Consider the following 57,671-nt stretch of genomic DNA (forward strand, 5'->3'; position numbering starts at 1 on the left):
GATCGGCAGATCGCGGTAGCTGTGCATAGAGCTCTTGTATACCATCATGTGATGCGGGCAGTTCATGGGGCGAAGCACGAGCTCTTCATTGTCGAGCTCCATCTTAGGGAACATATCCTCCTGATAGTGCTCCCAGTGACCGGAGGTTTTGTACAGCTCCACGTTGCCGAGCACCGGCGTATACACGTGCTGGTAGCCAAGGCTTTCCTCCAGATCCACGATATAACGCTCCAAAGTGCGGCGCAGCTTCGCGCCTTTCGGCAGCCACATCGGCAGGCCTTGTCCCACAAGCTGGGAGAAGGTGAAGATTTCGAGCTCCTTGCCGAGCTTGCGGTGATCGCGTTTTTTGGCTTCCTCCAGCAGATGCAGATGCTCGTCCAGCTGGGCTTTTTTCGCGAATGCCGTTCCGTAAATCCGCTGCAGCATTTTATTTTTGCTGTCTCCGCGCCAGTAAGCGCCGGCCACGTTCATCAGCTTGAACACTTTGATTTTGCCTGTGGAAGGCAGATGCGGTCCGCGGCAAAGGTCGAAGAATTCGCCCTGCTCATAAATCGTAATAATGCTGTCTTCAGGCAGCGCATTGATCAGTTCCAGCTTATAAGGGTCTCCCAGCTCGCCGAATACGTTCAGCGCTTCCTGACGGCTGACTTCCTTGCGTACGATCGGCAGGTTTTCGCCTACGATGCGTTCCATTTCCTTTTCGATCTTTTGCAGATCTTCGGGATTCAGCGGATGCTCGAGATCCATATCATAATAAAATCCGCCTTCAATTACCGGGCCCACGCCAAGCTTGACCTCTTTGGCACCAAATAGACGTTTAACCGCCTGGGCCATCAAGTGGGCTGTACTGTGGCGCATGACTTCCAGACCGTCCTCGGAATCCAGGGTTACGATTTCAATCAGCGCGCCATCTTTAAGCGGAGTGGACAAGTCCACGACGATGCCGTCCATTTTGCCGGCTGCCGCATTTTTTTTGAGTCCGCTGCTGATGGATGCCGCCACATCCTCGATTGTACTTCCTTCTGCATATTCCCGGCCGGAGCCGTCCGGAAGCTTGATACTTACTGACACGTGAATTCCTCCTTCAATTTTCCATACCATTTGCATCATATTTCCACAAATAGAAAACAAAAAAACACTCATCCCTTGAGCAAGGGACGAGTGTTTGCACCCGTGGTTCCACCCAAATTCGATCATCGCATCCGTCCGGAAAGAGACAGTCGCATGATCCTTCATCAGCATCTGATAACGGAATGACCCGGCGGTTCATACTGGCATAACGTTCCTAACCGCAGCTACAAAGGGGTAGACCAAAACCGGAATAACGTAAGGAAATTTCAGCCGATGTTTCCTCTCTCTGCACCGTCCGTTTTTCAATCCATGTCTTTGTCAACGCTTTTAATTATGCAGTAATTATAAGTCCCTCATGATCCTTCGTCAAGTTACAACTTCCCCGTTTCGCGGAAATACGCGTGGCAATCCGGGCAGTATCGGCATATCTCGACCCTTTGCTCAAAGATCTGCGTCAGCGTCCGGATCACTGCCATATGGGGCTCCCGCGTGTGGATGACGATTTTGGCCGGGGAGACGGAAATGAGGGTTGTGACGACCGCGTCCTCCATCTGCAAATCCTGCTGATCCAGCCGTTCCACCACGACGCCTTCGTCGGCCCGGTATTCGAGGGGATTCAGATCTTCGTCCAGCAGGAGCAGCTCCTGCCCGCCTTTATGAATGACATGCACGAGCGGAACCTGCGGCTGCTGAAAATACACGAAATATTTGAGCATCCCCACGAACTCCTCGTATTGCCGGTCCATCAGAAATTCGTCCACCGCATATTCCACGATCTCCTTCAGTTCATTTGCATACGCTCGGGAGCGGAAGGTAAGAAAGCCGTCTACGTGAAGCAGCGGCCTTTCGGTTAAGCACTGCTGAAGCCCCTGCACGAGCATATCTGAACGGCGGTTCCACGATTCGTTGAGTTCCTGATTTTGGCCCAAAATCATCCTGCATTGCTTGAGGATCTGCTCATGCTCTTCGGGATCGGGAAAATCAAACTCCTCCTCCAATATTTTCTCGACCAGCCGCTGTTCTTTATCCTGCAAAATGTATTTCGCCACCGTCCTGGCGGCCGTTTCATATACCTGCTGGAGATGGTTCCCCTTGAAAAAGCGCGGATCATCCTCACGACAGCCCCAAAGCACGACATTCTCATGGACCGTGCAGCTGATCGATAACGATTTGTACTTTTTATGTAAATCCTGATTCGCTTCCGAAACCATGCGGCTGTATCGCTCCGCTTCCTGCGGGTTGGAGGTTTGGGCTGCAATGCTGAACAGTTCCATGGAGTTCACTCCTTTCAATATCCTTCTTACAAAGTATATGTGTATGCAGAGGGGATATACGGGAGGGATCGTTGGAAAACAGGCTAACATTTCTCAGGCCCAATCGACAGAAGGCTCTTTGTGGTCGGGTGTTTGCAGTATTTGCATAATACGTTATAACCTGACATGAAATCAGGCCTCCCCCTTCGCAGATTCGCAAAAGAAAGAAGCCTGATATGTTCGTTTGATGATTACAATCTGCCGGCCGCTTTCACCTTTACCAACAGCGCATTGCCGGGCAAATAAGCAATGGGAATGTCCTCCGCCAGCACGATTTGAACCGTGGACCGGTCCGCGCCTGCAAGCACCGCCTGCTCGATGGCATGGTTTTTCGCAGCCTCCTTGGCCTCATCGTAAGTCATTTCATCCAGAGAATAGATCCGCTCGGTCTCGCCGCTGACTTCACCCAGTGCCGCGCCGATGGCATTGGCCGCATCGTAATAATCGGGTCTGACGATCCTCGCAACCCCTTCGAGCCGCTCCGCGACAAGGATGCTGCCGCCGCCAACGAGCACGACATCGACATCATCTGCGCTCGTTTTCATGCGATCAATCGCATCTTCAATAGCCCGGGTAATCACCTCATCCGCCTTCCGGCAAATCGTCTCGTCCAGATCTTCAGTCATGCCGCCTTCCCAGGCATAGCGCCCAAGCTTGACGGCCACATCCGTTGCCGTCAGTGTATCGCCGCCAAAGATGCGGCCGCGCCGCAGCAGCTCGTAGCCGACGCTGTCCGGTCCGACGGTGACGAGATCCTTGGCGGTTTCAGCCCGTACGATCGTACCGCCGCCGATTCCGATCGAGAGGATGTCCGGCATGCGGAAGTTCGTGCGGACGCCTCCGATTTCGACGGCAGCCGAAGATTGGCGCGGGAAGCCCTGAGCCAGCACGCCGATATCCGTTGTCGTACCGCCAATGTCCACGACCAGGGCATTGCTGAGACCCGATAAATGCGCCGCGCCCCGGATCGAGTTGGTCGGACCGCAAGCAATCGTCAGTATCGGATAAGCGAGCGCGTATTGGCTGCGCATCAGCGTGCCGTCATTTTGGCATATATATACGCCGGCATGGATTCCGAAACCTTGGAGCGCCTTCTCAAAGCCCTCGACGACGCCCGCGATGACTTTCAGCAGGGCTCCATTCAAGATGGATGCATTCTCCCGCTCCAGCAGCCCGATGCTGCCGATTTCATGAGATAAAGTGACCGGCATGTTTTCGCCCAGTACTTGTTTGGCAAGCTGCTCGACCCGTTTTTCCTGCGCGGTATTGACAGGCGAGAACACGCCGCAGACCGCAATGGCATCGACTTGGCCCTTCATGCGCGCGAAGCATTCCATCACTTCGGCTTCATCCAGATCCACGATCGTACGGCCGTCGTATTCGTATCCGCCGTTGACGATATAAGCATGCGTACCGACCGCGTCTTTCAGCGTATCATCCCAGTCCGCCTGTGGCGGAATGGAGGTTGTTGCGGGTGCACCGAGGCGAATCAAGCCTACTTTGCCGAGATGCTTGCGCTCAACGATGGCATTGGTGCAGTGAGTCGTACCCAGCATCGCATACCGGATACTTGCGGGGTTCACACGGCTCTCGGAGAGCAGACGGCGTATGGATTCCACGATTCCCTCGTTCACGTCCCGCGTCGTATGCACTTTTACCGTATGAATGGTGTTCAATTGCGAATCCAGCAGGGCAGCATCCGTATTCGTACCGCCGACATCGATCCCGATCCGGTACGCTTCCTCATGTCCGATAATGGTCCAAGTCATTACAGCTTCTCTCCTTTCCCGCCAGCCAGTTCCTCGATCGGCACATACGGCACGTCATATCCAAAATATTGCGGTCCGACGGTATCCAGCCCTTTCGGTGTCCGCCATTTGGGATCGCACGGAAAACCGACTGCTACGACTCTCGCTCCGTACTTCAAATTTTCGGTCGTAATCGGCATTCCCGTATCCTGGTCCAGCAGCGAGATGAGATCCGGTGTAACGGCCAGGGACTTCCCTTCCTCCGTTGCAAGCAGGAACTCATTCTGGAAGAATAAACGCATCATGCGGTCCCGGCAGGCGTCCGTTCCTTCGAAAACCGCCTCGCCTTTCGTGAATCCGCCCTCGGTGCGCCGCCGAATATCGACCGCTTTGCCTTGAAATAGCGCATACCCGTGGAGCTGCTCCAGCAGGGCTTCAATCGGATTTTGTTTCAAATCCTTCGATTCAAATAACGTTTTCCCAATATCGTAGGCCAAAGAAAGGGTGTGCGGGATGGCGCTTTGCTTCGCCTGCGCACCGGACACCGGGTAATCGCAAATCGATGCTGATCCTCCCATCTGAATCGTAATGGCGCGGGCCATGCGCTCCTCCCAGATCCCGTCGATCGCGTGCATAAGCACACCGTTCCCGCGTTCATCGGCCATCGTGATCGGACTGCAGTCGATGCCGTCCAAATAGAAGGTCACCATCTGGGATTCCGGAAAAGCACGCCCCATCGCATCCGCATCCAGAATAGGAATGCCCCGCTCCGCTGCCGCGAGGACGGGCACAAGCGAATTGCCGCCGCCGACCTCGATCGGCATGATTGCAGTCACTTTACGGCCCAGTTCTTTTTCAATCAAATCCAGGGGCATCGCCATTTGCTGAACGGAAGGGATTTTCTCATTCATGACGGTTGGCGCCCCGATCATCGAAAGTGGTACCACCAAATCGTCATCCGCAAGCTCCTCCGGGCTCAGCACGCGGACGGGACCGTATTTGCGGATCGCTTCAAGCGCCATCAATTTCCCGATATGGGGGTCTCCGCCCCCGCCGGTTCCGAGTACCGCCGCACCAACCGCGATATATTGAACCGCCTGTTCATCTAATTGCTTCAGTTTGTTATTCATGATGTGTTCCTTTCTTGCTTACTATTTTTCCGAAGATCCACTGTACGATAAACGCGAAGACAAATGCGTCCAGGGCCGGCACCCGCGTCAGCTGGAACAAGCCGAATCCGTCCGGTGCCGCCGTCGTCATATAAGCGAACAGCGTCGCAGCGACCCATACGAGCAGGGAACGGATGATCCATTTCGGATTGCGGTCGATCGCTTCGAAAGTGAATTTCTTGCGGTCTACCAGCAAATATTCGGCCGTATAGACGCCGCCGATCGGTGACACGAACATCGTAATGACGTTCAGGAAAGACAAGAACTTGTCGTAAATGCCGAAGACGGCCAAAGAAGTCGCAAAAAGTCCGGCAATGACGGTAATCCATTTTTTCGGAATGCGCCGGAATACGACCGAGAAGCCGAGCGACGCGGAATACAGGTTGTTCGTATTGGTCGTCCACTGTGCCAGCGTCAACACGATGATCGCCGGCAAACCGAGGCCGAGCGAGATGAAAATATTCGTCAAGTCATCCGTATCCATAAGCCGCGACAGGAAAATGGCGATAACCGTCATGAAGCTGTTGCCGATAAAAAATCCGATGAACGCCGCCGTGACCGCATGCATCGGCGTCCGGGCCCAGCGTGCGATGTCCGGCGAAAGCACCGTACCGACGATGAATATGCCGATGACGAGCGATATCGCGGTTCCCATCGGAATCGGCGCTGCGCTGATCGGCTCCCAGATCGCCGAGGTGCCCTTTGTTTTAAACGCCATGACGATGGCCACGCCGATAAAAATAATCAGAAGCGGCACGGACCAAACGCTCAGACGCTCAATCGAGCGGTATCCCCAAATGGCCGTCGACATCATCAGCACGCCGCCGATGAAGGAAAGTACGCCTAGCGATAAATCGATCCCCCACAGCTTGTGGAACGCCGTTTGCATGTTCGAAGCGAAAAATCCGGCCTGTACCCCGAACCAGCCGAGCGAAAAGATGCCGAGCACCACCGATACGATGCGCGCCCCGACGTTGCCGAACAGGAACCGGCTGATCATCGCTGTCGACAGCCCCGTTTTCGCGCCGACATAAGCGCACAGAGCGCCGATAAGCCCCAAAATGAATGATCCGATAATCGTGGCCGTTAGCGAATCAGCCAGATTCATGCCGTTGCCAAGCTCTGCCCCGAGAAACATCGCCGATAGATCGATGCCGATCGCGATCCAGACCAGCGCCATGGACAGCCACTGTTTACGCATATGCGCAGGAACAGGCTCCCTTTCGAAATCTTGCGCTCCTTCACTTCCAATGACTTGACTAATCTCACTCATGTTCCCATCCCCCTGTTGTTGTGAAATCTTCCTTTGCTGCTTGTCCGATTTCTAGGAGCTTACGCCGTTCCAAAACGTATCGAAGGCATGGTTCAGCTTACGCTCATAGACTTCTTTGGAGGTGTAATAGAAATATTGCATGGCTAATCCATCCATCACGTTGAGAAAGGCATCCACGAGAGGCTGCAGGGACTGATCCGGAATCGAGCCCTCTTCCATGCCCTGCAGAATGAATTGTTCGATGATGCTTGTCAGCAGCCCGTCGGAGTTCAGGAAGGCTTGTTCGATCGTTTCCTTCAGGAACGCCGGCGGGAAAACCACGTACCGCAGCACGAGCACGCTTTCCTCCCGGTGCCGCTGGTAGAACTCGTACTGCCTGGCCAGAACCCGGCGCAGGCTTTCCTTGGCGCCAAGCTTTTTCTTTTCCCCCGAAAGCTCCTGGACGTAAGTGTTATACGAATCCATCGCCTCACGGAACACCGTCATGAACAAATCCTCTTTATTTTCATAGAAGGCATAGATCGCCGGCGTCTTGACGCCGACTTCCTTCGCGATTTCCGAAAGCGCCGTACCGTCGTACCCTTTTTCTCCGAATAATCGCATAGCCGCTTCCTTCAACTTCTGTTTGGTGGTCATGAATATTTCACGCTCCATTTTTAATTAACGTTAATTAAGTAGAATATACATATAAACGCATAATAATACAATACCTTTTTCAGATCATACAGATTTCATTTTTTTCCATAAGGTTCTTTAATACGCTAGACAACGACTTTCCAAGACTTATTAGGAGATTCTGGGGCTTTCAATCCACACAAAAAATCCTGCTTCATCACCGAAGCAGGATTTGATAAAAAATATGAATTAGTTCTGCATTACAAAGTCGCGCTCGATTTCCGTGCCTTCTTCAAACACTTTCAAAATATCATAGCGGGTATTACGCTGCGCAGGAATTTTGCCTGCCTCGCGAATCAGCTGCAGAATCGAAGCGATGTTGACCTTGTGAACCGCGCCTGCGGAAGAAACGACGTTCTCTTCCATCATGGTGCTGCCGAAGTCGTTACAGCCGTAGCTGAGCGACAATTTGCCGACTTCAGGTCCCATGGTAACCCAGGAGGACTGCAGGTTTGGAACGTTATCAAGCACCAGGCGGCCGATCGCTACCGTCTTCAGATAAGCTTCCGGCGTTTCGCGTTCGCGTTTGAGGCTCGTGTTATCCGGCTGGAACGTGAACGGAATGAAGGCCAAGAAGCCCTTGGAGTCATAGCCGTTTGCAATGCATTCGTCCTGCGCATCGCGGACGCGAAGCATGTGCAGCGCACGCTCCTCCATCGATTCGCCGAAGCCGATGACCATTGTCGCGGTCGTATTCATACCGATTTTATGGGCCATTTGCATGACGTCCATCCAATCGCGCCAAGTGCCTTTATGCCGGCTGATCTTTTTGCGGATGCGGTCATCCAGAATCTCGGCTCCGCCTCCTGGCAGGGAATCCAGGCCGGCTGCCTTCAGATCGCGCATGACCTGTTCCAGGGAAAGGCCTGAAACCTCCTGCATTTTGCGAATCTCGGCTGGGGAGAACGAGTGCATCGTTATGTTCGGGAACCGCTGCTTGATGCCGCGGAGCAGATCGGTATAGTAGCTGAATGGCAGATCGGGATTCGTGCCGCCCTGCATCAGAATTTCGGTACCTCCGACATCCTCGGTTTCCTTGATTTTCTGGAAAATAACTTCATCGTTCAGCAGATACCCTTCATTGTGTCCCGGTCTGCGGTAAAACGCGCAGAAGGTACAGAATGTGTCGCATACGTTCGTATAGTTGACATTCCGGCCAATCACGAAGGTCGTGATCGGATCGGGATGCTGTCTTTTCATCATGACATCGGCGGCATGGCCCATTTTCTCAATTTCATCACTCTCAAACAGGGTTACACTGTCTTCTAAATTCAGACGTTCACCCCGCAGCGCTTTGTCCAAAATCTGATTTACGGTGCTCATCTCCGGCAGCCTCCTTATCATATGGCGAATTTTGAATAAACCTAGAACTTATTTCCTTCAACCAATCCACACCATCTTACCATATTTTTTGTTTGAGAAAAACTTCACTTTCTTACCAAACTGCCATGATTTTGCGTAAACATTGTCATATCAAGCTCCCAATTCCCGTGTTTTCACAAAATAGACACAAAAAGAAAGCACCGCCGAGGGCGGCACTTTCTTCTATTCATTAACCTTGCAGGGCCTGATCCAGGTCTGCAATCAGATCGTCGATATCCTCCAGCCCTACGGAGAAGCGCAGCAGTCCGTCCGTAATGCCGCGCTCATGACGAACCTCGGCCGGCATTGCCGCGTGGGACATCATGGCCGGGTAGGAAAGAATGCTCTCCACCGCTCCAAGACTGACGGCAACGAGCGGGATCTTGACCTTGTTCAGCACTTGCTTGGCACGTTCGCCGGAGCCGACGTCGAAGGAAACAACGGCTCCATAGCCCTTCGACTGCTTTTCATGGATTTCTCTCCCCGGATGATTGAGCAGCCCAGGGTAGTAAACGTGCTGGATATCCGGCCGCCCTTGAAGCCATGCCGCCAGGACGGCTGCGCTGTTCTCGCTATGATTCATGCGCGCCTGCAAGGTTTTCATTCCCCGCATCAGCAGCCAGGAATCCTGAACGCCCAGCACCGTTCCCAATCCGTTCTGCAGCATCTTCAGCTGCTTGCCGATGGAAGACGTACGCGCAACCGCGAGCCCTGCCAGCACGTCGCTGTGTCCGCCGAGGAACTTGGTGGCGCTGTGCAGCACAATATCCACGCCCAGCTCGATCGGGCGCTGGTAATACGGCGTCATGAACGTATTGTCGAGCATCGTCAGAAGATCATGCTCCTTCGCCCACGAGGTAACGGCAGCAATATCGGTAATTTTGAGCGTCGGATTCGACGGCGTTTCCATATATACGGCTTTTGTATTCGGCTTGAGCGCCGCCTTGACCTGATCGAGCTCCGTCATGTCCACGAACGTGCTCTCGATGCCCAGACGGTTCAATATGCTGGTAAGCAGACGATATGTACCTCCGTAAACATCCTCGGTCACGATCATATGATCGCCAGCGGACAGCATCATGAAGGTGCTCGAAATCGCGGCCATACCGGAGGAATAAGCGAAACCGCGTACCCCGCCTTCAAGCAGCGCAATGTAGTCTTCAAGCGCCTGGCGCGTCGGGTTGCCGGAACGGCTATAATCATGTACCGGAGGATTGAATACATCCTCATGATGGAATGTCGAGGCTTGATAAATCGGAACGCTGGACGCTCCGGTCGTGCTGTCGATTTCAGATCCGAAATGCAGCAGCTTGGTTGCGAATTTCAATTGTTTTTCGGTGCCGTTTGGCTCCTTGGCTTGATCACTCATGCTTATGTCCCCCTTCAATTTCCTCGATGGCCGCGTCGAGTGCTCCGCCGAGATCGGCGATCAAATCGTCGATATGTTCAATGCCTACCGAGAAGCGCAGCAGCCGGTCATCGACGCCTACCGCCTTCCGGATTTCCTCCGGGATGTCCGCGTGGGTCTGCACCGCCGGATACGTCATAAGGGATTCCACACCGCCCAGGCTTTCCGCGAAAGCAATCAGCCGGATATGGCGGAGAACCGGCTCCACATAACGGGCATCCTTGACCTTAAACGAGAAGATCCCCGTGTTTCCGCTGGATTGCTTGTTTTGAATCTCATGGCCCGGATGATCCGGGAAGGCAGGGTGATACACTTCCGCAACCGCCGGATGCGTCTTCAGAAAGTCCGCCACGGCCTTGGCATTGCTTTCATGGCGTTCCATCCGCAGCGCAAGGGTCTTCATGCCTCTCATAAGCTGATAGGAATCGCTCGCGCCGAGCACGGCCCCAATGGAGTTATGAAGGAAGAACATTTCTTCCGACAGCTCCTTGCCTTTGGTAATGATGAGGCCTGCCAGCACGTCATTATGTCCGCCCAAATACTTGGTGGCGCTGTGGATGACGATATCGGCTCCAAGCTCGATCGGACGCTGGAAGAACGGCGTCAGCAGCGTATTGTCCACGATCGTCAGCAGCTGATGGCGCTTGGCCCAGGTAGCTACCTTCTCGATATCCGTAATCATCATCAGCGGATTGGTCGGCGTTTCGATAAACACCGCCTTCGTTTCCGGGCGTCTCGATTTTTCCAGCTCGTCGAGATCATTCGTATCCAGGTACGTTGCGCTGACCCCGAATTTCGAAAAAATCCTTTCGAGCATGCGGTATGTGCCCCCATACAAATCCAGGGAAACAATCAAATGATCCCCCTGCCCGAACAGTGAGAAAATCGTTTGCAGCGCAGCCATGCCGGAGCTGCAGGCAAAGCCGGCATCACCCGATTCCAGCTGGGCTGCCGCCTCCTCAAGAACCTTGCGGGTCGGGCTTTTGGTCCGCGCATAGTCGAATCCTGTGCTCTGGCCGAGCTTCGGATGACGGAAGGCCGTTGCCTGGTATATCGGAAAATTCACCGCACCCGTCGCCGGATCTTCCAGCGAGCCGATCTGTGCGAGCCTGCTTTCAATATTCAATGGTTTCTTCTCCATGTTGTTCTCCCCCATATTTTCCTGTGATGGATGCTCCGGTTAAATCTGCGGCCAGACTTCAGCAGCCTCTCCGATATCGTAAGGCGTTTCCTGATATACATAGTAATTCAGCCAGTTAGAGAATAATAAGTTTGCGTGGGCTCTCCATACTGCCGGAGGAACACGGGACGGGTCATCGTTCGGGTAATAATGTTTGGGAATTTCCATGTCCATGCCCTTCGCAATATCGCGTTCATACTCCCATTTCAAGGAGTAAGGATCGTATTCCGAGTGGCCCGTGACGAAGATCTGTCTGCCGTCCTTGGTGGCAACGAGATAGATGCCGGACTCCTCGGACTCGGATAGAATCTCAAGCTCATCGATGCTCTCAATGTCCTCGCGCCGTACCTCCGTATGGCGGGATTGAGGTACATAGAACACTTCATCAAACCCGCGTAATAGCTTCACATTTTGCTGGTTAAGCGTGTGCGGGAACACGCCGAAGCATTTTTTCGCCAAATCCCATTTCGGCACGCCGAAATGATGGTACAATCCCGCCTGCGAGGCCCAACAGATGTGCAGCGTCGAGGTGACGTTCGTTTTGGACCAGTCCATGATTTCCTGAAGCTCATCCCAGTAGTTCACGTCTTCGAATTCCATCTGCTCCACGGGCGCCCCCGTGATAATCATGCCGTCAAAGCGGCGGTGACGTACCTCGTCAAATGTTTTGTAGAACGCCTCTAAATGCTCCTGGGACGTATTCTTGGACGTATGCGAGCTTGGATGAAGCAGCGTGATCTCCACCTGCAGCGGGGAATTGCCCAGGAGGCGCAGCAGCTGCGTTTCGGTCGTTTCCTTGGTCGGCATAATGTTCATGATGGCAATCCGGAGCGGTCTGATGTCCTGGTGGTAAGCCTTGCTGTCGTCCATCACGAAAATATTTTCTCCGCTAAGAATCTCTTTAGCCGGCAGCGCGTCCGGAATTTTAATCGGCATGATTCAACACTCCTTTTTGAGGTGGCGAAAATCATTTTAGGGAGCAAGGTGTATATAACAAAAAATGACCTTCTCCAGCATAGAGAAAGGTCATCACGTGTATTCATACGCCTCTCTCATCTGTCAGGAATCATCTGCATGGGTCGCAGCATGCTCCTGCAAGAATTAGCACCGTGCGTAAGATACGCCGGTTGCCGGGTTTCATCGGGCTAGTCCCTCCACCTGCTCTTGATAAGATTTCGCAATATTAAGTTAGGTAAAATGAAAATACAAACGATCTTGTTCATTACTTTAAATCATAATCCCATCCTTCGTCAAGAAGCTGCGGGGCTAACGGCAGCATAAATTTTTTCGAACGTATTTCCAGCCTTTGTCATACGCTGTAGACGGGTATCATCCGCCAGCCATTTTCTTCTTGAAAGGTCCATGGCCCGGCGTTATACTAGACAAGTGTTTAAACCGATATGACAGAGGTGACATGAAAGATGGAAGGCGACCCGAGCCCGAAGCTGAGTGCAAACGAACACAACTGCATAGAATCGAAATCAGCTTGCCGGCACAGGGAAGTTTTCATTGTCGTGTCCTTTGCAATTTCTGACTAATCCTCATTTTTCCCAAACGGTGAAGCTGATTTCTTTCCTATGCTCTAATCAAGCATATCCCGTATCATGCGCGGCATGACGGGTTGAAGGAGTGAAATCATATGAAAATCCGGTTGGTGAACGACGGCGTTTTCAGCCCGATCGATGATATCCAAACCACACTGACTGCCCCGCCTGCAGGATTCTTCTGGATCGATGCGGATGTTGACGACCTTGCTCTGCTGCAGCCTTTGTTTTCCCTGCATGATTTGGCGGTGGAAGACTGCTTGAGCGATGAGGAACAGCGTCCCAAGATCGAAATCTACGAAAGCCATTACTTTATCGTTGTCAATTCCATCCGCTTTGATGACGAGGAAATTTTCCTGCGTTCGCTCAACGTCTTTTTGGGCCGGCATTACATCATTACGGTTACCAAACAAAAGATTCATGAGCTGCGTTCCCTCAAACCGATTTTGTGGGAGCAGGAAGTCAGCACGCCGGACCGTTTTCTGTACCTGCTGATCGACCTTGTCGTGGACAATTACTTCACCGTAAGTGACCGCATCGAGGCCAAGATCGAGAAGCTAGAGGAAGACATCCTGATGCATACGAAAAAATCCCATTTGAACGAGATCATTGGTCTGCGCAGTGAGATTTTATGGCTGAAAAAAGTGCTGGGGCCGCAAAAAGAGCTTATCAACACCCTGAACAAACGAGATCTCCGGCTGATTGACGATCAGCTTCAAAAATATTTCAGCGACATCTATGAAAATGCCGTTAAAATTTCCGAAACCTTCGACACGTTCCGCGACCTGATGGGCAACCTTCGTGAGGCCTACCAATCCAGTATCGCCAACCGTGCCAACGAAATCATGCGCGTGTTTACCGCCATCACGACGATATTCATGCCGCTGACGGTCATTACCGGCATTTATGGCATGAACTTCGATTATATTCCCGAAATCCACTGGCAATACGGCTATTATGTAATTATCGGCATCATGGTTTTACTGGGCATCAGCATGGTGCTCATATTCCGGAAAAAAGACTGGATCTGAAAGAAACGATGGATCCTTTTATACGAAGGACGAAGGTGCGATGGATTCTCAAAGATCCCCCTTCGTCCTTTTTGCGCTTATTTCCGGCGATTATCCCGCATTCTTCTGGCTCTCCGCTTCCCTGCGGTAACGCATCCGGATCAGCCGCAATCGCTCATACCGCTGCTCCATGACAGGCCCAGCCGCCGATTCCTGGCCGTACACATGCTGCAGAACGGGCTTCAACAACGTGTCGCCCAGCTCGCCAAAAGCATTCCATACCTCCTCCTGTTCCGCCTGCGGCATGTCCGCAAGCTCCATGGCAATCAGGAGCTCGGCGTCATAGCCTTCCTTCTCCAGCTGTTCCAGCGCTTCCACCAGCTCCCGTCTCGTCAGGCTGCTCTCCTGCTCCAGCTGAGCTAGGCGCTTGCCTTCGCTGATGCCCCGCAGCAGCAGCTGCTGGGTCCGGTATTTATCGAGATCCTGCTTATATTTCAGTTCCTTTTGTTTGTAGACCCAGGACGCAAAGATCTGTTCATCCAGCTCGCCTAGCACCCAGTCCAGCGGAAAATCACGGTGCCGATCCCGTCCTGACGTCATGTCCAGCAGCTCCGCGCCATATTCGGCGGCTTTATTGTCGCCCACACCCGGGAGCTGAAGCAGCTCATCCGCGTTCCGGGGTACGAAGGTGCTGATCAGCCGCAGAAGCCTGTTGGTCGCGACAAAATAAGGGGCCTTCCGCTCTGCCGCCGCCTTTTTACGCCTCCAGGCACACAGCTCATTGTAGAGGTCCTCATCGCAGTGCAGCTCACTGTAGCAATAGAGCTTTTGAATCCGCCGGGTTCCCCCCTTCTGCTCCTCCTCTTCATGCATCATGCCGTCGATCAGCGGTCTGAAGCCTTCACCGAGCTTAACGGCAAGCTCATGCCGATAAATGTACAGCATTTCATTCCACGATGCGCCTTCATACCAGATGCTCTCCTGCAGCCCGCCGTCTGCATGCAGTTCCCTCCAGCCCAGCTTCCAGGCGCCCTCATCCTCTCCGATCCATACTTCGGCCGAGCCATCCGCGCCTTCGATTTGATTGACCATTCGATTCATGAATACGATCTGCATCCTTTCAACCTCCACCACAAAATCAGCACAACAAAAAGCACCTCTCTTGAAATGCAAGAGAGGTGCTTCCCCGAAAGATTATGCTGTTACTCAAGATCATACCATATCGAGGGAAATGGTCAATGATAATCTTTGCTTTTTGCTTTATAATATCAGGAAGATAGAACCGAAATTCAAGGAGTGATCGGACATCATGCCTCGACATGGAGAACTGGATTTTTTAGCGGATAGCACGGAGCAGACGTCCACCCGTTTCGTCACCTTTTTAGGCCCGTCAATGAAGCGCTTTGATCTGGCCATTACGACGACCGCGCTGTTTTACGGCAAAAGCCTTGTAGCGGATTTGCAGCAGGGGATTTGCGCCGTTATCGGAGCGGATGATCTGGAGGAGCCTGGATATCTGGAGGCCACCTTCAAGATCGGGGAAACGGAGGCCGAAGAGTTAAGGGAATTCCTGCAGATGGTCGTCGGCATGCCGTATTTTACGGATTAACCTGATATCAGCGCCCGGAAGCATTAAAAAGACCCGTCCGCATGCCAATGCCGGACAGGTCTTTTTTGGGTTCCTAAGCTTATTTGTAGTAAGAGGTCGTTAGCGGAACGAACATGGCACCGCTTTTTTTTACATCGGCATACACGAACAATTCGCTCACGCCGGCAATATCCACTTCGATCGTTTTCAAGCCGTCCTTCACCGCAATGCTTTCGGTCTTGAGCTTCACGTTCTTATCGCTGTCTTCAACGAAAAAGTTGTCGATGTTTTCACCCACGGCTGCCACCTGCAGGTAGAGCTTCTGGTACTTCCCTTTCGGAAAGAGCATGAAGCTGCTGGAGCGGGCGCTGCCGGCGTTATCGAAGTAAGCCTCCTTATAATCCTTGCCCTGATAGGTGGTTTGCGCCGGATCTTTGGTGTAATACATGCTATCAAAGCCTTTTGCGATGGCCACGCCTTCAGCCTTCTCACCCAATTCCACCGTCGATGTTTTCGAGTCGTACGATACCGCTACTCCCATGACATCGGCCACGGCGCGAACAGGCAGGTACGTCGTACCATTGTATGTAATCGGCAGTACCGCATTTCCTTTTTCGTCTCTTGCCTGCACCGGCATTCCGTTATACTTCAGTTGAATATTCCCGTTAAGGTATGCCTTGATTTCCTGCAGCTGGGTACCGGCGTATACCCCTGTCCCCGCTGTCAGCATGAGCGCCGCCGTCGTGCCGAAGATGATCCATTTCTTCTTCAATCAATTCTCTCCTCTCGGTTTCGTGATTTCGGATATCGATTTTCACAACAAGAAATATAGAGATTTGCAGCTGTGAATACAAGTGACTTTATGATCATAAATTGTAAATCATTACATCGTGAACATGAAATAACAAAAAGGCATGGAGGTCCAAGGGCCACCATGCCTTTACTCCCATAAAGGAGAGTCCGTGCTTTGTTTTATGCTTCCGCCAATGCCTTTCTCGCAAGGGCCAGCGCCCCGCACAAGCCTGCATTGTCACCAAGCTGCGGGGATACGATGTACTCGGCAATATTCTCGTTTATGGCAGGCGACTGGACATAACCGTTCAGCAGCTCCTGCAGTTTGGTATGAATCAGCGGAAACAGCTGCTGCTGCTTCATGACGCCACCGCCCATCACGATCTTTTGCGGAGACAGAATCAATATATAGTTCATAAGCGCTTGCGCCAAATAATAAGCTTCCATGTCCCACGCGGGATGATCCGGTGTCAGATCCGCTCCGGGAACTCCCCAGCGCTTCGATAGCGACGGGCCGGCGGCCACGCCTTCCAGGCAGTCGCCATGATAAGGGCAGAAGCCTTCGAATTTGTCTTCGGGATGGCGGCGTACCAGAATATGACCCATTTCCGGATGAGATAAGCCATGGATCAGCTCTCCGCCTACCACTGCGCCGGCACCGATGCCGGTTCCCACCGTGATATAAAGACAGCTGTCATATCCTTTGGCCGCGCCCCAGGTATATTCACCAAGCGCCGCGCCGTTGACGTCCGTATCGAATTCGATAGGCACCTGAAAATGCGAGCCCAGATGACCCACGATATCATAATTGCTCCAGTAAGGCTTCGGCGTTGTCGTAATCCGTCCGTATGTAGGACTGCCTTTAACGGGATCAATCGGTCCAAAAGATCCGACCCCGATGGCCTCCACGCCTTTATCTTGGAAAAATGCGACAACCTGAGCCATCGTTTCCTCCGGCGTAGTGGTCGGAAAGCTCACCCGTTCCAGCACGGTTCCGTCTTCCTTGCCGATTCCGCATACAAATTTCGTTCCTCCGGCTTCAATTGCTCCCAGAATACTCATCGTTTGCAAACCCTCCTGCATCATTCTCATTGTCTGTTTTTTTCATGAGGTCTTTTCAGTATGAAAACCTATCCATAACCACGGGCATTATAGCCCAGTTGCTTCAAAAAAGTCAATTCGCAGGCTCACATCCTGCGCAGGTCCAGACGTTCCAATGGCGCGGAAAGCCAAACCAAAGGGGATGCCAGCGTGATGCCAGCATCCCCTGCGATCATTTATTTATAAGGACGTCGCTTAGACAACAACCCCGAGCAGGTGGCAGAGGCTCTTCATTTCAAGCTCCTCGAATTTATCCACAACGTTTCGCTCATCCAGCGATAGCTCGCAGATGTCCAGATCGCATGCCACAGGCACGCAGCAGTGGATCTCTGCCAATTTGCGGGACAGATGCAGCATATCGAGATCCGCCTCAATTTTGACGCGGACGCTTTTCGATACCTGGTCCAAATGTTCCAGGATTCCATCCACCGATCCAAATTCCTGAACGAGCTTATGCGCGGTTTTCTCGCCGATGCCGCGGACGCCAGGATAGTTGTCGCTCGCGTCGCCCATCAGGGCTTTGACATCGATAATCTGGCGCGGATGAAGCTGCTTTTCCTCGTATAAGGACTCCGGCGTGTAGGCCTTGTAGTTGCCATGGCCTTTTTTCATAATAATGACGGTCGTCCGGTCGCTGACAAGCTGCAGCAGATCATGGTCGCCGGACAGGATCATCACATCCATATCCTTGCTGAACTGCGTCGCCAGCGTACCGATGCAATCATCCGCCTCATAGCCTTCAGCGCTGATATTCGGCACGCCCATGCTGTCCATGACATCACGAATGATGGAGAACTGGGGTACCAGATCATCCGGAGCTTCCGGACGGTTTCCTTTATAAGCAGAGAACTGCTGACCACGGAAGGTCGAGCCTCCGAGATCCCAGCAGCAAATCACGTGGGTTGGATCAAAATTTTGAACGGCATCCCAGAAATAACGAATGAAGCCGTAAATGGCATTGGTCGGAATTCCTGATTTCGTACGGCGGATATACCCGCTTGTGGCGGTCGCATAATAAGCTCTGAATAATAATGCCATCCCGTCAACCAGCATGACGGACTGGCGTTTATCATTAGGTATCAATCTTTGTGTCTCCCCTTGTCTGCCCTATTCCCTCTGCAGGGTCGGCAATTCTGCCTCTAGTATAACACAACTCCGGGGAGCTTTTGGGCTCTTTCCTGTTATCCCCACTCGGATTCGTACTGATCCTCTTTGAACCCGACCGTCACTTTGCTGCCATCGGTCACGATGGGGCGCTTGATCAGCATCCCGTTCGAAGATAATAGCTCGATCTGCTCTTTTTCATCCATGCCGGCCAGCTTGTCCTTCAGACCCAGCTCCTTGTAGACCTCACCGCTCGTATTGAAAAACTTCTTAAGCGGAAGTCCGCTTCGCTTCACCAGCTCGGCCATGACCTCGGGCTTCGGAGGTTCGTCCTTGATATGGTGCAGGGTCAGCTCATGGCCATGGGCCTGCAGCCATTTGACGGCATTACGGCAGGTACCGCATTTCGGATATTGATACACTTCCAGTTTACTCATTGGATGTCAACTCTCTTTTTGTAGGAATTTAGTCAAGCAGGTTCCTCCCTAGGCTTCCAGCTTCTGTCGCAGCCTTGCCATATCCTCGGGGAGCGGTGCCCGGAAGGTCATCTGCTCATGCGTCACCGGATGCTCGAAGGACAGCTCAAACGCATGCAGAGCCTGCCTTGAGATGAAGTTGTCCAGCTCCATGATTTCAGATACCGGTTCCGTGGGGTGACTATGCGGCTCCGGATCAGCCAACGATGACCCAGGTTCTCCGTGCTCCCCCTGCCTGTCATAGATAGCATGCCGATAGAACTTGTCGCCGATCAGGGGACAACCGATGCTCGTCATATGTACGCGGATTTGATGCGTTCTTCCCGTCTCCAGCTTGAGCTCCACGAGCGAACCCTTTGTCCAGCTTTCCAGCACCTTATATCTCGTCAGGGATGGATAGCCGTCTGGCGTGACGATCCGCCGGTGCGGCTCCTCGGGATCGCGGTCAATCGGGCCGTCCACTTCTCCCTGCCGTGGATCCGGAGTGCCGTGCACAAGGGCCAGGTACTTTTTGTCCACGAGGTTATCGATCATCTGCTCGGATATGTGCTGGTGCACATAAGGATTTTTGGCGATGGCAAGCACCCCCGTCGTTTCCTGATCCAGACGGTGGACGGCGCGAAACCGGTACGCTTCGCCTTTTTGGAGCCAGTAGTCTACGACCCCGTTCGCGAGCGTTCCGGTGTAGTGACCATGGGTCGGGTGGACGATCATCCCCGCTTCTTTATTAACGATCAGGATGTGTTCATCCTCGTATAGAATGTCAAAAGGGATCGGCTGCGGCAAAATATCGTCAGAGGTTTCCTTTTCCATGCGGATTTCCACTACGTCCCCGGCCTGAACGTGTACGCTGATATAGACTCTCCGGCCGTTTAAGGTAATGCCTTCTTCTGTCAGCTTCAGCTTCGACTGCAGCTTGCGTGACACGTGCATGCGCTTCGCGAGGATGGTTTTGAGCAGCCAGCCATTCTCTGCTTCAGGCACGATATAAACAATAGGCGGATAATAAGCTGTCATTTCTTGTTGCCGAAAACCTTTTTGCTGCGAATATATTCGATGTCGGGGACTTGGCAGCGGGCGTTGGCCGTACGGGAGATCACGAAGAAATAATCGGACAGCCGGTTCAGGTATCTGCGGACCTCCGGATTGATCTCCTTTTGCTGTCCCAGCGTCACCACTCGGCGTTCCGCCCGGCGGCAGACGGTTCTGCATACATGCAGCGTTGCGGACAGCAGCGTTCCGCCCGGTAAAATGAACCGTTCCAGCTCCGGATTTTCTTCCTCGTACCGGTCCATCCACTGCTCCAGCCGTACCACCATCTCGGCATTCACTTTATATTTGCTTTCGCTTAATTTCACAAAGGCCAAGTCGGAGCCGCAATCGAACAATTCATGCTGGATTTCCAGCAGATTCTCCTTCAGGTCCGCAAAAGCCTCCCCTTCCATCAAACTTACAGCCTGTCCAACATAGCTGTTCAGCTCATCGATAGTACCGTAAGTCTCCACCTGCAGATCGTCCTTGAATACGCGTCCGCCGATGACCGAGGTTTGGCCCTCGTCACCCGTTCTTGTATATATTTTCATTGGTTGAAACCTCCTTCTGCAGGATCTCTATTATTCCGTCATAGCCTTGATTGCTTTCAGTGCGTTATCAATGTGTTCAGAAGAAATCGGGATCGTCACGAACAGCTTATCCGGCGTGTATTTCAGATCCTTGAACATCTTCAGGTCCTTCACGGGAATGCCGTACAGATGCTCGGTCTTATCAATCGTCTTGTCGTCTTTTTCTTCCATACTGGCAAAGACGCCCTCCGGATACTTTTTCGCATCGAAATGATCGTCCAGTGCTACGTGACCGCCAAGCTTCCCGTAATTTTTCATGTCGTCTTCCGACAAAATCATGATGTCATGACCTCCCGCGGCATATTCAACCATGAGCTTTTGCGGATTATACAGCGGACTGGCAATGACTTCGACCTTCAAATCCGGGCCGAGCTTCTCCTGAAGCGTCTTCTCCAGCTGATCGGAGACCTGCGTCGGATCGGAGTTTTGGTCGATCATGAACACCGAAACGTCAGGCTTGTCTTTGCCGCAGCCTGCAAGCATAAAAACCGCCAGTAATACCACTACCAATTTACCGTATGCCTTCAATCTCTGCTCCCCCTCTTTTCCCCAATAGGTTCAATATATCACACATGATAGAGACAAAAAAGAAGTGCCCGGGCAAAGGATGCCCAGGCAGGTTTCAATGGATTCTATTCATCTATTTAAAATGAAACTAAAGATTCACCTTGCTTCGATTTTGATACTCTGTAATAACATAAAAAATCCCCTTCGGCCGACAACGAAACACTCCGGATTCATACCGGCTTCACGATCGGCGCCAAGGGGACCCTTGCTACATATGTACCGTCAGGCTTTATTTTTCTTTGGGCAAAGCTTCATATATTCGTTAATCTTCAAGTCCAGCAGACTGCTAATTTCGATGACGATTTCCGAAGTAAAGGACTGTTCCTGCAAAAAGATCTGTTCCATTTTCTTACGGAGCATCAATATTTCGTCTTCCAAGGATAAATTCCTTATTGAATCCGTCGTTTTGGTTGACCACTCACCGCGCTGATCGCCTTCTGCAGTGTAGTCACCGCGGTACGAGGGCAAATCATATTCAGCACAGAACAAAGGTAATCCCTCCCTGGTAAGTCTATTCTTGCTCCTAAACCAAAATTATAACATACATACGCATAAAATAAAGTGAATTTTTTGTTAAAATATACAAAAAACAGAATAATATCGATAAGAATGAATGAACTGGAGCCAAAAACCAGCTCCAGTTCATCGTCGATCCATTATGATTCACGCTTCAGCTTGTTCAGAAACTCTCCCATACGGTCGAGCGCCTCGGTTAGCTGCGCGACCGAAGTTGCATAGGAGCAGCGCAAAAATCCTTCGCCTCCGGCGCCGAACGCTGTCCCCGGAACCGCGGCAACCTTAGCCTCAAGGAGCAGCCGCTGAGCAAATTCATCGGAGCTGAGCCCCGTCGAGACAATGCTCGGGAACGCATAAAAGGCACCTTGTGGCTCATGGCACTCCAGTCCGATATCGTGGAAGCCCTGGACAATCAGACGTCGGCGCTGATTGTAGGATTCGACCATCCGGTCTTTTTCCTCCATCCCGTTCTTCAGCGCCTCCAAAGCGGCCACCTGACCCATGACCGGCGCACACATCACGGTATACTGGTGGATTTTCAGCATCGCAGCAATGATATCCGGATGCGCACAGACATATCCCATACGCCAGCCGGTCATCGCGAACGCCTTGGAAAAACCGCTGACCAGAATGGTACGGTCCATCATGCCCGGAATCGAGGCAAAGCTGACATGCTTCTGATTATAGGTCAGTTCAGCATAGATTTCATCGGAGATGACGATCAGATCATGCTTTTCCACGACTTTCGCAATCGGCAGCCAATCCTCGTAGGTCATCGTTGCTCCGGTCGGATTGCTTGGATAACAAAGAATCAGCACCTTGGAGTTCGGCGTGATCTGCGCTTCCAGCGCTTCCGCCGTCAGCTTGAAATCATCCTTGGCATAGGTTTCGATCCCTACCGGCACGCCTCCGCCGATCGATGTGATCGGAGAATAGGATACGTAGCAGGGCTCCGGAATCAGAATTTCGTCCCCGGGGACGATCAGTGCGCGCAGGGCGAGGTCAATAGCTTCGCTGCCGCCAACCGTAACGATGATCTGATTCTGTGGATCATAGCCTACGTGAAAGCCGTCATAGAGATACTGCGAAATGGCTTCACGAAGCTCTATCATTCCGGCGTTGGATGTATAGGCGGTCACTCCGCGTTCAAGCGAATACACGCAGGCCTCCCGGACATGCCAAGGAGTCGTGAAGTCGGGTTCACCCACCCCGAGTGTGATGATGTCCTTACTGCCGTTGGCCAGATCAAAAAATTTGCGGATCCCGGATGGCGGGATATCCCTGACCAGCGGAGCAAGGTAGGAATTCATCGATTTGACTTGCTGCTGTTTGGTATCTTCATTCACGATCATGACACATCTTCCTTTACGGTGAGACCATGAGACGGTTATCTTCTTCACGGTCTTCAAAAATAATTCCGTCTTGTTTATATTTTTTCAAAATGAAGTTCGTTTTCGTTGACAGTACAGAATCGATCGGCGAAAGCTTCTCGGATACAAAGTTCGCCACTTCCCTCAGGTTGCGGCCTTCCACTTCGACAAGCAGGTCGTAGGCTCCGGACATCAAATACACGGATTTAACCTGCGGATACAAATAAATGCGCTCGGCAATGCCTTCAAAGCCTCTTCCGCGTTCTGGAGTAATCTGCACTTCAATCAGCGCCGTAACCGTTTCTTCCTCAATTTTGCTCCAGTTGACCACCGCCGCGTATTTTACGATCACATGGTCCGCTTCAAGCTCGGCAATCGCCTCCTTTACCGCTTCCTCCTCCACGCCGATCAGCGTCGCAAGAAGCAGGGGAGACCGTCTCGCATCCTCGTTAAGCAGGTCGAGAACCTTTAATTTCAGTTCAGTCAGTTCTTTCATACAGTGTCCTCCAGCATACGTTTCACGGGTTGCTTACAAAGCATGTCATTCCCGGGAAAGAGATTAATACTAATATTACAATAATTTAGGGTGCATGCAAAGAAAAACCGTCTCTATGGCGTGGGCCGAATTAGAGACGGTAAAAATGTACCATGCTTCACTGCAGCATGCGGCGGGTTACATTATATTATAGCCGTATTGCTTCCGGAATGTGCGGCGCGGCGCAGGATTTACATGTAATAGGGGTTTTGGTTATTCTGCTGATGAAGCGGCACATTCGGAGCATGCGCATAAGGGCTCATGCCGCTTGTTTTTTGCTGAACGAACTGACGGCATTGCTGCTGTGTATTACGGGCATCCTGGATCTGCTTATCCAGATCCTGGCGCAGCGCCTTTCCTGATGTGGAGTACATATTGTTCTGCTTCATCAAGTTGTACAGCTCCCCTTGGAGGCGAAGCGTATCGTTGTTCAATTGGGAGAACATTTGACGGACCATGGGACACGAGGACTCGGTTGCTGCTGTCGTATATTCTCTGACGGTTCTTTTCAGATCGGCCAGAATGGTGTACAGCAAATCCTCTTCCTGCATGAAGGCCGATTGGTTCTGGTTCTGATAATACATGGTTTGGACTCTCCTTCGTTAATTTATTGTTGCGGCTGCGTTGGCGCAAGCTGCTGATGCTGCTGCAGGGACTGCACAAGCATATCCAGATGATGATCCATCGAGCGAATGTATTGCTGCAGCGCCTGCTGAATGGCCGGATTTTGCGTAACGGCAGCCGTGGCCGCACACTGTTTGATCAGCAGATCTTCATTGGAAATCGAATCGACAATATACTCGAGCTCTTTGCCCGTAATTGCCTGCATTTGACCGGATTGCATATGTGTTTTTCCTCCTCTGGGGATGTTTAACTCATTGCATATTATGTCCAGGGCATTTTTTTCTATGTGCCTTCAATAAACCGCATTTCGAGAGCAAATACTGAAATAGGAATGAAAAAAGGAGCGAAACCACGATGATCTTAAACAGCGGAAAGCTTGGATGGCCCCATACTCTAAATCCCGTACCCGAATATCCTGCGCTGGACCGCGATCTCAATTGCGACGTGCTTGTCGTCGGCGGCGGGATGAGCGGAGCGATGCTGTCCCATGAGCTGACGAGCCGAAATTTGAATACCGTCGTGATCGACAAAGGAAAAATCGGCGGCGGCAGTTCCTCGGCCAACACGGGCCTGCTGCAGTTCTCGAACGATAAGACGCTTACGTCGATGATCCATACCTTTGGCGAAGAAATCGGGGTCGCTTTTTATAAGCTTTGCGAACAGGCGATGCACAAGCTGATTGAAACCAGCGGGCGTTTATACTCGAATCCCCAGCTCATTCCCCGCAGCAGCTTATACTTTGCCAGTCACGAGGGCGATGTACCTATGCTTCAGGAGGAATTCGAGACCTTCAAAAAGTACGGCTTCAACGTGGATTATTGGGATCAAGCGAAAATCGAGCGTCATATGCCTTTTTCCAAGCCAGCCGCCCTGTATACCCACGGCGACGCCGAGGTGAATCCTTTCCGCATGGTGCATGCCTTGGTCGAAGCCGCTGCACGTCATGGGGCGCGCGTGTTCGAGCATACGGAGGCCGTGCATTTTGAATACGATGAGGACGGCGTGACCTGCTATACCGGAGCCCATAAAATCCGCGCCAAAACAGTTGTCTTCACGATGGGCTATGAAACCCAGGAAATGAAAAGGGATCGAAATGCCGTCCTGAAGGTTTCCTACGCGATGCTGACAAGCCCGGTAGAGGATCTTTCAGATTGGCATGAGCGCTGCATGATTTGGGAGACGGCAAGACCTTATTTGTATATGCGGACTACTCCGGACAATCGTATTGTCGTTGGTGGACTGGATGAGCATCCGCCGGAGCCGGATCAGCGTGAAGCGCGCGCCCTTCATAAAAGCGAGATTTTGCTGGGTGAGGTCAAAAAGCTGTTTCCCCGCTACCAGAGCCTTACGGCCGAGTATGCCTGGGCTTCTATTTTCGGCTCAACGCATGACGGGATGCCGATGATCGGCACGCATCCCGATTATCCGAACAGCTATTTCATCGAGGCCTACGGCGGCAACGGGACGGTATATTGCATGATCGCGGCGGATATGCTCGGGGATGTACTCACAGGCAAAGAACGCCCGGATATGGAGATGTTTTCGCTTCAGCGGACCAGCAAGCCGTCGCCGCATAAACCGGTAACCATGGGCTGAGTTCTCCCCTGCCGCGTAAATCCATGAACCTAAAAAGCAGGACATGCCCTATGGACATGTCCTGCTTTTTTACACATTCAGCCGGATGATGATGGTCGTACCTTCCCCAAGGCGGCTTTCCACCCGGATGTCTCCGCCGTGCGCCTCCACAATGTCATGGGTGATGGCCATGCCGAGGCCAGAGCCCTTATGCGCTTCCCCTGTGTTCGTACCACGGAAATACCGGTCAAAGATCCGGTTGACTTCATCCTCCCGGATGCCCTTGCCGTTATCTTCGACCCGGATGAATACATGCTGCCCGGTCTTTTCGACGCTGACAGCAATGGCCGCGCTTTCCGGATTATGAACGATGGCATTGTAGATCAGATTGGTGACCGCCCTCCGGATCAGGATGTCATCGACCTCGGCCTTGATCACCTCGTCGCTGCACCGGAAATCGATGCTGCGGCTCGCGTATCGGGAATCGTTCAGCGTATCGATGACGGTGCCGCGGATCAGGCTGACCAGATTGATGCTTTTTTTGCTGAGCGCAAGCTTTTTATTTTTCAATCGGGTAGAAAGGTTCAGATCTTCGATGAGCTCCCGCAAGTACACGGATTTGTGCTCGATGATCTCCGCATATTCCTGCATTTCCTCGATGCTGAACCCGTAATCCTTGTCTTTCATCAGCTCCGCATAGCCTTGGATGGAAGCCAGCGGCGTCTTGATGTCGTGCGTGATGTTGCTGATCCATTCCTCTTTCATCCGGTCCAGATGTTTCCGTTCCGCCTCGCCGGCCTGAAGCTGCTCGCTCAGCACGTTGAGGTTATAGAATACGTTCTTGTAGATCCCCTTGGTTTCGTACCGCGCACGATAGTTTTTATGGGCGAGCTGCTTGATGCCGTCAATCAAAGTACTCAACGGCCGGGTCAGCCTTTTGCTGAACATGTAAGCGATGCACAGGGCGATGAAGCCGTCGACGCAGATCAAAGTCAAGGCTCCGACCTGAAGGAAACGTCCGACCTTCCGGATATCGTACGTCAGGACATACCGCTCCATATAAGGATGCTGGAAGCCGACCAGATAACTGTAGCGGTTCCCGTTCCCCTGCTTTTCTCCGATGAAAACAATCGACATCAGTTCTTCTTCCATATACTTATAAGTCTGAACGATGTCCAGCGGCGTGTATTTCGTTTTGGCCCCGGCAGGCACGCGGTATCCATATACCGCTCTGCCGTTCTCGTCCAGTACTTGCACCCAAGCCTGATTGCTTTCAAGCGTTCGCTTGCCCTGGTCCGTGATAGAAATCCCCGATCCCGAAATGACGATCTCCTGGCTGAACGAGCGCGTCATGCCCTCTGCCGAGGCTTCGCCCTGCTGAAACGGTGATTCCTGCTTTTGGATATGGTATATATTAAACCCAAGCGCGACCAGAAGGTTCATGAAGATGACGATCACCACGATCAGGACAACCGATGCCAGGTACCTTCCAGTCAGCCGCCATTTCATCGTTTGCCGCCCTCCAGGGCAAGCTTATACCCCAAGCCCTTCACCGTCACCAAATACTGCGGATTCGAAGGATCCTCTTCGATTTTTTCCCTCAGCCGCCGAATGTGAACCATGACCGTATTGTCGAAACCGAACGAGTCTTCGCCCCAGACCTGGTCGTACAGGCTTTCTTTGCTGATAATCTGGTTCGGATGCTTGAGCAAATGAGTGAAAAGGCCGAGCTCTTTCGGTTTCAGTTCGATGACTTCCCCGTTTTTCTTCAGTTCGAATTTTTGTTCGTCAAGCTCAAAGGGACCGGCCGTCAGCGTATGCTCCTGCTTTTCTTCCTCCCGGGCAGCCTCCGCCCTTCTGAAACGGGCCTTGATCCGATAAGCCACTTCCTTCGGGCTGAACGGCTTGGTGATATAATCGTCGCCGCCGATGGCAAAGCCCAGTATTTTATCGATTTCTTCGGCCTTCGCGGATAAAAAGAAAATCGGCACGTTTGACACACTGCGTATTTTTTGGCAGACGTCATACCCTTCACCGTCCGGAAGCATGATATCCAGCATGATGATGTCAGGATGCTTGTCCTGGAACTGCAACCAGGCCTCTTCCGCTGTGGCGGCCGTATACACGTGCTCGAAGCCTTCCTTCAGCAGTACGGTTTTCAGCAGCCTTACGATATCCGCTTCATCGTCCACGATCAATATTTTTTGGCTTAAAGTCAAAATGGTTCGAACCTCCTTTCTGCGAAGCGGTGCAGATGATCTGTGCAGAGATGACATCTCCGTCATCTTTTCCCACCCTGTCATTTACTATAACCATATTTTCAGGAGCATGCTTACAAAATGGCGCTTCTTAATCGTTCGCGAAAACTCCGCCTTCAAGTTGGCCGTTTTTCCCTTCATCTTGGTTGCCTGCCCGAGTATGCGCCCTATTGCGCTCCTGCCGCAATCAGCTTTTCCTTCGCGGGACCCGGCAGCTCGCTCGCCTGTACCTCTTGGTATGAGCTCGCTTCGTCGCCTTTCATGTACACCTTCAGATACGCGTCCCTGCGCAGATCCTTATGTGCGGTGAAGGTGACGCTCTTTTCCTTGCCCTGCTTATCGAAGCCTTTCAAGGTGTATTCGTAGTAAACGAACTTCTTCCCGCTGCTTTCCTTGCTCTCCATCCGCTTTCCGTCCTCGATTTGCACGTAATATGCGGCGGCGCCGAGCCGGTTCAAATTGACGTTCTGGATCAATACGACGAAGCCGACAAGTAAGACGACGATGACGACGGTTATGCTAAGTCCTTTTTTCATCTTGGATTTGCTCCTTTTCGTGTATTCGTGGTTTATTTTTCATTCATAACGATGCTGCTGTAGGCACGCACGGTCATAAAGTAATAGATCAGATAAATACAGGTGTACACGCCCATGCAGATGATAACCGGAATCACCAGGTTCGCCTGCATCAATCTCGACAGGGCCGACAAAGCCACTGCGCAGTGGACGATTCCCGCCACCAGCGGCAGCGCGAACACGAACAGGACCTGCTTGGCTACCGTCTTACGAATTTCTTTTTTCTTCACACCGATCTTGCGCAGAATCGCATAACGCGCCTTATCGGAATTCGCTTCGGTCAGCTGCTTGAAGTAAATGATGCTGCCCGTTGCGGCCAGGAAGACGAGTCCCAGGAATCCACCCATGAAAATCATCAATCCGGAGGACTCCATGCCGCGGGCATAATCGCCATAGAAGCTCGAGAAACCTGCTTTTTCCGGCAGAATGCTTTCCAGATCCTTCGTTAGCTGCTTCGCCTTGTCCTGATGCGTGATGCCGTAAGCTTCCACTGTCATCGTCTTGGCGTGCGGCTTCAGCTTGGCGAACATCTCGTCGCTGATCACGATGGTGGAATAGACGGTTCCCTGATTCAGCACGCTGTATTTTTTCAGTTCGGTAAAATCAAGCTTTTCCCCTTTATCGGCTCCGCTAAGCGTGATCGCCGTCCCCACATATTCCGGCGACATTCCTTGAATGAACATCGGATCCAGCGCAGCAGCTTCATTCGCTTGAAGCTCAAGCGCCTCGTTTCGTCCTTGAAGCTTGGCCAGTTGGTTGAAATCGCGATTGGACAGCACCGTAAAGGTCTGTTCCTCCGAGCGGCCGCCTTGCTCCAGTCCCGATGCATCCGCATCGACTTCAAGCAGTGGAACCGATTCGTGATACTCCATACGATGGCCCTGCGCGCTTTGAATCGCCTTCTCCGCCTTGGCGGATGTGCTGCCGTCCACATCCAGGAACATGATGCTGTTCGGATTGAACTGCGAAACCGAGCTGCGGTTGCTGTAATACATGCTGTACGCGGTCCCGACAGCCGTTAACGTCGTCGCGCTCAGCACCGCAATGATGGTTAATGTCCGCGCGTTCCCCTTCATCCGGTATAACAACTGGGAAGTCGTGATGATGTTCAGGCCTTTCCAGAAGCTTCTTTTATTTTTGCGCGACAGCTTCAGCAAGGTAACGGTCAAGGTATTGAACAATAGATAGGTTCCAAGGATGACGGTGATCAGGATCACGAGCGGCGTCATCATAAAGCCCAGCATCTGCCACGCTTTGGAGGTTGCCAGGTTTTGCAGCGCGAGCCAGTATCCGACACCGACAAGAAGCAATGACAGGATCGCGGTCAGCCAGGAAGCCTTCGGCTCCTTTTCCCGCTGCTGGTCCGCATGGAACAGCTCAATCAATTTGAACCGGTAAATCAGCCGGTACCCTTGCAGCGAAGTAATCAGCGTAATGATCATAAAAACGACGAAGGTGTTGATGATCGCCGCCATCGAGATGGAGAAGTCCGTCATCGCCTCATATCCCATGACCTTCATCAGGATCAGGACAAAGAAGCGGCTCAGAACAGAACCAAGCGCAATCCCCACGATCAGCGCTACGATCCCCATCAGGAAATTTTCGTAAAACAGCATGCGTCCAATCTGTTTTTTGCGCACCCCGAGCAGAGAATAGAGGCCGACCTCCTTTTTGCGCTTGCGCGTGAAGAAAGAGTTGGAGTACCAGATAAAGATCGCCACGAAGATGATCAATACGACGGCCGCTGCACTGAAGGCAGAGGAGATTTTGGGCGATCCGTCCGACGCGGCTTGAATGGTGTTATCGTACTTCAGCGACACGAAGGTAAAATAGATCACGATGCTGAAAATCATCGACGCAAAGTACAAAAAATAGTTCGTGAAGTTTTTGCGTATATTTTTTCTCGCGATACTAAACAGCGTCATGATGCCCACCCCCGAGCGATGTCAAAACCTCGATGATTTGCTGGAAAAATTGCTTGCGCGTCGACTCCTCCTTATGAAGCTCCCGGAACAGCTCGCCGTCATTGATAAAAATGACCCGTTTGCAGTAGCTCGCGGCATTGGCGTCGTGCGTAACCATCATAATGGTCGATCGATTCGACGCATTCAGCATGCTCAGGCTTTCCAGCAGGCTTGTCGCCGATTTGGAATCCAGCGCGCCGGTCGGCTCGTCCGCCAAAATCAGGCTCGGATTCGCTACGATGGCTCTGGATGCCGCAGCACGCTGCTTTTGTCCGCCGGAGATTTGATAAGGGTATTTTTCCAGAATGGCGCGAATTCCGAACGTATCGGCGATCTCATTCACTCTCCGTTCAATCTCCGAAGAAGGAACTTTGGACAAAGCCAGCGGAAGGAGAATATTTTCTTTGACCGTTAACGTATCCAGCAGGTTGTAATCCTGGAAAATAAACCCCAGCTTATTCCGCCGAAAATCGGAAAGCTTCTCTTCGCTCATGCTGACGATATTCTGTCCGTCGATGATGATCTCTCCGGAAGTCGGCGTATCGATCGTGGAGAAAATGTTGAGCAGCGTCGACTTTCCCGCTCCGGACGGTCCCATGATGCCCACGAACTCGCCTTCCTCAATGTTCAGGCTGATATGCTGAAGAGCCGTATATAGATTTCCTTTGGTTCCAAAGGTTTTGTTCACGTCTTTTGCTTGCAGTATAGTTTTCATAGAAATCTCCTTAAGGTCGCTTGATATGGATGAACACATTTGTAATGATAATGGCTGTACCTTACAGGGATTTAATGCGAACCTTACATGAACCTTAAATCTCCGCAGCACAAAAAAACCCTCAGGGCCACTTTACAGTGTTCCTGAGGGTTGCTGTTTTCATAATGAAGTGTTTGTTCTGCTCATCAGGCCGAAGAGCCGTCCCGGAGAAGCTTTCTCACAAAAATCCAGCTGAGGATAGGAGAGGCACCCAATATAAGCATTACGATTGTAATCGTCAGCGGCGTTTTGCTCATCATGACCACGACGATAAATGCAAAAGCGCCCAGCAGCCGCCCGGCCATAAGGCTTAGTTCACGGAGTACAACAAGCTCCACCCGCTTCTCGACCATTTCATCGCTCGTACCCATCAAGTCAAAACCGGACGAAATCATCGGTAAGATGTAGAGCGGCATAAATATGGCCGAGCCGATCCCGAGTACGAGCAAAGCGGAATACCCCGTGCTCCAAAGGAGCGGAAAGATCACAACCCACAAAAGCAGTGCGCCCAGAAGCATTCCAGCGCTTCGGTATCCGGGCTTGTACCATTTCCCGGCGAGCCAGTACGTCAACAGTGAGATTGCGGACGTAATCAGCGTGAATTGTCCCAGCTTGGCCTCCTTATTCGTAGCCACGAACACAAGCAGGCCGATCAGAAAGGCGAATACGCCTTCACGTATCCCTTGCGCCGCCAGCCCCGGAGCCATCCGCCGCCACGGGCTTCCCTTGGCGCGCAGCTGCGTGATCGGCTCACTCCAGCGATAGCTGCCGCCGCTTTTCCTCTTTTTAAGAAAAAAGCTGAGCACGACAGCAATTGCATAAATGACCATCGAAATTGTAAAAATGACCCGGTATCCCCGGTCGCCCTTCAGCCACGTAATCAAAAGCCCGGAAAACCAGGGGCCAATGATTCCGGTAATCGAGCCCAGCAATCCGACCCAGCCGTTAAACAAATCACGATTGGAGCGGTCTGTCACTTCAAAATATACGACGTTAAAGGCAAGCCAGAAAATTCCGAGCGATACGCCGAGCAGCAGGCCAAGCGGCCAAATCCAGTGCACGACGTCCGAACCGATCCATAACACAACCAGATAAAACAGTCCTGACAGGACAATACCTGCACGCAGGGCGTTCATTTTGTTGTATTCCTTTACCCATTTGCCGCCTATCCAGAATGTCAATCCAACGGCTACCTGTTGAGCTACGGTAAACCATCCGATCATGGCGTAGTCCTGCTTGCTCTTCCACAAATACACGTTCAAAAATGTGCCGGAAAGAGCCCCCGCCAGAACGATCAACCCATTAACGGCCAGCAAAAGCTGGGATTGGCGGTCAAAGTGTGCCGACGTTTTCATAAGTCCCCCCTTGCTTACCGGACATGTTCTGTCTTAACATGCCCCAAACAAAGGAATCTCATTTGAAAACAATCCTAAAGGATCGATTATGCTGCTTAAGCCTGTTCGCTGCTCAGGTGATTGACCATACGCAGACGGTCTTCCTCCGTCAGATTCGTTTCCACATGGAAGCAGCCGGTGCAGATATACACATTCACACGGAAAGGCGGCTGGATAACGGGAGCCTTAAGCGCGCTGAATCGCGACGGGACAAAGCCCTGTCCCGAAAATTCCTGGGTGCCTGCCAGAACCATATAATCTCGGCACTTCGGACATTCAGGTACCTCCTCCTGCTCATCCAGAATCTTCTCCACGCTTTCTTCGTAATTCATCAGATCATGACTCTCTTCGAATTTATCCAGCGTCCGGATGGAAGGCGGAAGCTGATGCTGCATATCCTCCTCGGCCCAAAGCGGCGTATCATCGGCTTCTTCGCCTTCCTCCCAGTCCATATCCTCTTCGCTGTCTTCTTCTTCCTCATCGCCTATTTGAATATTGAGCGTGCGGTATCCCTTCAACTCATTCTGGCAGTAAGGGCAGTTGTCCTCAGGTCCGATTTCCTCATCCCAGACGATTTCGGTCTGGCACCATGGGCAAACGGTCGTTTCCATTGCCTTTCATCTCCTCAATGTCTCTTTAAGTACATAATGCCGACTGCAAAAAAGATGACAGCCGCCACAAATAGAATTCTCGACAGATTTTTCATGCCTTCCTCCTAGAAAAAGCCTGATCCCGGCCTTAGCGGCTGTTCTCTCCTTAACAAGTCAAGCCGCCTGTCGTTATTGGCTCTTACGATTAAAAAATGCATGCCCCGATCACATAGGATAACGAGACGGAAATCAGCAGGGAAATTGCTCCCACGGCCCGGTTATCCTTCTGTATTTCCCCGTCCACGGAAAACACGGGTGTTAAAAACTCAAACAGCAAGTACGCAACAAACAGCAAAACAAAGCCAAAAAATGCCCATTTCATCGTGTCGTAAATGGAGGTCTTCGCCTCAATGCTGTACCTCAGCACATTGCATATGGCGAATATCTTACCGCCTGTCGCGAGAGCAGCCGCAACGTTTCCGCGGCCGATTTCATTCCAGCAGTTATACCTGGCCACCAGCTCGAACAGGTATAAAAAAACAATCAAGCCCAAGATGGCCACCGAGAAATAACCGATGAGCGTTCCCAGCGGATGGGTCAACATTTGATCAACCCAATTCTTCATATTTATGCCTCCTTCAATCTGCCCTGGAGCATTTTTCGCGTCTTTATTTCAGCTCAGCGACGGTGACGCCTGTCCCACCTTCACCGTAGTTGCCCAGACGGAAGCTTTTGATATGCTTATGCTTTCGCAGGTACTCCGTAATACCATTGCGCAGGATACCGGTTCCTTTGCCGTGAATCAGATAGATCTGGCCCAGGTTGCCAAGGAATGCCTCATCAATAAAGCGGTCCACTTCAATGAGTGCTTCCTCCAGATTGGCTCCCCGCAGGTCAAGCTCGCTGCGGATGTTATCGTCTCTCGTCCGCTTGACCGTCGTTGCTTGCCGCTGGGTCTGTTTCGCCGCAGCTTCATGTGTCTTCACAAGCTCCAGATCATCCAATCTTACCTTCATCTTCATGATGCCGAGCTGCACGACCGCTTCCTTCGTGCCTGCCAGCTCAACCACATGTCCTTTTTGGTTTAGGCTGTATACCATCACCTCATCGCCTGCTTCGATCTGGCGCGGTGCCTTCGTCTTGCTTCGTGCCGGGGTTTTCTTCTTCTGCTGCGGCTCGGCTTCATCCAGCATTCTGCGGGCGGCGATCAGCTTATGCTCCTTGACGGAGGCCCCTTCTTCCTTGGCGAGCTGACGTAGGTCACTGATGATTTCCTCCGCCTCGCGTTTGGCTTTGGCAATGACTTCTTTGGCCTCGGCCTGAGCCTTCTCAATCAGACGGTCGCGCTGCTGTTCGAGCTTCTCCAGCTCCTGCTGATGCCGGCTTCGCAGATCTTCCATCTCCAGCCGCAGCTTCTCGGCATGCTCCCGCTCCACTTCGGCTCCGAGACGGTTTTCTTCGAGCGAGGCGATCATATGCTCCACGCGCTGATCCTCTTCGTTCACTTCCCCGCGGGCGAACTCCAAAATTTTGTTTGGCAGCCCCAGGCGTTCGGCAATCGCGAATGCGTTGCTTCGGCCCGGCACCCCGACGAGAAGCCGGTAAGTCGGGCTTAACGTGTTGACATCAAACTCCATGCTCGCGTTAATCACACCCTTACGCTCATAAGCATAGGCTTTCAGTTCACTGTAGTGCGTCGTAGCCACCATGCGGCAATCCATCTGGTGAATATGCTCCAAAATGGAGACGGCCAGGGCCGAGCCTTCCGCAGGATCCGTTCCCGCACCCACTTCATCCAGAAGCACAAGGCTTTTCGGCGTCATATTTTTAAGAATGCGGATAATGTTCGTCATATGGCTGGAGAACGTACTCAGACTCTGTTCAATGCTTTGTTCATCGCCGATATCCGCATAAATCGCGTCAAAGACGCAGAGCTGGCTGCCTTCCTCCGCCGGAACATATAAGCCCGACATCGCCATCAGGCTGAGCAGTCCGATCGTTTTCAGCGTGACCGTCTTACCTCCGGTATTCGGACCCGTAACGATAATCGAGGTATACGAGTTGCCAAGCTCCACATCAATCGGAACAACCTTGTCCAGATCGATGAGCGGATGGCGGCCCTTGCGAAGCTTCAAATATCCGCGATCATTCATGCGCGGCAGCGTCGCCTTCATGACATGAGCCAAACGGGCTTTGGCGAAAATAAAGTCCAGCTGTCCGGTCAGATCCAAATCAAACTGCATAAGCTCAGCCTGATCGCCTACCAATGCCGTCAACTTTTGCAAAATAATTTCGATTTCCCGTTCTTCCTTCATCCGGGTCTCGCGCAGCTTGTTGTTCATGGCAACAATGGATTCCGGTTCGATGAACAAAGTCGCACCAGAGCCGGACTGGTCGTGTACGATGCCGCCGAAGTATGAACGGTATTCCGCTTTCACGGGAATAACGAACCGATCGCCCCGGATCGTAACCAGCTGATCCTGCAGCATTTTGGCAACCGAGGAAGAACGGATCATGTTGTCCAGCTTTTCGCGCATGCGAACTTCACCGGAGCGCAGCTCCCGTCTGATTTGCGCAAGTCCGGGACTTGCCGAATCCAGCACCTCGGCTTCCTCGGAAATGCAGGCCTTGATGGCATCTTCCAGCGCTTTTTGCTCGGATATGTTTTCACTGATTCCCGCCAGGAGCGGAGTAGGCTCGTCCTCATTCATTTGCGTAATGAAGCGTTTGATGCGTCTGGATCCATGGGCCGTGTTGCTGACAGCCAACAGTTCCTGCGGGCTAAGCGTGCCGCCGATTTTCGCCCGTTTCAGGGCGGCGGAAATGTCGCTGATCCCGCCGAAAGAAGGCGTACCCTTCAGCCGCTCCACCGTATAAGCCTCATCGGTACCTTGAAGGAGGCGTTTGACCGTTTCCAGGTCGGTATCCGGTCTCAGGCTTTCCGTGATTTGCTTTCCCATGGAGGTCTGGGTATAACTGACACATTTATTTAAAATCTTGCGGTATTCCAGCGTATGCAAAATTTTATCGTCCAAAAATTTCACTGCTCCTCTCATACAATGCCTTTATTATATACGAAACCTCTGCTCCTTCGCCATTTGCCAGAGGGTTTCGCTAAATTTCATCAAGCCGATACATAAGATCCCGTGAATTGAATACAATAAACGTTGCATACAGAATCCATTTCATAATGAGTGAAGACGTATTTGTGAAATGGACTTATCAACGTATCTTTTAGGCAAAGGAGGCCAAGTGGCATGCATTTTTTGGGTCATGTCGTACGATTCATCGTTTCCGCGATTGTGCTTATGATTGTCGGCTGGATCGTTCCACAATTCTCCGTTGGCGGATTCTGGAGCGCTCTGCTGCTGGCTCTGGTCATTGCTTTGCTGGGCTGGGTCATTGAAGGGATATTCGGCAAGAGGGTATCGCCTTTTGGTCGTGGCATTGTCGGCTTTGTGGTCAGTGCGCTGGTTATATACATCGCCCAATTTATCGTGGGCGGGGTTCATGTCACTATTCTTGGCGCCGTACTTGCGGCCCTCGTCATCGGGATCATCGACCTGTTCATCCCGGTATCCGCGTTCAACGCAGCCAAGGACCATAAATAACTTGTCACGTACATCGGTATCACGTCCCAAAAACACCCCCTGTTCCCGCGGAACAAGGGGTGTTTTCATTTAGGCCCATTCTTGGTTTCAGATCGAAGCGACCTTCCCTTCAATCGAGTCCGCCAGAATCACATCCGAAGCTGTTATTACTTTATTTTTACCTGTCCTTTTAGCGTAATAAAGCGCACTGTCCGCCTTCCGGAATAATGACTCCTTGTCGTCCCCCGGCTGGTAATCGCATAGACCAATACTTACCGTCACCGGTCTTCCCTTCATGTTGGCATGCTCCACGCCGGAGATTCCCTTGCGCAGATCTTCTGTTATCGCCTGTGCCTCTGCCAATGTTTTATCGGCAAAGATGACAGCGAATTCTTCTCCTCCGTAACGAGCCGCAAAATCATTCGGCATCATGATAGAGGTCAGGGTTGACGCAACCTTTTTCAGCACAAGATCGCCTACCCAGTGCCCGTACGTATCATTGACTTTCTTGAATCCGTCGATATCGATGATCGCCAGCTGCAGCGGCAAATGGTATTTCTCGGAATGTTCCAGCAGCGCATCAAGATATTCATGAAATGTTTTATGATTGTAAAGATCGGTCAAGGCATCCATTTTAAGAAGCTTGTCGGAAATCGTCTTCTCCACGAGCAGCTGCTGCTCGGACTTCATGACGGATTGCAGGTAACTGATGAACTCCTTTACCCTGACCAGGATCGTACGTCCGATGATGAGGCCTACAATAAATACGCATTCGGTTTGAATAAACTCCTGAATGGGTTTGCCGTACCATGGGCGTTCCATCAGGAAGTAAAGCGCTCCATATGTCACGATCGTAAATAAGCCGAAGCCGTACAGCAAGACGCGGTCAAAATACACGACCGAAATCAGAACGGGCAGCAGCAGCGCCATCTGGGCGCCGTCCGCAGTCGGCTCGATAATAAAATAAACCATATACGACATGAAGAAGCCGCAGCCGATAATCGCCTTTTTCTGATGTACTGGCCATTTCTTAATCCATATCTCGGTTGCGATGAGCAGCAGTATAATAAATCCGTTAGAGCCTGCGAACAGGATCCAGGACCCTGCATCCCTTTCTACAGTATCGGAAAAGACTCCCCCCGACAGCAAAAAGGCGGCCTGTGCCGTGAGGAACATCAACATGACAATCCAGTAGGCATTCAATATATTGCGGTGCCACCGGTCCTCCAAAATAACATTTTTCCTGTCCATCAAAAGGTCAATCCCCTACTCTAGGAAAGATAATTTCGCAAGACGAAAATGATATGAACTGTGATTATTATTATATCTTAATAAAAAGACAAATACATCCCTTTATCTGTAAAGAATTTGAAAATTACCCGTGAATATGGCGTTCAGCGTTCATGTTGACCGGTGAGTTCACCAATTTTTCAAAACCGCAATGTTCCGTAATTCCATATTTGGGGTATGATGACTACTAGCATTGTCACAAAAATTTAGGTTTTGAGGAGGATCACATTGAAAAAGACCCTTGCTTTTGTTCTTTCCTGCATGCTTCTCCTGGTACTTTCCGCTTGCGGGTCCGAAAAAGAAGACGCTTCGACCGCGAGCAGCGGAGTCAGCGACACAAGTGTTGCCCCTAGCGAGGAACTGGTCATCAAAGCGACGAACTTTGCTTTCGATAAACAAGAATATCATCTGAAAAAAGGGGTTCCCGTAAAAATCACGCTTGAGAACAAACAAGGCATGCACGGCGTATTGATCCCTGGCCTGGAGCTGCAGCTCGACAACAAACATAAATCCAAGGTCGTAACACCGGAAAAAGCCGGCACCTTTGAAATGACCTGCTCCTTATACTGCGGTGCGGGACATACGGCCATGCTTGCGAAAGTGATCGTGGACGAGTAGACATCTACATCTTGGCAACACAGCAAATCCCCTCCGGCTCCGTGATCCAGAAAAGAGTTCAATGCTCCTGGTTACGGGCTGTGAGGGGATTTTTCTGTCTGTTCGCAGCGATCAGCTTTGATCCTGTTCTATCAGTTCGATCCATTCGTTGTATTCGGTTTGAAGCTTGGAATATTCATCCTGCAGCTGGCTGTGCTCTTCCTGCAGCTTGTCCGTCTTTTCCTGCTGCAGTTCAAGCTCAGCCTGCAGCAACCGGTAACGGTTGGCCATCAGCTCGAAGTTCTCGCCTACCTCGCGAAGACGGGCGTCGGTCTGATCCTTCTCGCTCTGCAGTTTATCCATCTGTTCTTCCCCGGAAGCGATTTGAAGCTTCCACTCTTCAAGCTCTTGCTTCAGATCCTGCTCTCGGCTGTTCCAGTCTTCCTGGTGGTTCATCATTTCCTCCAGCTTTTCCTGGTAGGTCTGCATGGAAAGCTCGCTTGCGCGCAGCAGTTCCCGCTGTTCGCTTTCTTTGGCGGCAGCTTCGTCCAGCAGCCGTGCAAGCTCGTTAACCTTGCGCAGCGCCTGATCCTTCTCTTCCAGAACCATCAGGTATTCGAGTTCGGCATCTTCCTGCTGGCGCTTGATGGCGTTTCCGGTTTCTTGAAGCTTGTCGTACTGCTGCTGCAGGTCATGATAACGCTGCTGCAATTGCTCGTACTGACCCTCCAGCTCCTGATGAAGACGCTGCATGTCGGCATATTTCTCCCCGGACTCCCGGGATTGACGTTTGGCTTCCTCATAGGCCAGCTCAAGCTCCGCAAAATCGTCTTTAACACGTTCCAAGCTGCGGCTGCTCTCGGTGATTTGACCCTGCAGCTCCTCGTATTCGAGCAGATGCAGCTCATACTGGTCTTTCAGCACTTCATGCTGCTGCAGCGTTTCTCCATGCTGGCGCTGAAGCTTTTTATACTGCTCTTCCCTGTCCTCTATCGACTGCCGGAGCTTCGACAGCTGCGCATCCTTGGTTTCCACGGCCTGCAGCAGCTCCAAATATTGAGTTTCTGTCGCGTCGGCAGACTGCTGCAGCTCTGCATACTGCGCTTCGTTCTCCTCCAGCTTCCGCTTCAGCTCCTGCGACTGCGCCCTGCCCGACTCCAGTGCCTGCTGCAGCTCCAGCGCCTCGGCTTCGCCCGCTTTGAAGGCCTGCTCCAGCTGCTGATATTGCGCTGCAGACGCTTCGAGCGATTGCTGCAGCTCCAGCGTACGGTTCTCGTATTCCTCGAGATCCCCTTCCATCTGCTGCTGCCGGATGCCCTGCTCCTGTAAAGATTGCTCCAGCTTTTGCGCCAAGGCGCTGCTTGATTCCAGCTGAGCCGCTTGCGCTTGCAGCTCCTTTTCCTTCGCGACCAGAAGCTCCTTCTGCTCTTCAATGGAAAGCTCCTGCAGCTGGAGCGTTTCATCCATATCCTTCAGCTTCGCCTGCTGCGAATCGATGAACTGCTGCTTTTCTGCCAAAGCCTGCTGCAGATCGCTTACGGTTTCCTCCGCCGCGGCAGCCTTCGTTTCTTTCTCCTCCATCTGCTCTTTCAGCACGCTCAATTCGTCATGAAGAAGCTTCATGCCCGCTTCAAGGGCATCGTTCTGCTCTCCCGCTTCCAGTACACGCAGCTCCAGCTCGCCGATTTCTTCCTTCTGCTTGTCCGTTTGAGTCCGCCAGGAGGATGCTTCGGCTGCAAGCTTCTCAAGTTCGGTCTTCTGCTGATTTGAAGAAGCGCTGTATTCCTCAAGCAGCTTTTGCATCCGGCGCTGTTCCTCTTCCGATTGAGCCGCTTCCTCCTTCAACCGGCTGATCTGTCCGTTCAACCGACCCTGCTGCTCCTTGAGCGTCTTCAGCTCGGTCTGCGAAACTTCTTCCTTCTTCAGTGCCGCCTGATGCTGCTCCTGGAGCTTGGCATAGGCGTTCTTCGACTGCTGGAGCTCTTCCTGCAGACTGCGCAGCTTGCCTTGCAGCTGCGAGCTTCCGCCCCGCAGTTCATCAAGCTGCTTGTTCAGCCCGTCCAAGGCCGCCTTATGGCTCTGTTCTGCATCCCGCAGCGCCTTCTCGTGCTTCTCGCTCGACTCCTTCAGCATTGCCTGATGCTTCTCCTCCGCAGATTTCAGCAGCTCAGTATGCTTCTGCTGAGCAGATTGAAGGGCGGCGGCATGGCCGCGTTCAAGCTCCTGAATCGCCGCTTTATGCCTTGCTTCCAGTGCCTGCCTGTCACGCTGCTGCTGCTCGGCTGCCTGCTTCTCCTTGCGCTGCAGCGACTCCCGCAGCTCCGTTTCCTTTTTCAATGCTGCGCGAGTATCTTCAAGCTCTTTCCCGAGCGTGGTACGCGTCTTCTGCAGTTCTCCGGAGAGCGAAGCCTTCGTCTCCTCGAGCTGCTTCAGCAGCCCCGCCTTCTCAGCCTCCAGCCGCTTGCTCAGCTCTTCCTTCGCCTGTAAACCGGCCGCATGTTCCTCCTGCAGCTTCGCAAACTGCTCCTGCTGCTTCGTCTTGGCCTCCTGAAGGGCGGCCATCTCCCTGCGCAGCTCGCTTCTTTCGCCGGTCAGCATTTTGACCTCGCTTTGAATTTCCTGCATCTGGATGGCTTCCTCAGCCATATGTACGGCAGCGAGTACGGCCAGCTTCGGCGTATCGAGCCGGGAATGGCTCTTGGAAATGAAGTGCATCCGTTCATCGACATAAGTGGCAACCTTTTTCATATAGTCGGCACTGCTGCCTACCAGTTTATAAGTAGTCCCGTAGATTTCTACGTTGACACGTGTACGATCAGGTGTAGTCACAGTTGTGCCCTCCTTCATATGTGTGTTGACTCTGAGATGTCTGTTATTGTGCAAAAAAGCCACATCGAATCTTTATGTAACATGGATTCGATGTGACTTCATTCAATTCCTGCTATTTTCTCAATTCCGCATGAAAAGTTTGCTCAAGCTGGCTGACAACGGCTGCATGCGCGGACGAAACCTCTTCATCCGTCAGCGTACGCTCATGGTGACGGTACACCGTCGAAATCGCGACGCTCTTTTTGCCTTCGCCCAGCTTGCTGCCTGTGAACACATCGAATACTTGGACCGACTGCAGCAATTCGCCCGCAGCCTCACGAATGACGGCCAGCATCGCTCCCGCTTCCACGCTGTCGTCAACGACGACGGCAATATCACGCTCGGAAGCCGGGAAACGCGGAAGCTCACGGTACCGGATCTCCTGGTTGGCGTAATCGTACAGCGGCTGAAGCAGAATTTCGGCCGTGTATACATCGCCTAATCCCCGTTCCTGCTGAAGCTCCGGATGCACCTGACCCAGGGTGCCGATCAGCAACGGCTCTCCACCCTCATGGGTCAGATATACGGATGCCGAACGCCCTGGATGGTAGCCTTGAGGCTTGTTAGCCACGTAGCTGATCGAATCCTGGAGACCAAGGTATTCGAACACCGTTTCCAGTGCACCCTTCAGATCGAAGAAGTCCACTTTCTCCGGCGTTTGGTTCCACTGCTTCTGCCCGCGGCTGCCGCAAAGCAGAAGCGACAGCACCGGAAGCTCCTTAGGCTGGTCCGTCAGCTGCTCCTCCCGGCTGTAGAACACGTTGCCCATTTCGAACATCGCCAGATCATACTGCTTGCGGTTGGCGTTATATGCCGCCACGTCCAGCAGCTGCGGAATAATGCTCGTACGCAGCACGCTCCGTTCCTCGCTCATCGGCATGGCCAGCTTGATGGCATGGCTTCCTTCCGTCAAAGCCGGGAAGAGCGCGGTCAAATCCGGATGCGTAAAGGAATAGCTGATGACTTCCTGCCATCCCCCGTGGGTGAACAATTTCCGGACTCCGCGGCGAAGCGACTGCGGCTTCGTGTAAGCTCCGGGCGTTGTCGGTCCTTCGATCGCGGTCGTCGGAATGTTGTCGTATCCGTACAGACGCGCGATTTCCTCAATAAGATCCACGTCGCTTGTAATATCGCCGCGGCGGGTAGGCACCTTGACTTCCAGAATGCCCTGCGCGGTATCCGCGCAGCTGAAGTGCAGGCGGTTAAAGATCGTTTTGACTTCCAGCATCGACAGCTCCGTACCCAGGAAGCGGTTCAGCTTGTCGAAGGAAAGCACGATCACTTTGTCTTCGGCCGAAGCGGGGTTCGATTCGACGATCCCTTTATGAACCGTTCCGGCCGCATAACGGGCTATCAGCGCTGCCGCGCGGTTCAGGGCCGGAATAACGGCGCCGGGATCCACTTCCTTCTCAAAGCGCAGACTGGCTTCGGAACGAAGACCGAGCTGTCTCGAGGTCTTGCGGACGATGCCGCCGTCAAATTTGGCCGACTCCAGCAAAATGTTCACGGTGCTGTCGGTCACTTCGGAGTTCAATCCACCCATGACGCCGGCAAGGGCGACGGGCTTCACGCCGTCCGTAATGAGCAGCATGTGCGGCTCCAGCTTGCGCTCCTGACCGTCGAGAGTAACCATCGTTTCGCCTTCTTGGGCCAGACGTACATCGATAGCCCCATTCGTCAGCTGATCCGCATCAAAAGCATGCAGCGGCTGGCCGTACTCCAGCATCACATAGTTGGTGATATCGACGATATTGTTGATTGGACGCACGCCTGCGGCCATCAAACGATTTTGCATCCAGAGCGGCGAAGGGCCGATATGGACGCCGGTAATGTATCTGGCAGCATAATGGCTGCAGTGCTCCGGCGAGCTGATACGGACGGAAATATGCTCGGCAGCCGCATCGGCGACTTCGACCAGCTCCTTTTCCGGCTCAGGCAGCTTCACGTCGCGGCCGAGAATCGCCCCAACCTCATAAGCCGCGCCGAGCATGCTCAGGCAATCGGAGCGGTTCGGCGTCAGGTCGAATTCCAGCACCTCGTCGTTCAGACCCAGCACCTGGCCGATCGGCGTTCCGATTTGCGTGGATTCCGGCAGCACCAGAATGCCTTCCTGCTGTTCCTTCGGCAGCAGCTTATCGTTCATGCCTAGCTCTTTGGCGGAGCAGATCATGCCTTGCGAAAGAGCGCCGCGCAGCTTGGCTTTTTTAATCTCGAGTCCTCCAGGCAGCTTGGCTCCCACCAGCGCCACAGGCACCTTCTGGCCGGCATCCACGTTTTTCGCGCCGCAGACGATCTGGAGCTCCTCCTCTTGCCCGGCATCGACGATGCAAATGTTCAGCTTATCCGCATCCGGATGCTTTTCCTTCGATTTGACGTAGCCGACAACAACGTTCGAAATTCCTTTGTTGCGGTTTTCGATCTCATCGATTTCGATTCCCGCGCGCGTAATTTTCTCAGCCAGATCCTCGGCTGCCACATTTTCAAGCGAAACATAGTCCGCTAACCATTCCGTTGATACTTTCATCCCGGGTCCCTTCCTTCTTTCCTTATTCGGCTTGCGCTTTCTGTTTCCGCCTACATGCGGGCAAACTGTTTCAAAAATGCCATGTCACTGCTATAGAAATGACGAATATCGTCAATGCCGTATTTCAAAATTGCGATCCGCTCTACGCCCATGCCGAAAGCAAAGCCGCTGTATTTTTCCGGATCATAGCCGCCCATTTCGAGCACCTTCGGATGCACCATGCCGCAGCCCAGGATTTCCAGCCAACCCGTGTGCTTGCACATCCGGCAGCCGCTGCCGCCGCATTTCACGCAGGTCACATCCACTTCCGCGCTTGGCTCGGTGAACGGAAAGAAGCTCGGACGAAGACGGATTTGCGTATTGGGACCGAACATCTCCTGCACGAACTGAAGCAGCGTGCCTTTCAGGTCGCTCATGCGGATGTTTTCGCCGATAACCAGGCCTTCGATTTGATTGAACTGGAAGGAATGCGTCGCATCGTCGTCATCGCGGCGGTATACCTTGCCCGGGCAGATGACTTTGACAGGCACTTCTCCCTGCATTTTTTCCATGGTACGAATCTGTACCGGGGAAGTCTGCGTACGCATGAGCAGTTCTTCCGTAATGTAGAACGTATCCTGCATATCGCGGGCAGGGTGGTTCTTCGGAAGATTCAGCGCTTCGAAGTTGTAGTAGTCGGTCTCCACTTCCGGACCTTCCGCGATGTGATAGCCCATGCCGATGAAAATCTCTTCGATTTCCTCCACGACCTTGTTCAGCGGATGGATCCCGCCCTGCGCCATTTTGCGGCCCGGGAGCGTAACATCGATTTTTTCCGCCTGCAGGCGCTGCTCGGTTTCGGCTTTTTGGAATGCCTCCTGCTTGGATTCGATCAGCTCCTCGATCGCCCCGCGCACATCGTTCGCGACCTGGCCGATGACCGGACGTTCTTCGGCGCTAAGTCCTCCCATGCCGCGCAAAATCTCGGTCAAAGCACCTTTTTTGCCCAAATATTTGACGCGCAGATCATTCAGCTTCTGCACATCTTCCACACCCTGAAGCTGTTCCAGGGCTTCCTGCCGCAGCGCTTCGAGTTTTTCCTTCATCATCTTTGCCTCCTTCTCAAAATAAAACGTACCGCTGGTGCTGTCCCTTGCCTGCTACAAACGCGGATCTGCGCCCGCCGCTGCAAGCCCATAGGGCTTTCGGTGAAAACAAAAAAGGCCTTTTCTCCCGGAAAGGGACGAAAAGACCGTGGTACCACCCTTGTTAGAACCGCTCGACCCGTAAACGCTGTCTAGCCTGTTCTCACTTTCATCGCTGTAACGGCGCGAGCGCCGGTATTCCCTACTTAACGCTTGCCGGTCATGCCGGCCAAATGTTCAGGAAACTGCTCCGGAGGGAATTTCGGCAGCCTGTTACTGTAGAAACGCTCTCAATCTGCGGCGTCTCCTCCCTGTAAAGTGGCACTGCTTACTTGTCTCCATCATGGCATTTCAAATTGTTGTTAAAATCATCTTAGGACGTTATATTCATGCTGCACACTATAGTCTACTATTATAAGTAAAAAAGGCGGACCTGGCAAGTCATTGCCTGGCCCGCCGGGTTAATGCCGATTACAGGCTCTCCAGTTCCTTCCTCAGTCGGCGGATTTCGCGCATGCGCTCCTCGCCGCCCTCCGCATCCTCGATTCCAAGCAGTCTCGCGACTTCCCATTCAAGCCCGAGCCGGCGGTTTTCCCGCTCCGCGTCCTCCTTCACTGCTCCGCCGTTTCTCTTCAGACGCTCTTCCTCTTCTTCCACCGTGCCTTCAAACAGCTCGGGCTTCCGCTCCGGAGAGAGCGTCAGGAGCCGGTTGGCCAGCTTGCGCACGAGCATCCGGTCATGCGACACGGCCACCAAGGCCCCCGGATACGCGGCAAGGGCTTCCTCCACAACCTCTCGGGTCTGAATATCCAGGTAATTCGTCGGCTCATCCAGCACCAGCAGATTAGCACCGCTGAAATACAGCTGCACGAACGCGGCCCGGCATTTTTCTCCCATGCTGAGATCGCCGATGTTTTTAAACACGTCTTCCCGGGAAAAGAGAAAGCATCCCAGAATCGTGCGCGCATGCGTCTCCGTCATATTCGGCAGGCGCAGCAGGCTCTCCAGCAGCGTTTCTTTTTCATTCAGTCCCTCCAGCTCCTGCGAGAAATAGCCGATGCTCACGGCCGGGTGCAGCCATACGGCGCCTTCGTCCGGCGCAAGCTCCCCGAGAATCAGTTTCAGCAGCGTAGACTTGCCGCTTCCGTTTACTCCCCTCACCGCAAGCCGGTCACCCCGTGACAGCAGCAGATCCAAATTGTCGAACAGCCGCTGATCTCCGTAGCCGAAGGATACCCCCTCCAACCGCAGCAGAATGCGGGCCGCAAAGCCCGCATCCCCCAGCTGCATGCTCATCGCGGGGGCGTTCTTCGGCTTCTCGACGCTGCTTTGCTCCAGCCGCTCCAGTTCCTTTTGCTTGGCATGGTATCTGGAAATGTTTTTCTTGGCCTTGGCTTTGTAATAAGGCGTCGCTGCCTTGGTTTCCGTATTTTTATTGGCCGATTTTTCGGCATGATGAAACCATTCCTGGTAGTTGCGGATCGATTCCTCCAATGCTTCCCTGGCCAGCTTCTGCTTCTTGTACAGCGACTCCTGCTCACGCAGCTCCCGGTCCTTCTCCCGCTTGTAGTCGGTATAACCGCCCTTGTATTTCTTGACGCCCTCGGCGGATAGCTCGCATATCCCCGTCGCGACATGGTCCAGGAATGTCCGGTCATGGGATACCAGCAGCACGGTGCCCTCGTAGCGGTTCAGCCATTGCTCGAGCCAGCCCAGGCTGTCTTCGTCCAAGTGGTTGGTCGGCTCGTCGAGCAGCAGGAATGCCGGACGCTTGACGAGGAGCGCCGCCAGCCTTACCCTCGTTTTTTGCCCGCCGCTTAAATCGGCGAACGGTACCGCCCACAGCTCCTGTCCGATATTCAGCATCGTAAGCGTCTTTTCCAGATCGATTTCCCACTGGAAACCGCCATGCTCTTCATACCGCTCCAGGGCTTCGCCGTAAGCTTCGAGGACTTTGCCGTCTGCGGCTGCGTCCGGGTCCGAGAGTTCTTTTTCCAGCTTACGAACCCGCTCCTTCATCTCCCACAGCCCGCCGCTGTCCTTTCCGGCAGCCGCCAGGGTCGTCAAGGACATCAGGGAATCGGAGCTTTGGTCCATCATCCCCCATTCCGACAGGGGAAGTCCCCGTTCCACGGTGCCGAGGTCCGGCAGCAGCTGTCCGGTCAACACTTTCATCAGCGTCGTCTTTCCGGCTCCGTTCACCCCGAACAGTGCCAGCTTCTCACCTTCGTATATGTCAACATCCACATTCTCGAAAATGGTCTTCCCTTTAAATTCTTTGGCTAGGTTTTTCGTTTTCACAATGTTCAACATTAAGCATCACCCTTTAGGTCAGATATAGGTAGAAGCTTCGGTAAAGCGCAGTCAGCCCTTCAGCGAAGGACGGGATGCTGTTCGAAAGCTTCTCTGGCTTGCCGGATTGCCGTTTCCTCTGAGCTTGCCTTTCCGGCAACAAAAAAACCGCAGGCAGGACGCCTACGGCAGGGATTTTTGAATCATTGATGCCTATTGCAAACAAGGGTTGCGCAAAAGCCATGGTCTACAGCTGCAAAAAACCATAACCTTCCGTTAGGTCATGGACGCTTAAAAACGCTTAAGAACACAGAAAAAAGCATTTTCCGCATCCATAAACAAGGTCCACGAACACCCTCAAATAGACATAACAATCCTCTTCCCTGCGCTAGGCGCAGAAACTGCTTGGTTTCAACATATGCATGTTGGCTCGCAGATTAAAGAGAACAGTCATGTATATCCATCGTCTGTGTGGTTACCTCATTTTCTACAGGATAAATGCTTGCCGTTATTTTAACAAATTCTCCAGTAAATTGGAAGCCTAAATAACAATCCAAGGTCCGTGTACATCTCCGGGTGTATATGCACATCTCATAATCAACATGCGGAACGACGTCTGCCGATGGCTGCCTTGTTATGCTGTACTCATCACAAAAAAACAAAAGGTGGTTATCGAAATGAACAGTTATACATCCTATATTGTCATGATTATCCTCGTCATTTGGCTGACGGCAAGAGAAAAAGCGGTACGGCCCTCCAGAATGTGGATTGTCCCTATACTGTGGTCGTACATGGTTATTTCCGGCATCCGGTGGCAGTCCATTGACGCAGAACAGCTCGCCATGTTTGCCGTCTGCCTTCTTCTCGGTTTGGCAACCGGAGTCTTCCGGGGTAAAATGGAAAAAATGCGTTCCGGTTCGAATGGGCAAATTACCGTGCAGGGCTCCATCGCGAGCATCGCTTTATTCGTTGTCGTGCTGGGCCTGCGCATGCTTGCGGAATACTGGGGGCAGACGCATTCCTTCTTTAATATTGCGAATGCGCTTCTCTTCATCCCGCTCGGATCCGTTTGCGCGCGCAGTTATGTAATCTATCAGCGTTATCAGGCGATGAGCAGTCCCAGCCGGGGCCGCAGTATGTAAGCAAACATTTGCCGCTTGCCTGAAGCAAGCTTGAAGGAGTTCGGCTATGGAAACCGGTTATGACGAGACGAGAGCCCAAACAACCAATTCGTTTATCAGAAAAATACTCCTGAGCTCGCTCCTCGTCTATTTTATGATCCTCAATATGAAGAGCGGCCTGCTTGAAACGGCCCTGCTGGGAGTACTTCTGGCTATTCTTGCATTAATTCTGGTCTGGAAGCCGGAATATGTCATCCGGAGAGGTCCGGCCGCCGCTTTTTCCGTGGTGATCCTGATTGGCACGCTATCGTATTGGATCATGTATGTTCTTGGCGGGAACACTTACTTCGTTATTTTTTTCCTGATCGGGTGGTCCACTTACCGGCTTCCGCAAGCCTACTCCGCTGCATATACGCTTTTGAATATTGCTGTTTCCGTCATCCTCTGGTTTATTCAGGAGAAGCAATCCGTGGAGTCGGTACTGGCCCAGTGCATGGTCTTGACCGCCGTTTACCTGCTGCTATGGGCAGGAAGGCTCCGAAGAGAGACAAGAATGATGAAAGAGGAGCATCTCAAAGAGCTTACGACCGCTCATCAGCAGCTGGAAACGGCATACAGCCGCCTCCGCCAGGCGCACGAGGAGCTGGAGGAAACCTCGGAGCAAGCCCTGCGTTACGCTGTTTTGGAAGAAAGAAGCCGCATTGCCGCGGATATTCATGACAGCATCGGGCATGGCTTGACCTCCGTCATCGTTCAGCTGCAAGCCCTTCCCTATATGATCGAAGCTTCGCCGGAAGAAGCGGGCAAGACGCTGCGGAACGTGACGGAGGTCGCTCGCGAATGTCTGCAGGACGTAAGGACGGTCGTCCACGAGATGGGGCTTCCCCGCCACAGCGAAGGCATCCTCGAGCTGAAAAACATGGCGGTTAGCTTCAGTGAGCAGAACGGCCTTCCCGTTTCTTTTGCCGCGGATGTGCAAGGAAAGATCCCTTCGGAGCAGATTTACGTGCTCTATCGCGTCCTGCAGGAGGCGTTGACCAACATTCTCCGGCACGCCCGGGCTACCCGCGCCGAAGTTGTATTATCCGGAACCAAAGACGGCATCGTCATGAGCATTCGCGACGACGGGCAGGCTGAAGGCCCGGTATCTCCCGGATTCGGCCTGTCTGCCATGAAAGCCCGATGCGGGAAAGCAGGCGGGGCTTTACGGATCGAACCTCTCCTTCCCCACGGACTGGAGATCAGAGCCGAGCTTCCGATGAAATCTGAACCGCTAAAACCAATAACAGAGGGGAATGAAAGCTATGCTCCCTGAACGGATCCGCGTAATCATCGCGGATGATCAGCCCTTGATCCGGCATGGCATCGGGTTCATCATTAAAGCCCAAAAAGATATGGAGTGGTGCGGGGAAGCAGGTGACGGGCACGAGGCCGTTTCGCTTGCACTCAGGGAACACCCGCATATCGCGCTCATGGACGTGCAGATGCCCGGCTTCGACGGTATCGAGGCGACGCGTGAGCTACGGCGCCTGCTGCCGGACTGCAAGGTCATTATTTTGACCACCTTCGATCTGGAAGAATACGTGTATGAAGGCATCCGTGCCGGAGCCGTCGGATATTTGCTGAAAGATGCGGCCCCGGAGGAGCTCCTGCATTCCATCCGTGCGGCCAGCCGCGGGGAGGCTATTTACCGTACCGGCGCCGCGGCAAGAATGATCACCGAGGCGCTGCGCCTGGCGGATGCCTCCGGAAGCCGGAAAGATACCCTGACCTCGCTGCCCGATCCGCTTACCGACCGCGAGCTTGAAGTGCTGCAGGAAATGGCATACGGTTTGAAAAATGAAGATATCGCCGTCAAGCTGCATATCAGCGAAAGCACGGTGAAAACCCATGTTCACCGCATCCTGCAAAAAATAGAGGCCGAAGACCGCACGCAGGCCGTTGTGCTGGCCATCCGGAACCGCTGGGTGCAATAAACCGAGCCCAGCCCGCAATTGGAAACTTTCGGCTCTATATAGTAAAGGACCCTCCTGGCTTCAGGAGGGTCCTTTACTATTTTTCCTACTATAAATGGTTTAGACCTCTTCGAGAATCATCACGCCTCGGCCGGGAAGCTCCGTCATGCCTTGGACCGTTTGTCCGGACAAAAGCTCCCTCCGTTGGCCTTCTCCGACGTTGACGCTTGCGTTCTCCGCATTGTGGTTCAGCAGGAACAGGAAGGAACGTCCCTCCTTAACCCGCCTTACGGCTTCGACGCCTGCAGGAATCTGTTCAATCAGAGGCACTATCCCCTGATCCGCGCACAGGTCCTTCAGGAAGGGCTGGAGGAATTCAGGGCAGGCGCTGGATGCCACATAATACGCTTTGCCTTTGCCGAAAGCATTAACCGTCAAAGCCGGCATCCCTTTGTAGAAGTCCGAGCCGTATTCGGCCAGCACTTCGGCCCCTTCCGCATGGATCAGATCAAAGAGCAGCTCGCAGTTATATGAACCCTTCAGGCTGCCGACAGGCTTTTTCATCACGATCTGGTTGTACTGGCCTGCAGGCAGCGCATCGATTTCCTCGGCCCAGATGCCCAGCAGCTTGCGGAGCTCACCCGGATATCCGCCGAGCGTTACCAGATCATTTTCATTGACGATGCCGCTGAAGAAGGTTGTCACGAAGGTACCTCCGGCAGCCGTAAAGGCCTCCGCCTTCTGGGCGAAACCGGATTTAACCATGTACATCACCGGAGCAATCACGACATCGTACCGGCTGAAATCGGCCTCCACGCCGACCATATCCGCCTGAATCCCCTGCTTGAACAAGGCGTCATAATATTTATGCACTTCGTTCGCATATTGCAGCTCGACCGTCGGTCCGCTTGACAGCTCTATCGCCCAGCGGTTCTCCCAGTCGTAACAAATCGCGACTTTGGCGTCGGAACGGGCATCCAGGAGCGTATCGCCAAGCTTCGCCAGCTCCTCGCCGAGCTCTGCTACCTCGCGGAATACCCGCGTGTTCTCGTGTCCGGCATGTTCGATCACGGCCCCATGATACTTCTCGCAGGCCCCGGCAGAGCGCCGCATCTGGAAAAACATCACCGTATCCGCTCCGCGCGCCACTGCCTGATAGCTCCACAGGCGCATGACACCCGGACGCTTGAGGGAATTGTAAGCCTGCCAGTTCTGCTGGCTTGGCGTCTGTTCCATCAGCATGAACGGATCGCCGCCCTTGAGTCCGCGCATCAGATCATGCACCATCGCTGTTTCGCTCACCGGCGTCGTCAGCGAAGGGTAATTGTCCCATGAAATGATATCCATTTCTTTGGCCCAGTCAAAATAATTCAGCTGCGGGAAGGTACCCATCAGATTCGTCGTGATCGGCACCTCCTTGCTGAATTCGCGGATCGCATCCCGCTCGATTTTATAGCAGTCCAGCAGGCTGTCCGACATAAAACGGCGGTAATCCAGAGAAATGCCCTGAAATGCGCTGACGTTGCCCTCGCCTTCCTCGCTCAGGCCGTTCGGCAGCACGATCTCGTCCCAATCGTAAAACGTATGCCCCCAAAAGCGCGTATTCCAGGCCTTGTTCACCGCGTCCAGCGTACCGTAACGCTCCTGGAGCCATACGCGGAAGGCTTCCGCGCATTGATCACAGTAGCAGTATCCGCCGTATTCGTTTGAGACATGCCACAGCAGCAGCGCGGGATGATCCTTATAGCGCTCCGCCAGCTTGGATGCCATCCGCGCGGAATACTTGCGGTAGGTGGGACTGTTCGGGCAGGAATTATGCCGTCCGCCAAACGTCCGCTTTCTCCCGTAAAAATCGACCCGGGTCACATCCGGATGGCGCTTCGCCATCCAGGCGGGATGCGCGGCCGTGCTCGTGGCAAGCACTACTCCGAACCCCTCCGCATGCAGCCGATCCATCGTCTCGTCCAGCCATGCAAAGTCATACGTATTCTCGCCGGGCTGATTGAGAGCCCAAGAGAACACGTTAATGGTCAGCACGTCAATGCCGGCCAGCTTGAACATGCGGTGATCCTCTTTCCATTCCTCCGGCCCCCACTGCTCGGGATTATAATCTCCCCCGTACCACATTTTCGGCAGTTTCTCATTGATCAAGTTCAGCACTCCCTTTCCCCGATTCCCGAGCCCTTTCAGCGGGCTCAAGGATCTCCGTTGGATTTGTTGTTGCAGTTGACGGGTTACTAGCACCAGGCTTCAGCGTAAGGCATAACTGTTCACCCGGTTGTGTCTCAAAACCGGAAATCGCCGATAAGACCGTGCCGTCCGCCCGCTGAACCCAAAGGTCTTTCCCATTCAAAATCCGGCAGGTCCGGCCATGCGTTGAAGTAATTCGGGCATAGGTCAGTCTGCCTTCGTTCCACTTCATATCGACGGTGAATCCTCCGCGTGCGCTCAAGCCTCTCGCTTCACCGGATTTCCATGTCTCGGGGAGCGCCGGCAGCAGCGTCAAGCCGCCGGCATGACTCTGAAGCAGCATTTCGGCGATGCCTGCGGCCGAGCCGAAATTCCCGTCGATCTGGAAGGGCGGATGATTGCCGAACAGATTCGGCAAGCTCGAATCCGAGAGAATCCGTCGGATACAGCGGTAAGCGCCACCTCCATCGCCCAGTCTTGCGTAGAGATTCATGATCCAGGCCGCGCTCCAGCCCGTATGCCCGCTGCCTGCTTCGAGCCTCGACGACAACGAGCGCGAAGCAGCCGCTGCGAGCTCTGGCGCCGCCTCGGCTTGAATGGAGCATCCCGGATACAAGCCGTACAAATGGGATACGTGACGGTGGCCAGGCTCGTGCTCCGCAGCGTCTTCGCTCCATTCGCGGAGCCGTCCGTCCGGCCCGATGCCGGGATGGGCCAGCAGCCCTTTGCGGGCAGCCATCTCGCTCCGAAGCTCCAGATCGGTACCAAGGATCTCGGCTGCTTGGATACAGTGCCCAAACAGCTCATCGATCAGCGCCATATCCATTGCGGACCCCGTGCTAACGCTGCAGGGAACGCCTCCGGCTGCTTCAAACCGGTTCTCGGGCGACGTGGATAAAGGCGTTGTCCACTTCCCGTCCGGCCGCCGAACAAGCCAGTCCAGGCAAAACAGCGCCGCGCCCTTCAAAATCGGATACGCGGTATCCCTAAGAAACGCCGGATCCGGCCGGAACGCAAAGCGCTCCCACAGATGCCTCGACAGCCACACGCCTCCCATCGGCCAGAACGCCCACATGGCTTGCCCGTCCGAAGGCGTCGACATCCGCCACAGGTCCGTGTTGTGATGAGCCGCCCATCCCCGGCAGCCATAATGAATGGCTGCCGTCCGGCTGCCGCTGATGCTGAGCTCCCGGATCAGATCGAAAAGCGGCTCATGACATTCGCTCAAACCGCATATTTCCGCCGGCCAGTAATTCATTTCCGTGTTGATATTGGTCGTATAATTGCTGTTCCATGGCGGCTGCAGATGAGGGTTCCAGATGCCTTGAAGATTCAAAGCCTGGGTCCCGGGTCGGGAGCCGGAGATCATCAAGTAGCGGCCGAAATGAAAGAGCAGACTTTCCAGCTCCGGATCGGATGCCCCGCCCCGGTAAGCTTTCAATCTTTCGCCCGTCGGCTGTGCCGCTGCGGGCTCCAAGCCGGGTTCCGGATCAAGCGTAACATCGCAGCGGTCGAACAACCGGCGGTAGTCATCCACATGACGTTTCCGCACTTCAGCATAGCCGGACGGAGCTTGTTCCAAGATGCGCTTGCAAACGGACAAGGGCTGAATGCCATCCTCTCCGGGCATGACGTCATAACCGGCAAAATCGGTGGCGGCCGTCAGAAACAGGGTCACCGAATCCGCATGGGACACGGTTAATCGGCCATTCTCCGCAGCTGTTTCTCCCCCTTCGGTCCGAACGTGAAGAAGGGTTGTGAAGCTGAGCCCAAGCTCATCCTCGTACAAGACGGAACGTGGATGATCCCCGCGGTAATTGTCCGCCACATGCGATGGTGATCGCCCGGTCAGGACGAGCGATTCGTCTCCCTGCTCCACCTTGCATGGATGCGGAGAGGACAGCCATACTTCCATATCCGGAACCTGTGCCCTGCCGCTACCGTCCGTTTTTTCGGCACGGATATGGACCGCGATCAAGTCGTCCGGATGACTCGCCAGGATTTCCCGGATCACGCGGATGCCGCCCGTCTCATAACGAACGGCGGCTACCGCATCCTCCAGCTGCAGATCGCGGTAATAATTCGCAAGCTCCCCGTCCCCATGCCACGCCATATGCAGATCGCCAAGCGGCTGGTAGGACTCGCTGCGGCGCCCGACCATATGCCGTTCAATCAAAGCCTCGGCTTCCACGACCTTTTCCTGCGCAACCAGCTCTTTGGCCTGATTCAGATAACGGAGAGCCTCGTAATTCATCGTATCGCGGGGGAATCCGGACCACAGCGTATCCTCATTCAGCTGAATCAGCTCTTTGCCGGCTCCCCCGAAAACCATGCCGCCAAGTCTGCCGTTTCCGATCGGAAGCGCCTCTTCCCAAGCTTCGGCAGGCTGAGTGTACCATAGCCTTTTCCCGTTACTGCCCATGATGTTCTCCTTCCCGGTTGTACTTCTCTTCCAAGAATACGTAGGCTTCCACCTTCCGGCTCTTAATACCGGATCTTCAGTTCGGAGACCCCGGCATGCGGTGTCACGCACAGTCCTTGATCCGTCATTTCCGCTTGGCCGCCTTCCACGCTCAAGCTTTCCTTGCAACCGCGCAGAACCGCTTTCCACGCTTTGCTTCCGGCGCCCTCCACCTGAATGGAAAGTTTGCCTTCCTGCAGCAAAGCCCTTACGGTCCATGCTGGATTACCCTTCATATCCGGCACGGTTACCTGGATCTCATTACCTTCCACCGGGGCGAAGATATGCAGTTCCAAGCCGTCGGCATAATCATAATCCGGCTTGTCATCGACGGCACCCATCGGAATAATACTGCCGGAGCGCACGTACAGCGGCAGGCTCATGAAGCCGTGCTGCTCGGAAATCCAGCGACCGCCTTGAACGGTTTCGCCGGTCAGCAGCGAAGTCCATGTACCCGCCGGCAAATATAAATCAACCCGGCCGTCTTCGCTGAAGACCGGGGCCACCAGCAGGGAATCGCCCAGCATGTACTGCCGGTCGAGCGTATGGCAGCCATAATCTTCAGGGAATTCGAGCACCATCGCGCGCATCGCCGGCAGACCGAGGACGGACGCGTCGACCGCCGTGCCGAACAGGTATGGCATCAGACGGCATTTAAGCTTCGTAAAGAAGCGCATGACGTCGACAGCCTCTTCCCCGAACAGCCATGGCACCCGGTAGGATTGATTCCCGTGGAGACGGCTATGGCTCGACAGCAGCCCGAAGGCAGCCCAGCGCATATATACGTCAGCCGGAGCCGTGCTTTCAAATCCGCCGATATCATGGCTCCAGAATCCGAAGCCTGATAAGCCTAAGGAAAGCCCGCCGCGCAGACTCTCCGCCATGGAATCATAATTGGCCGTGCAGTCACCGCCCCAGTGTACCGGGAATTGCTGCCCGCCTGCCGTCGCTGACCTTGCAAACAGCGCCGCTTCACCTTTGCCGAGCTTCTCTTCCAGCACTTCAAATACCACCTGGTTATACAGCTGCGTATAATAGTTATGCATCCGATGCGGGTCCGATCCGTCGAAGTAGACGGCATCCGTCGGAATCCGTTCGCCGAAATCCGTCTTGAACGAATCCACGCCCATATCGACAAGCTCGCGCAAATAGTCGCCGTACCAGCGGCAGGCTTCGGGATTCGTGAAATCGACTATGGCCATGCCCGGCTGCCAGCGGTCCCACTGCCATACGCCGCCATCCTGATTTTTCAGGAAATAGCCATGCTTTTCCCCTTCGTCGAACAGCCTTGATTGTTCACTGATGTACGGATTGATCCAAACGCAAATTTTCAGACCCTTTTGCTTCAAACGGCTCAGCATGCCGCGCGGATCCGGGAATACCGCCTCGTCCCATTCAAAATCCGTCCAGTGGAGCGGCTTCATCCAGAAACAGTCGAAATGAAACACATGCAGCGGCAAATCGCGCTCCTTCATGCCGTCCACAAAGCTCATGACCGTTTCTTCATCGTAATTCGTCGTAAAGGAAGTGGTCAGCCATAGACCGAAGGTCCAGGCCGGAGGCAGCGCCGGTTTGCCGGTTAAGGCCGTGTAGTTCTGCAGCACGTGGCGCAGTGTTTCACCGCCGATAATGAAATACTCCAGCTGCTCGCCTTCAACGCTGAATTGCACCTTCGATACTTTCTCGGACCCGACCTCAAAGGATACAAGTCCCGGGTTATTGACGAACACGCCATAGCCTTTGCTCGACAGATAGAATGGAATGTTTTTGTACGCCTGCTCCGTGCCGGTTCCGCCGTCACGGTTCCAGATATCCAGCGACTGCCCGTTTTTAACGAATGGCGTAAAGCGTTCGCCTAGTCCATATATATTCTCGCCGACGCCCAGATCGAGCTGGTCGCGCATGAACGTCTGACCGTCGTCCCTCGTGATGTAGCCCATAGCTCGATGCCCGCTGCCGGTGATGCGTTTATCTCCCTTATAGAAGGAGATTCCCCAGTCCCCGCCGCGGCGGATGCTTGCTTTGAGTTGACCGCTTTCAATCCATAATTCTTCCTCGTTCAGTCCCGTTGTGACTGTCGCGCCCACCTGCTCAGCAATGTGGAATTCCGGTTTCAGCGGCGCGCCGCCTTTATGATGATGAACGGAAACACGAATAACGTCCTCCATGGGGGAGGAAAGGCGTACCGTCAGCAGGGGAACATCAAGCATGGCCCAACGCGGCGTCAAGTCCCTCGGAGACGCGTACACTTGTATTTCTTTTTCTTTGGCCCGGGGATCATAGGCCTGAACAGGGCTCATAATTTCAAAACCGGGAAGCGTTAGCCAATTGCCGTCACTGAATTTCATCTCGGGGTCACCTCTAATAGTCGGCGGGAAGCTCTGGCACCAACCAAGCGCCAAAACTTCCCGCCACATGTTTTTTTGTATGCTTTTACACGCTCAACCTCTGCTGATTATTCATTCCACAGCTTCACGCGTTGTTTCACCAGTTCTTCGCGC

The 57,671-nt window shown here is 53.2% G+C and carries 49 protein-coding genes and 1 riboswitch (2 of these 50 running past the window's edge); of the genes, 8 read left to right on the forward strand and 41 right to left on the reverse strand.

Going from position 1 to position 57,671, the window contains the following annotated elements; all coding sequences use genetic code 11:
• The 10 genes from thrS to metA form a co-directional block, all read right to left on the reverse strand.
• On the reverse strand, nt 1-1,071 hold the 5' portion of the coding sequence (gene thrS, locus PCH05_RS02915; RefSeq protein ID WP_127600494.1) for a threonine--tRNA ligase. It extends 870 nt beyond the left edge of the window; 1,071 of the gene's 1,941 nt are visible here — the first part of the coding sequence; the start codon lies at nt 1,069-1,071; its stop codon lies beyond the left edge, outside the window.
• A 371-nt stretch (nt 1,072-1,442) separates the two neighbouring features.
• The gene (gene ytxC / locus PCH05_RS02920; RefSeq protein WP_164766518.1) at nt 1,443-2,345 is read right to left on the reverse strand and encodes a putative sporulation protein YtxC; all 903 of its coding nucleotides are present in this window, start codon (nt 2,343-2,345) and stop codon (nt 1,443-1,445) included.
• Nucleotides 2,346-2,575: 230 nt separating this feature from the next.
• A complete protein-coding gene (locus tag PCH05_RS02925) occupies nt 2,576-4,153 on the reverse strand; it encodes an ROK family protein (RefSeq protein ID WP_127600499.1) in 1,578 nt (525 codons plus the stop codon).
• Complete coding sequence (locus PCH05_RS02930; protein ID WP_127600501.1) at nt 4,153-5,262, reverse strand: S-methyl thiohydantoin desulfurase family protein; 1,110 nt, start codon at nt 5,260-5,262, stop codon at nt 4,153-4,155. Before PCH05_RS02930 ends, PCH05_RS02925 begins: the two co-directional genes overlap by 1 nt.
• Nucleotides 5,255-6,574, reverse strand: a complete 1,320-nt coding sequence (locus PCH05_RS02935) for a cytosine permease (protein ID WP_127600504.1) — start codon at nt 6,572-6,574, stop codon at nt 5,255-5,257. Before PCH05_RS02935 ends, PCH05_RS02930 begins: the two co-directional genes overlap by 8 nt.
• A gap of 51 nt (nt 6,575-6,625) precedes the next feature.
• The gene (locus PCH05_RS02940) at nt 6,626-7,210 is read right to left on the reverse strand and encodes a TetR/AcrR family transcriptional regulator (protein ID WP_127600506.1); all 585 of its coding nucleotides are present in this window, start codon (nt 7,208-7,210) and stop codon (nt 6,626-6,628) included.
• Nucleotides 7,211-7,438: 228 nt separating this feature from the next.
• Nucleotides 7,439-8,572 carry a cyclic dehypoxanthinyl futalosine synthase gene (gene mqnC, locus PCH05_RS02945; RefSeq protein ID WP_127600508.1) on the reverse strand — a complete coding sequence of 378 codons (1,134 nt, stop codon included), beginning with the start codon at nt 8,570-8,572 and terminating at the stop codon, nt 7,439-7,441.
• A 229-nt stretch (nt 8,573-8,801) separates the two neighbouring features.
• Nucleotides 8,802-9,980, reverse strand: coding sequence for an aminotransferase class I/II-fold pyridoxal phosphate-dependent enzyme (locus PCH05_RS02950; protein ID WP_127600510.1), 1,179 nt, complete (start codon nt 9,978-9,980; stop codon nt 8,802-8,804).
• Entirely contained in the window at nt 9,973-11,160 is a 1,188-nt protein-coding gene (locus tag PCH05_RS02955) for an aminotransferase class I/II-fold pyridoxal phosphate-dependent enzyme (RefSeq protein ID WP_127600512.1), read from the reverse strand. The genes PCH05_RS02950 and PCH05_RS02955 overlap by 8 nt, the downstream gene beginning before the upstream one ends.
• Before the next feature lie 39 nt (nt 11,161-11,199).
• Complete coding sequence (gene metA / locus PCH05_RS02960) at nt 11,200-12,135, reverse strand: homoserine O-acetyltransferase MetA (protein WP_127600514.1); 936 nt, start codon at nt 12,133-12,135, stop codon at nt 11,200-11,202.
• A 113-nt stretch (nt 12,136-12,248) separates the two neighbouring features.
• Nucleotides 12,249-12,373: riboswitch (SAM riboswitch) on the reverse strand.
• A 465-nt stretch (nt 12,374-12,838) separates the two neighbouring features.
• Between metA and corA the strand changes: the two genes are divergently transcribed.
• A complete protein-coding gene (gene corA / locus PCH05_RS02965; protein ID WP_127600516.1) occupies nt 12,839-13,774 on the forward strand; it encodes a magnesium/cobalt transporter CorA in 936 nt (311 codons plus the stop codon).
• A gap of 90 nt (nt 13,775-13,864) precedes the next feature.
• Here the strand turns inward: corA and PCH05_RS02970 are convergent, their stop codons facing one another.
• On the reverse strand, nt 13,865-14,869 hold the full coding sequence (locus PCH05_RS02970) for an HRDC domain-containing protein (protein WP_127600518.1): 1,005 nt from the start codon (nt 14,867-14,869) through the stop codon (nt 13,865-13,867).
• 193 nt (nt 14,870-15,062) lie between these two features.
• On the opposite strand from PCH05_RS02970, the gene PCH05_RS02975 reads away from it, so the two are divergent.
• Nucleotides 15,063-15,362, forward strand: coding sequence for a DUF3055 domain-containing protein (locus tag PCH05_RS02975; protein WP_127600520.1), 300 nt, complete (start codon nt 15,063-15,065; stop codon nt 15,360-15,362).
• 79 nt (nt 15,363-15,441) lie between these two features.
• Here the strand turns inward: PCH05_RS02975 and PCH05_RS02980 are convergent, their stop codons facing one another.
• The 12 genes from PCH05_RS02980 to PCH05_RS03035 form a co-directional block, all read right to left on the reverse strand.
• Nucleotides 15,442-16,113, reverse strand: coding sequence for a stalk domain-containing protein (locus PCH05_RS02980; protein WP_246049335.1), 672 nt, complete (start codon nt 16,111-16,113; stop codon nt 15,442-15,444).
• A 200-nt stretch (nt 16,114-16,313) separates the two neighbouring features.
• Nucleotides 16,314-17,195, reverse strand: a complete 882-nt coding sequence (locus PCH05_RS02985; RefSeq protein ID WP_127600522.1) for an ROK family protein — start codon at nt 17,193-17,195, stop codon at nt 16,314-16,316.
• 234 nt (nt 17,196-17,429) lie between these two features.
• Nucleotides 17,430-18,287 carry a 5'-3' exonuclease gene (locus tag PCH05_RS02990; RefSeq protein WP_127600850.1) on the reverse strand — a complete coding sequence of 286 codons (858 nt, stop codon included), beginning with the start codon at nt 18,285-18,287 and terminating at the stop codon, nt 17,430-17,432.
• A gap of 128 nt (nt 18,288-18,415) precedes the next feature.
• Complete coding sequence (locus tag PCH05_RS02995) at nt 18,416-18,775, reverse strand: arsenate reductase family protein (RefSeq protein WP_127600524.1); 360 nt, start codon at nt 18,773-18,775, stop codon at nt 18,416-18,418.
• A 48-nt stretch (nt 18,776-18,823) separates the two neighbouring features.
• On the reverse strand, nt 18,824-19,831 hold the full coding sequence (locus tag PCH05_RS03000; RefSeq protein ID WP_127600526.1) for an RluA family pseudouridine synthase: 1,008 nt from the start codon (nt 19,829-19,831) through the stop codon (nt 18,824-18,826).
• A complete protein-coding gene (locus tag PCH05_RS03005) occupies nt 19,828-20,397 on the reverse strand; it encodes a cob(I)yrinic acid a,c-diamide adenosyltransferase (RefSeq protein ID WP_127600528.1) in 570 nt (189 codons plus the stop codon). Before PCH05_RS03005 ends, PCH05_RS03000 begins: the two co-directional genes overlap by 4 nt.
• Before the next feature lie 30 nt (nt 20,398-20,427).
• Entirely contained in the window at nt 20,428-20,940 is a 513-nt protein-coding gene (locus PCH05_RS03010) for a type 2 periplasmic-binding domain-containing protein (RefSeq protein WP_246049342.1), read from the reverse strand.
• 285 nt (nt 20,941-21,225) lie between these two features.
• Complete coding sequence (locus tag PCH05_RS03015) at nt 21,226-21,492, reverse strand: aspartyl-phosphate phosphatase Spo0E family protein (protein WP_127600531.1); 267 nt, start codon at nt 21,490-21,492, stop codon at nt 21,226-21,228.
• A 167-nt stretch (nt 21,493-21,659) separates the two neighbouring features.
• Complete coding sequence (locus PCH05_RS03020) at nt 21,660-22,871, reverse strand: aminotransferase class I/II-fold pyridoxal phosphate-dependent enzyme (RefSeq protein ID WP_127600533.1); 1,212 nt, start codon at nt 22,869-22,871, stop codon at nt 21,660-21,662.
• A gap of 13 nt (nt 22,872-22,884) precedes the next feature.
• Nucleotides 22,885-23,385 carry an Lrp/AsnC family transcriptional regulator gene (locus tag PCH05_RS03025; protein WP_127600535.1) on the reverse strand — a complete coding sequence of 167 codons (501 nt, stop codon included), beginning with the start codon at nt 23,383-23,385 and terminating at the stop codon, nt 22,885-22,887.
• A 230-nt stretch (nt 23,386-23,615) separates the two neighbouring features.
• The gene (locus PCH05_RS03030; RefSeq protein WP_127600537.1) at nt 23,616-24,008 is read right to left on the reverse strand and encodes a spore coat protein; all 393 of its coding nucleotides are present in this window, start codon (nt 24,006-24,008) and stop codon (nt 23,616-23,618) included.
• 23 nt (nt 24,009-24,031) lie between these two features.
• Nucleotides 24,032-24,268 (reverse strand): hypothetical protein, encoded by a 237-nt coding sequence (locus tag PCH05_RS03035; RefSeq protein ID WP_127600539.1) that lies wholly within the window; start codon nt 24,266-24,268, stop codon nt 24,032-24,034.
• A 134-nt stretch (nt 24,269-24,402) separates the two neighbouring features.
• Between PCH05_RS03035 and PCH05_RS03040 the strand changes: the two genes are divergently transcribed.
• Complete coding sequence (locus PCH05_RS03040) at nt 24,403-25,644, forward strand: NAD(P)/FAD-dependent oxidoreductase (protein ID WP_127600541.1); 1,242 nt, start codon at nt 24,403-24,405, stop codon at nt 25,642-25,644.
• Between the two features lie 69 nt (nt 25,645-25,713).
• Here the strand turns inward: PCH05_RS03040 and PCH05_RS03045 are convergent, their stop codons facing one another.
• The 9 genes from PCH05_RS03045 to PCH05_RS03085 form a co-directional block, all read right to left on the reverse strand.
• The gene (locus PCH05_RS03045) at nt 25,714-27,132 is read right to left on the reverse strand and encodes a sensor histidine kinase (RefSeq protein WP_127600543.1); all 1,419 of its coding nucleotides are present in this window, start codon (nt 27,130-27,132) and stop codon (nt 25,714-25,716) included.
• Nucleotides 27,129-27,842, reverse strand: a complete 714-nt coding sequence (locus PCH05_RS03050) for a response regulator transcription factor (RefSeq protein ID WP_218030507.1) — start codon at nt 27,840-27,842, stop codon at nt 27,129-27,131. Before PCH05_RS03050 ends, PCH05_RS03045 begins: the two co-directional genes overlap by 4 nt.
• Nucleotides 27,843-28,048: 206 nt before the next feature.
• Nucleotides 28,049-28,417, reverse strand: coding sequence for a YxeA family protein (locus PCH05_RS03055; protein WP_127600546.1), 369 nt, complete (start codon nt 28,415-28,417; stop codon nt 28,049-28,051).
• A 32-nt stretch (nt 28,418-28,449) separates the two neighbouring features.
• Nucleotides 28,450-30,381, reverse strand: a complete 1,932-nt coding sequence (locus PCH05_RS03060; protein WP_127600548.1) for an ABC transporter permease — start codon at nt 30,379-30,381, stop codon at nt 28,450-28,452.
• A complete protein-coding gene (locus PCH05_RS03065) occupies nt 30,368-31,135 on the reverse strand; it encodes an ABC transporter ATP-binding protein (protein WP_127600550.1) in 768 nt (255 codons plus the stop codon). Before PCH05_RS03065 ends, PCH05_RS03060 begins: the two co-directional genes overlap by 14 nt.
• Nucleotides 31,136-31,320: 185 nt before the next feature.
• Entirely contained in the window at nt 31,321-32,529 is a 1,209-nt protein-coding gene (locus PCH05_RS03070; RefSeq protein WP_127600552.1) for an MFS transporter, read from the reverse strand.
• A 95-nt stretch (nt 32,530-32,624) separates the two neighbouring features.
• Nucleotides 32,625-33,179, reverse strand: a complete 555-nt coding sequence (locus PCH05_RS03075) for a hypothetical protein (RefSeq protein WP_127600554.1) — start codon at nt 33,177-33,179, stop codon at nt 32,625-32,627.
• A 184-nt stretch (nt 33,180-33,363) separates the two neighbouring features.
• A complete protein-coding gene (locus PCH05_RS03080; protein ID WP_127600556.1) occupies nt 33,364-33,783 on the reverse strand; it encodes a DUF350 domain-containing protein in 420 nt (139 codons plus the stop codon).
• A gap of 43 nt (nt 33,784-33,826) precedes the next feature.
• Nucleotides 33,827-36,193 carry an endonuclease MutS2 gene (locus PCH05_RS03085; protein WP_127600856.1) on the reverse strand — a complete coding sequence of 789 codons (2,367 nt, stop codon included), beginning with the start codon at nt 36,191-36,193 and terminating at the stop codon, nt 33,827-33,829.
• A 222-nt stretch (nt 36,194-36,415) separates the two neighbouring features.
• On the opposite strand from PCH05_RS03085, the gene PCH05_RS03090 reads away from it, so the two are divergent.
• Entirely contained in the window at nt 36,416-36,769 is a 354-nt protein-coding gene (locus PCH05_RS03090) for a phage holin family protein (protein WP_127600558.1), read from the forward strand.
• Nucleotides 36,770-36,856: 87 nt separating this feature from the next.
• On the opposite strand, the gene PCH05_RS03095 is transcribed toward PCH05_RS03090, so the two are convergent.
• A complete protein-coding gene (locus tag PCH05_RS03095; RefSeq protein ID WP_127600560.1) occupies nt 36,857-37,999 on the reverse strand; it encodes a GGDEF domain-containing protein in 1,143 nt (380 codons plus the stop codon).
• 267 nt (nt 38,000-38,266) lie between these two features.
• Here PCH05_RS03095 and PCH05_RS03100 point away from each other — a divergent pair, with 267 nt between their 5' ends.
• Complete coding sequence (locus PCH05_RS03100; protein WP_127600562.1) at nt 38,267-38,656, forward strand: cupredoxin domain-containing protein; 390 nt, start codon at nt 38,267-38,269, stop codon at nt 38,654-38,656.
• Between the two features lie 111 nt (nt 38,657-38,767).
• Here PCH05_RS03100 and PCH05_RS03105 read toward each other — a convergent pair whose 3' ends face one another.
• The 4 genes from PCH05_RS03105 to abc-f form a co-directional block, all read right to left on the reverse strand.
• The gene (locus PCH05_RS03105; RefSeq protein ID WP_127600564.1) at nt 38,768-41,464 is read right to left on the reverse strand and encodes a hypothetical protein; all 2,697 of its coding nucleotides are present in this window, start codon (nt 41,462-41,464) and stop codon (nt 38,768-38,770) included.
• Nucleotides 41,465-41,576: 112 nt separating this feature from the next.
• The gene (pheT, locus tag PCH05_RS03110) at nt 41,577-44,027 is read right to left on the reverse strand and encodes a phenylalanine--tRNA ligase subunit beta (RefSeq protein WP_127600566.1); all 2,451 of its coding nucleotides are present in this window, start codon (nt 44,025-44,027) and stop codon (nt 41,577-41,579) included.
• Between the two features lie 50 nt (nt 44,028-44,077).
• Nucleotides 44,078-45,112: a phenylalanine--tRNA ligase subunit alpha gene (gene pheS / locus PCH05_RS03115; RefSeq protein ID WP_127600568.1), complete on the reverse strand. Its 1,035-nt coding sequence runs from the start codon at nt 45,110-45,112 to the stop codon at nt 44,078-44,080.
• 510 nt (nt 45,113-45,622) lie between these two features.
• The gene (abc-f, locus tag PCH05_RS03120) at nt 45,623-47,464 is read right to left on the reverse strand and encodes a ribosomal protection-like ABC-F family protein (protein WP_127600570.1); all 1,842 of its coding nucleotides are present in this window, start codon (nt 47,462-47,464) and stop codon (nt 45,623-45,625) included.
• 656 nt (nt 47,465-48,120) lie between these two features.
• Here abc-f and PCH05_RS03130 point away from each other — a divergent pair.
• From PCH05_RS03130 to PCH05_RS03140, 3 genes are read left to right on the forward strand one after another with little or no spacing between them, the layout of a single operon-like run.
• Nucleotides 48,121-48,585 carry a DUF1453 family protein gene (locus tag PCH05_RS03130; protein ID WP_164766520.1) on the forward strand — a complete coding sequence of 155 codons (465 nt, stop codon included), beginning with the start codon at nt 48,121-48,123 and terminating at the stop codon, nt 48,583-48,585.
• Between the two features lie 46 nt (nt 48,586-48,631).
• Nucleotides 48,632-49,879, forward strand: a complete 1,248-nt coding sequence (locus tag PCH05_RS03135; RefSeq protein ID WP_127600576.1) for a sensor histidine kinase — start codon at nt 48,632-48,634, stop codon at nt 49,877-49,879.
• The gene (locus tag PCH05_RS03140; protein WP_127600578.1) at nt 49,869-50,540 is read left to right on the forward strand and encodes a response regulator; all 672 of its coding nucleotides are present in this window, start codon (nt 49,869-49,871) and stop codon (nt 50,538-50,540) included. Before PCH05_RS03135 ends, PCH05_RS03140 begins: the two co-directional genes overlap by 11 nt.
• A gap of 99 nt (nt 50,541-50,639) precedes the next feature.
• On the opposite strand, the gene PCH05_RS03145 is transcribed toward PCH05_RS03140, so the two are convergent.
• The 4 genes from PCH05_RS03145 to PCH05_RS03160 all read right to left on the reverse strand — a co-directional run.
• Nucleotides 50,640-52,670 carry a beta-galactosidase gene (locus tag PCH05_RS03145; RefSeq protein WP_127600580.1) on the reverse strand — a complete coding sequence of 677 codons (2,031 nt, stop codon included), beginning with the start codon at nt 52,668-52,670 and terminating at the stop codon, nt 50,640-50,642.
• On the reverse strand, nt 52,660-55,131 hold the full coding sequence (locus PCH05_RS03150) for a glycoside hydrolase family 95 protein (RefSeq protein WP_127600582.1): 2,472 nt from the start codon (nt 55,129-55,131) through the stop codon (nt 52,660-52,662). Before PCH05_RS03150 ends, PCH05_RS03145 begins: the two co-directional genes overlap by 11 nt.
• 62 nt (nt 55,132-55,193) lie before the next feature.
• Nucleotides 55,194-57,518 (reverse strand): alpha-xylosidase, encoded by a 2,325-nt coding sequence (yicI, locus tag PCH05_RS03155; protein WP_127600584.1) that lies wholly within the window; start codon nt 57,516-57,518, stop codon nt 55,194-55,196.
• A 107-nt stretch (nt 57,519-57,625) separates the two neighbouring features.
• A protein-coding gene (locus PCH05_RS03160) for an ABC transporter substrate-binding protein (RefSeq protein ID WP_127600586.1) crosses the window boundary here: on the reverse strand, nt 57,626-57,671 show its 3' portion. It continues 1,673 nt past the right edge of the window; the window shows 46 of its 1,719 coding nt (coding positions 1,674-1,719); the start codon falls outside the window, past its right edge; it ends in the stop codon at nt 57,626-57,628.

The sequence above is a fragment of the Paenibacillus chibensis genome, from assembly GCF_004001045.1.
Lineage (GTDB): Bacteria > Bacillota > Bacilli > Paenibacillales > Paenibacillaceae > Paenibacillus_AQ > Paenibacillus_AQ chibensis.

Coding starts and splice junctions, on each gene's coding strand:
- ytxC (WP_164766518.1), bottom strand. CDS start 2,345: ATGGAACTGTTCAGCATTGCAGCCCAAACCTCCAACCCGCAGGAAGCG.
- PCH05_RS02925 (WP_127600499.1), bottom strand. CDS start 4,153: ATGACTTGGACCATTATCGGACATGAGGAAGCGTACCGGATCGGGATC.
- PCH05_RS02930 (WP_127600501.1), bottom strand. CDS start 5,262: ATGAATAACAAACTGAAGCAATTAGATGAACAGGCGGTTCAATATATC.
- PCH05_RS02935 (WP_127600504.1), bottom strand. CDS start 6,574: ATGAGTGAGATTAGTCAAGTCATTGGAAGTGAAGGAGCGCAAGATTTC.
- PCH05_RS02940 (WP_127600506.1), bottom strand. CDS start 7,210: ATGACCACCAAACAGAAGTTGAAGGAAGCGGCTATGCGATTATTCGGA.
- mqnC (WP_127600508.1), bottom strand. CDS start 8,572: ATGAGCACCGTAAATCAGATTTTGGACAAAGCGCTGCGGGGTGAACGT.
- PCH05_RS02950 (WP_127600510.1), bottom strand. CDS start 9,980: ATGAGTGATCAAGCCAAGGAGCCAAACGGCACCGAAAAACAATTGAAA.
- PCH05_RS02955 (WP_127600512.1), bottom strand. CDS start 11,160: ATGGAGAAGAAACCATTGAATATTGAAAGCAGGCTCGCACAGATCGGC.
- metA (WP_127600514.1), bottom strand. CDS start 12,135: ATGCCGATTAAAATTCCGGACGCGCTGCCGGCTAAAGAGATTCTTAGC.
- corA (WP_127600516.1), top strand. CDS start 12,839: ATGAAAATCCGGTTGGTGAACGACGGCGTTTTCAGCCCGATCGATGAT.
- PCH05_RS02970 (WP_127600518.1), bottom strand. CDS start 14,869: ATGCAGATCGTATTCATGAATCGAATGGTCAATCAAATCGAAGGCGCG.
- PCH05_RS02975 (WP_127600520.1), top strand. CDS start 15,063: ATGCCTCGACATGGAGAACTGGATTTTTTAGCGGATAGCACGGAGCAG.
- PCH05_RS02985 (WP_127600522.1), bottom strand. CDS start 17,195: ATGAGTATTCTGGGAGCAATTGAAGCCGGAGGAACGAAATTTGTATGC.
- PCH05_RS02990 (WP_127600850.1), bottom strand. CDS start 18,287: ATGCTGGTTGACGGGATGGCATTATTATTCAGAGCTTATTATGCGACC.
- PCH05_RS02995 (WP_127600524.1), bottom strand. CDS start 18,775: ATGAGTAAACTGGAAGTGTATCAATATCCGAAATGCGGTACCTGCCGT.
- PCH05_RS03000 (WP_127600526.1), bottom strand. CDS start 19,831: ATGACAGCTTATTATCCGCCTATTGTTTATATCGTGCCTGAAGCAGAG.
- PCH05_RS03005 (WP_127600528.1), bottom strand. CDS start 20,397: ATGAAAATATATACAAGAACGGGTGACGAGGGCCAAACCTCGGTCATC.
- PCH05_RS03020 (WP_127600533.1), bottom strand. CDS start 22,871: ATGATCGTGAATGAAGATACCAAACAGCAGCAAGTCAAATCGATGAAT.
- PCH05_RS03025 (WP_127600535.1), bottom strand. CDS start 23,385: ATGAAAGAACTGACTGAACTGAAATTAAAGGTTCTCGACCTGCTTAAC.
- PCH05_RS03030 (WP_127600537.1), bottom strand. CDS start 24,008: ATGTATTATCAGAACCAGAACCAATCGGCCTTCATGCAGGAAGAGGAT.
- PCH05_RS03035 (WP_127600539.1), bottom strand. CDS start 24,268: ATGCAATCCGGTCAAATGCAGGCAATTACGGGCAAAGAGCTCGAGTAT.
- PCH05_RS03040 (WP_127600541.1), top strand. CDS start 24,403: ATGATCTTAAACAGCGGAAAGCTTGGATGGCCCCATACTCTAAATCCC.
- PCH05_RS03045 (WP_127600543.1), bottom strand. CDS start 27,132: ATGAAATGGCGGCTGACTGGAAGGTACCTGGCATCGGTTGTCCTGATC.
- PCH05_RS03055 (WP_127600546.1), bottom strand. CDS start 28,417: ATGAAAAAAGGACTTAGCATAACCGTCGTCATCGTCGTCTTACTTGTC.
- PCH05_RS03060 (WP_127600548.1), bottom strand. CDS start 30,381: ATGACGCTGTTTAGTATCGCGAGAAAAAATATACGCAAAAACTTCACG.
- PCH05_RS03065 (WP_127600550.1), bottom strand. CDS start 31,135: ATGAAAACTATACTGCAAGCAAAAGACGTGAACAAAACCTTTGGAACC.
- PCH05_RS03070 (WP_127600552.1), bottom strand. CDS start 32,529: ATGAAAACGTCGGCACACTTTGACCGCCAATCCCAGCTTTTGCTGGCC.
- PCH05_RS03075 (WP_127600554.1), bottom strand. CDS start 33,179: ATGGAAACGACCGTTTGCCCATGGTGCCAGACCGAAATCGTCTGGGAT.
- PCH05_RS03080 (WP_127600556.1), bottom strand. CDS start 33,783: ATGAAGAATTGGGTTGATCAAATGTTGACCCATCCGCTGGGAACGCTC.
- PCH05_RS03090 (WP_127600558.1), top strand. CDS start 36,416: ATGCATTTTTTGGGTCATGTCGTACGATTCATCGTTTCCGCGATTGTG.
- PCH05_RS03095 (WP_127600560.1), bottom strand. CDS start 37,999: ATGGACAGGAAAAATGTTATTTTGGAGGACCGGTGGCACCGCAATATA.
- pheT (WP_127600566.1), bottom strand. CDS start 44,027: ATGAAAGTATCAACGGAATGGTTAGCGGACTATGTTTCGCTTGAAAAT.
- pheS (WP_127600568.1), bottom strand. CDS start 45,112: ATGAAGGAAAAACTCGAAGCGCTGCGGCAGGAAGCCCTGGAACAGCTT.
- abc-f (WP_127600570.1), bottom strand. CDS start 47,464: ATGTTGAACATTGTGAAAACGAAAAACCTAGCCAAAGAATTTAAAGGG.
- PCH05_RS03130 (WP_164766520.1), top strand. CDS start 48,121: ATGAACAGTTATACATCCTATATTGTCATGATTATCCTCGTCATTTGG.
- PCH05_RS03135 (WP_127600576.1), top strand. CDS start 48,632: ATGGAAACCGGTTATGACGAGACGAGAGCCCAAACAACCAATTCGTTT.
- PCH05_RS03140 (WP_127600578.1), top strand. CDS start 49,869: ATGCTCCCTGAACGGATCCGCGTAATCATCGCGGATGATCAGCCCTTG.
- PCH05_RS03150 (WP_127600582.1), bottom strand. CDS start 55,131: ATGGGCAGTAACGGGAAAAGGCTATGGTACACTCAGCCTGCCGAAGCT.
- yicI (WP_127600584.1), bottom strand. CDS start 57,518: ATGAAATTCAGTGACGGCAATTGGCTAACGCTTCCCGGTTTTGAAATT.